At 69.5% G+C, this 57,671-nt stretch carries 45 protein-coding genes (1 of these 45 running past the window's edge); 13 read left to right on the forward strand and 32 right to left on the reverse strand.

Annotated elements, in window-relative coordinates:
* Positions 1–196: 196 nt before the first annotated feature.
* The gene (locus D7X32_RS04615) at positions 197–1,282 is read right to left on the reverse strand and encodes a M35 family metalloendopeptidase (protein ID WP_120601279.1); all 1,086 of its coding nucleotides are present in this window, start codon (positions 1,280–1,282) and stop codon (positions 197–199) included.
* A 236-nt stretch (positions 1,283–1,518) separates the two neighbouring features.
* On the opposite strand from D7X32_RS04615, the gene D7X32_RS04620 reads away from it, so the two are divergent.
* Together D7X32_RS04620 and D7X32_RS04625 are read left to right on the forward strand one after the other, a co-directional pair.
* Positions 1,519–2,214 carry a glutamine amidotransferase-related protein gene (locus tag D7X32_RS04620; protein WP_120601280.1) on the forward strand — a complete coding sequence of 232 codons (696 nt, stop codon included), beginning with the start codon at positions 1,519–1,521 and terminating at the stop codon, positions 2,212–2,214.
* 28 nt (positions 2,215–2,242) lie between these two features.
* A complete protein-coding gene (locus D7X32_RS04625; protein WP_120601281.1) occupies positions 2,243–3,538 on the forward strand; it encodes an AAA family ATPase in 1,296 nt (431 codons plus the stop codon).
* Between the two features lie 3 nt (positions 3,539–3,541).
* On the opposite strand, the gene D7X32_RS04630 is transcribed toward D7X32_RS04625, so the two are convergent.
* The 3 genes from D7X32_RS04630 to D7X32_RS04640 form a co-directional block, all read right to left on the reverse strand.
* Complete coding sequence (locus D7X32_RS04630; RefSeq protein WP_147450028.1) at positions 3,542–4,831, reverse strand: hypothetical protein; 1,290 nt, start codon at positions 4,829–4,831, stop codon at positions 3,542–3,544.
* 167 nt (positions 4,832–4,998) lie between these two features.
* The gene (locus D7X32_RS04635; protein WP_120601283.1) at positions 4,999–6,006 is read right to left on the reverse strand and encodes a hypothetical protein; all 1,008 of its coding nucleotides are present in this window, start codon (positions 6,004–6,006) and stop codon (positions 4,999–5,001) included.
* A gap of 164 nt (positions 6,007–6,170) precedes the next feature.
* The gene (locus D7X32_RS04640) at positions 6,171–7,451 is read right to left on the reverse strand and encodes an OprO/OprP family phosphate-selective porin (RefSeq protein ID WP_120601284.1); all 1,281 of its coding nucleotides are present in this window, start codon (positions 7,449–7,451) and stop codon (positions 6,171–6,173) included.
* A 179-nt stretch (positions 7,452–7,630) separates the two neighbouring features.
* On the opposite strand from D7X32_RS04640, the gene coaA reads away from it, so the two are divergent.
* Positions 7,631–8,584: a type I pantothenate kinase gene (coaA, locus tag D7X32_RS04645; protein ID WP_120601361.1), complete on the forward strand. Its 954-nt coding sequence runs from the start codon at positions 7,631–7,633 to the stop codon at positions 8,582–8,584.
* A 15-nt stretch (positions 8,585–8,599) separates the two neighbouring features.
* The gene (locus D7X32_RS04650) at positions 8,600–9,592 is read left to right on the forward strand and encodes a cysteine synthase A (protein WP_120601285.1); all 993 of its coding nucleotides are present in this window, start codon (positions 8,600–8,602) and stop codon (positions 9,590–9,592) included.
* A 31-nt stretch (positions 9,593–9,623) separates the two neighbouring features.
* Here the strand turns inward: D7X32_RS04650 and D7X32_RS04655 are convergent, their stop codons facing one another.
* A complete protein-coding gene (locus tag D7X32_RS04655; protein WP_120601286.1) occupies positions 9,624–10,781 on the reverse strand; it encodes an aldo/keto reductase in 1,158 nt (385 codons plus the stop codon).
* A gap of 55 nt (positions 10,782–10,836) precedes the next feature.
* Positions 10,837–11,724, reverse strand: coding sequence for an aldo/keto reductase (locus D7X32_RS04660; protein WP_120601287.1), 888 nt, complete (start codon positions 11,722–11,724; stop codon positions 10,837–10,839).
* Positions 11,725–11,922: 198 nt separating this feature from the next.
* Here D7X32_RS04660 and D7X32_RS04665 point away from each other — a divergent pair, with 198 nt between their 5' ends.
* Positions 11,923–12,828 carry a LysR family transcriptional regulator gene (locus D7X32_RS04665; RefSeq protein WP_120601288.1) on the forward strand — a complete coding sequence of 302 codons (906 nt, stop codon included), beginning with the start codon at positions 11,923–11,925 and terminating at the stop codon, positions 12,826–12,828.
* A 55-nt stretch (positions 12,829–12,883) separates the two neighbouring features.
* On the opposite strand, the gene D7X32_RS04670 is transcribed toward D7X32_RS04665, so the two are convergent.
* Positions 12,884–14,218, reverse strand: a complete 1,335-nt coding sequence (locus D7X32_RS04670; RefSeq protein WP_244238848.1) for a type I restriction enzyme HsdR N-terminal domain-containing protein — start codon at positions 14,216–14,218, stop codon at positions 12,884–12,886.
* 162 nt (positions 14,219–14,380) lie between these two features.
* Between D7X32_RS04670 and D7X32_RS04675 the strand changes: the two genes are divergently transcribed.
* Positions 14,381–15,007, forward strand: coding sequence for an SgcJ/EcaC family oxidoreductase (locus D7X32_RS04675; RefSeq protein WP_120601289.1), 627 nt, complete (start codon positions 14,381–14,383; stop codon positions 15,005–15,007).
* Here D7X32_RS04675 and D7X32_RS04680 read toward each other — a convergent pair.
* From D7X32_RS04680 to D7X32_RS04695, 4 genes are all read right to left on the reverse strand, one after another.
* Entirely contained in the window at positions 14,970–16,280 is a 1,311-nt protein-coding gene (locus D7X32_RS04680; RefSeq protein ID WP_120601290.1) for a DUF418 domain-containing protein, read from the reverse strand. The genes D7X32_RS04675 and D7X32_RS04680 overlap by 38 nt on opposite strands.
* 103 nt (positions 16,281–16,383) lie before the next feature.
* A complete protein-coding gene (locus D7X32_RS04685) occupies positions 16,384–17,925 on the reverse strand; it encodes a phosphatase PAP2 family protein (RefSeq protein ID WP_120601291.1) in 1,542 nt (513 codons plus the stop codon).
* Positions 17,922–18,833, reverse strand: a complete 912-nt coding sequence (locus tag D7X32_RS04690) for a fatty acid desaturase (RefSeq protein ID WP_120601292.1) — start codon at positions 18,831–18,833, stop codon at positions 17,922–17,924. Before D7X32_RS04690 ends, D7X32_RS04685 begins: the two co-directional genes overlap by 4 nt.
* A complete protein-coding gene (locus tag D7X32_RS04695) occupies positions 18,820–19,731 on the reverse strand; it encodes a Rieske 2Fe-2S domain-containing protein (RefSeq protein WP_244238849.1) in 912 nt (303 codons plus the stop codon). Before D7X32_RS04695 ends, D7X32_RS04690 begins: the two co-directional genes overlap by 14 nt.
* A gap of 220 nt (positions 19,732–19,951) precedes the next feature.
* On the opposite strand from D7X32_RS04695, the gene D7X32_RS04700 reads away from it, so the two are divergent.
* Positions 19,952–21,139, forward strand: a complete 1,188-nt coding sequence (locus D7X32_RS04700) for a cyclic nucleotide-binding domain-containing protein (protein WP_120601294.1) — start codon at positions 19,952–19,954, stop codon at positions 21,137–21,139.
* A 169-nt stretch (positions 21,140–21,308) separates the two neighbouring features.
* On the forward strand, positions 21,309–21,626 hold the full coding sequence (locus D7X32_RS04705; protein ID WP_158625610.1) for a hypothetical protein: 318 nt from the start codon (positions 21,309–21,311) through the stop codon (positions 21,624–21,626).
* Positions 21,627–21,628: 2 nt separating this feature from the next.
* Here D7X32_RS04705 and D7X32_RS04710 read toward each other — a convergent pair whose 3' ends face one another.
* The 7 genes from D7X32_RS04710 to aspD form a co-directional block, all read right to left on the reverse strand.
* Positions 21,629–22,996, reverse strand: coding sequence for a hypothetical protein (locus tag D7X32_RS04710; RefSeq protein ID WP_120601296.1), 1,368 nt, complete (start codon positions 22,994–22,996; stop codon positions 21,629–21,631).
* A 52-nt stretch (positions 22,997–23,048) separates the two neighbouring features.
* Positions 23,049–25,253, reverse strand: a complete 2,205-nt coding sequence (locus D7X32_RS04715) for an ATP-binding protein (RefSeq protein WP_244238850.1) — start codon at positions 25,251–25,253, stop codon at positions 23,049–23,051.
* Positions 25,254–25,268: 15 nt separating this feature from the next.
* Positions 25,269–26,462, reverse strand: coding sequence for a hypothetical protein (locus D7X32_RS04720; protein WP_120601298.1), 1,194 nt, complete (start codon positions 26,460–26,462; stop codon positions 25,269–25,271).
* Positions 26,463–26,464: 2 nt separating this feature from the next.
* The gene (locus D7X32_RS04725; protein ID WP_120601299.1) at positions 26,465–27,190 is read right to left on the reverse strand and encodes an ImmA/IrrE family metallo-endopeptidase; all 726 of its coding nucleotides are present in this window, start codon (positions 27,188–27,190) and stop codon (positions 26,465–26,467) included.
* Positions 27,187–27,567, reverse strand: coding sequence for a hypothetical protein (locus D7X32_RS04730; protein WP_120601300.1), 381 nt, complete (start codon positions 27,565–27,567; stop codon positions 27,187–27,189). The genes D7X32_RS04725 and D7X32_RS04730 overlap by 4 nt, the downstream gene beginning before the upstream one ends.
* The gene (locus tag D7X32_RS04735; protein WP_120601301.1) at positions 27,554–28,171 is read right to left on the reverse strand and encodes an RNA polymerase sigma factor; all 618 of its coding nucleotides are present in this window, start codon (positions 28,169–28,171) and stop codon (positions 27,554–27,556) included. The genes D7X32_RS04730 and D7X32_RS04735 overlap by 14 nt, the downstream gene beginning before the upstream one ends.
* Positions 28,172–28,433: 262 nt before the next feature.
* A complete protein-coding gene (gene aspD, locus D7X32_RS04740) occupies positions 28,434–30,098 on the reverse strand; it encodes an aspartate 4-decarboxylase (RefSeq protein ID WP_120601302.1) in 1,665 nt (554 codons plus the stop codon).
* Between the two features lie 205 nt (positions 30,099–30,303).
* On the opposite strand from aspD, the gene D7X32_RS04745 reads away from it, so the two are divergent.
* Positions 30,304–31,098 carry a GNAT family N-acetyltransferase gene (locus tag D7X32_RS04745; protein WP_120601303.1) on the forward strand — a complete coding sequence of 265 codons (795 nt, stop codon included), beginning with the start codon at positions 30,304–30,306 and terminating at the stop codon, positions 31,096–31,098.
* A gap of 83 nt (positions 31,099–31,181) precedes the next feature.
* Complete coding sequence (locus tag D7X32_RS04750; RefSeq protein ID WP_120601304.1) at positions 31,182–31,871, forward strand: iron-containing redox enzyme family protein; 690 nt, start codon at positions 31,182–31,184, stop codon at positions 31,869–31,871.
* An 18-nt stretch (positions 31,872–31,889) separates the two neighbouring features.
* Here D7X32_RS04750 and D7X32_RS04755 read toward each other — a convergent pair whose 3' ends face one another.
* The 10 genes from D7X32_RS04755 to D7X32_RS04800 all read right to left on the reverse strand — a co-directional run bounded on the left by D7X32_RS04755 (position 31,890) and on the right by D7X32_RS04800 (position 52,925).
* Complete coding sequence (locus D7X32_RS04755; RefSeq protein WP_120601305.1) at positions 31,890–32,975, reverse strand: helix-turn-helix domain-containing protein; 1,086 nt, start codon at positions 32,973–32,975, stop codon at positions 31,890–31,892.
* Between the two features lie 146 nt (positions 32,976–33,121).
* Entirely contained in the window at positions 33,122–33,568 is a 447-nt protein-coding gene (locus tag D7X32_RS04760) for a hypothetical protein (RefSeq protein WP_120601306.1), read from the reverse strand.
* A 123-nt stretch (positions 33,569–33,691) separates the two neighbouring features.
* The gene (locus tag D7X32_RS04765; RefSeq protein WP_120601307.1) at positions 33,692–34,534 is read right to left on the reverse strand and encodes an alpha/beta fold hydrolase; all 843 of its coding nucleotides are present in this window, start codon (positions 34,532–34,534) and stop codon (positions 33,692–33,694) included.
* Positions 34,531–35,307: an alpha/beta fold hydrolase gene (locus D7X32_RS04770; protein WP_120601308.1), complete on the reverse strand. Its 777-nt coding sequence runs from the start codon at positions 35,305–35,307 to the stop codon at positions 34,531–34,533. Before D7X32_RS04770 ends, D7X32_RS04765 begins: the two co-directional genes overlap by 4 nt.
* A gap of 28 nt (positions 35,308–35,335) precedes the next feature.
* Positions 35,336–41,791: a non-ribosomal peptide synthetase gene (locus tag D7X32_RS04775; protein ID WP_120601309.1), complete on the reverse strand. Its 6,456-nt coding sequence runs from the start codon at positions 41,789–41,791 to the stop codon at positions 35,336–35,338.
* Entirely contained in the window at positions 41,788–48,606 is a 6,819-nt protein-coding gene (locus D7X32_RS04780; protein ID WP_120601310.1) for a polyketide synthase, read from the reverse strand. Before D7X32_RS04780 ends, D7X32_RS04775 begins: the two co-directional genes overlap by 4 nt.
* Before the next feature lie 153 nt (positions 48,607–48,759).
* Positions 48,760–49,638 (reverse strand): alpha/beta hydrolase, encoded by an 879-nt coding sequence (locus tag D7X32_RS04785; RefSeq protein WP_147450030.1) that lies wholly within the window; start codon positions 49,636–49,638, stop codon positions 48,760–48,762.
* Entirely contained in the window at positions 49,635–51,383 is a 1,749-nt protein-coding gene (locus D7X32_RS04790) for a DUF885 domain-containing protein (RefSeq protein WP_120601312.1), read from the reverse strand. The genes D7X32_RS04785 and D7X32_RS04790 overlap by 4 nt, the downstream gene beginning before the upstream one ends.
* Positions 51,384–51,410: 27 nt before the next feature.
* Complete coding sequence (locus tag D7X32_RS04795) at positions 51,411–51,998, reverse strand: NYN domain-containing protein (RefSeq protein ID WP_120601363.1); 588 nt, start codon at positions 51,996–51,998, stop codon at positions 51,411–51,413.
* 39 nt (positions 51,999–52,037) lie between these two features.
* Positions 52,038–52,925, reverse strand: coding sequence for a LysR family transcriptional regulator (locus D7X32_RS04800; RefSeq protein ID WP_120601313.1), 888 nt, complete (start codon positions 52,923–52,925; stop codon positions 52,038–52,040).
* A 111-nt stretch (positions 52,926–53,036) separates the two neighbouring features.
* Here D7X32_RS04800 and D7X32_RS04805 point away from each other — a divergent pair, with 111 nt between their 5' ends.
* The gene (locus D7X32_RS04805) at positions 53,037–53,969 is read left to right on the forward strand and encodes an MBL fold metallo-hydrolase (RefSeq protein WP_120601314.1); all 933 of its coding nucleotides are present in this window, start codon (positions 53,037–53,039) and stop codon (positions 53,967–53,969) included.
* On the opposite strand, the gene D7X32_RS47455 is transcribed toward D7X32_RS04805, so the two are convergent.
* The gene (locus D7X32_RS47455) at positions 53,902–54,918 is read right to left on the reverse strand and encodes a GlxA family transcriptional regulator (RefSeq protein WP_120601315.1); all 1,017 of its coding nucleotides are present in this window, start codon (positions 54,916–54,918) and stop codon (positions 53,902–53,904) included. The two genes, D7X32_RS04805 and D7X32_RS47455, sit on opposite strands and share 68 nt — an antisense overlap.
* 146 nt (positions 54,919–55,064) lie before the next feature.
* On the opposite strand from D7X32_RS47455, the gene D7X32_RS04815 reads away from it, so the two are divergent.
* Together D7X32_RS04815 and D7X32_RS04820 are read left to right on the forward strand one after the other, a co-directional pair.
* Positions 55,065–55,433, forward strand: coding sequence for a hypothetical protein (locus D7X32_RS04815; protein WP_120601316.1), 369 nt, complete (start codon positions 55,065–55,067; stop codon positions 55,431–55,433).
* Entirely contained in the window at positions 55,430–55,729 is a 300-nt protein-coding gene (locus D7X32_RS04820) for a DUF3817 domain-containing protein (RefSeq protein WP_120601317.1), read from the forward strand. The genes D7X32_RS04815 and D7X32_RS04820 overlap by 4 nt, the downstream gene beginning before the upstream one ends.
* Before the next feature lie 19 nt (positions 55,730–55,748).
* Here the strand turns inward: D7X32_RS04820 and D7X32_RS04825 are convergent, their stop codons facing one another.
* The 3 genes from D7X32_RS04825 to D7X32_RS04835 form a co-directional block, all read right to left on the reverse strand.
* Positions 55,749–55,976, reverse strand: a complete 228-nt coding sequence (locus D7X32_RS04825; protein ID WP_120601318.1) for a hypothetical protein — start codon at positions 55,974–55,976, stop codon at positions 55,749–55,751.
* Positions 55,977–55,983: 7 nt separating this feature from the next.
* Positions 55,984–57,282, reverse strand: coding sequence for a SitA5 family polymorphic toxin (gene sitA5 / locus D7X32_RS04830; protein WP_208752316.1), 1,299 nt, complete (start codon positions 57,280–57,282; stop codon positions 55,984–55,986).
* A 141-nt stretch (positions 57,283–57,423) separates the two neighbouring features.
* Positions 57,424–57,671, reverse strand: the end of a protein-coding gene (locus D7X32_RS04835) for a hypothetical protein (RefSeq protein WP_147450031.1). It continues 1,132 nt past the right edge of the window; the window shows 248 of its 1,380 coding nt (coding positions 1,133–1,380); its start codon lies off the right edge, out of view; its stop codon occupies positions 57,424–57,426.

Genomic DNA, 57,671 nt, shown 5'->3' on the forward strand with positions numbered 1-57,671 from the left:
CTGCTGCTGCGCGGGCGCTTCCGCGGGCTTCGGCGTACAGGCGGTGACACCGGCGGCGGCGGACAGCACCGCGAGCCATGCGAGGTTCCTTCGTCCCAGCCCCATCACGTGACGCTCCTTGTGTGCGTGCGGCAAAAAGAAAAGGGGCGCGAGCCCATGTGGCCCGCGCCCCTCGAGTCAACGGCCCACCGTCACCTTACGGCAGCGACGGGGTGTTCTCCGCGAAGTATTCGTGGCTGTCCGCGTTGTCACGCGCGTTGGTCGGGTTGGACTTGGCCAGGTTCTTGGCGGCCGTCTGGCCGTAGGCCCAGTCGTCCGTGCCGGCCACGACGGTGAAGTGGCTCATCTCGTGGACCAGCGTGCCCGCGCGCGAGTCCGTGCCCGTGTTGGGGGCGCTCCAGAAGGCGCCGCACACGTAGATCTTGTAAGGCGAGCCCGGGTACACGTACGCGTAGGTGCCGCTCTCATTGCAGCTGCAGTCCACGACGACCGCCGCGGACGCGAACGCGTTGGCGATCTTGTTGAAGTGCGTCTTGATGGTGCCCCAGTTGGTGCTGGAGTACGTGCCGAACCAGGTGGTGTAGCGGCTGGTCGCGGACGGCGTGCCGCTCAGGTAGCTGTACGCGTTGTTGGAGTAGGTCTTCGCGCTGTTGTAGGCGTTGGTGATGGTGGTCTGCTCGGAGGCCGTGCAGGCCCCGGAGTAGGCCAGGCTCTGGCCCGTCACCACGCGCATCGCCTCGGCGCCGTCGCGGGTGTTGCCGCGGCCCTCGATGAAGAGGCTGACCTGGTTGGAGGACAGCGCCGTCACGCCCGCGCGAGCCTCCAGCTCGTAGCGGATGGTGTAGGTGCCGGAGACGGACAGGTCATACGCGTCCGACACGACGACCGGGCCGGAGATGCTCTGGCCGGGGGCGATCGTGATCAGGTCCTCGGAGCGGCCCAGCACGCGCTTGAAGTGCGCGCCGGTGTACTCCACGGCCTGGCCGTCACGGGACACCGACAGGCGGCCCTCGTTGAGGCCCTCGCCCGGCGCGTCCCACTTGTAGATGCTCACCGGAGCGGAAGAGGTGTTGGTCAGCGTCACCTCCACCGTCACGCGCTCGCTGGCGGCCATGGAGGCCTTGCCCGCGGACACCTGCGCCGTCAGGGCGCCCTGGGCCTGCTCGGTGGCCTCGGCCGGGGTGGCCTCACCCTCCGCCGGAGGAGCGCCGCAACCACTCAGCAGGGAAACGCCGACCACCGTGCCCATCAGCCACTTGAAACCGCGAAGGCTCTTGCTCACGAGGAACTTCCTTTCGGAAATGACGCGACGGAAAACCCAAGGGGGGATGCCCGGGTCCGCATGCTTATAGGAGAAAACGGGCCCGCTGATGATGGCATGAAATACTGTGAAATAAATGCCTACCGACAATCCAGGTTCACGCCGCGTCGCGGCCGGCCGTGGCCCGGAGCGTTAGTCTTCACGCGGCAGCCATTGCCTGCGGCACCAACGAAGACACAGGGAAGGGGTGGCGGACGATGCGCGCGGTGGTGTTCGAGCACGAGGAGCACGAGGGGCCGGGACTCCTGGGACCGGCGCTGGAGGCGGCGGGCTTCACGCTGGTGCGGCGCTTCCGGACGGTGAAGCGCGAGGACGTGGACGCGCCGCTGGTGGTGGTGATGGGTGGGCCCATGGGCGTGTACGAGGCGGACGCCCATCCGTTCCTCAACGAGGAGCTGGCGTTGCTGGGAGAGCGGCTGGCGAATGACCGCGCGTGCGTGGGCGTGTGTCTGGGTGCGCAGCTGCTGGCGGCGGCGGCGGGGGCGACGGTGTCGCCGGGGAAGAACGGCTTCGAGGTGGGTGTGGGGCCGGTGCGCTGGACGCAGGATGCGCTGAAGGACCCGGTGGTGGCGGGCGCGAAGCCGCGCACGGCGGTGGCGCACTGGCATGGGGACACGTACACGCCTGTGCCCGGCGCGACGCTGCTCGCGTCCACGGACCGGTACACGCAGCAGGCGTTCCGGCTGGGGAAGTCCTACGGCTTCCAGTTCCACCTGGAGTTGACGGCGCAGGAGCTGGGGCGCTGGCTGGAGCTGGGGGAGGAGGACCTCGTCACTCGGGGCAAGGACGTGGCGGCGCTGAAGGCGCAGCTGCCCAAGCTGAAGGCGGCGGAGGCGGAGAACACGGAGCTGCTGCACCGGCTCGCGCACCAGCTGGCCAAGGGCCTACGCTGACGGCGGTCCATGGGGAGGGCCGGACGCCATGAAGCTGAGCCGCCTGCACGTCCACCACTACCGCGGGCTCGCGCCGGACACGGTGCTGACGTTCGGCCCCGCGCTCAACGTGGTGGTGGGCGCGACGGGCAGCGGCCGCACGACGCTGCTGGAGCTGGTGTCCGCGGTGCTGTGCTCGGACTTCTCCGGGCTGCTTCGTGAGCCGTTCGCGCTGGATTACGCGCTGCGCTTCGACGCGCTGACGGTGGACGTGGCCGTGCGCAACGAGCCGCCCGCGGCGCTGCCCGCCACGGCGGGGGAGGGCGGCCCTACAGGCCCGGGTGCCGCGCTGGCGCTGCCGCCGGGCGCGTTGGCGCATGGACTGATGCCCTCCATCGTGGCGACGGTGCGGTGGGACGCGGCGGAGGACGCGCGGCTCGTGATGCGCGCCAGCGCCACGGGCTTCGCGTGCGAGGTCGCGGGCGCGGCCGGCTTCTCCAAGCGCATGCACTGGTCGGTGCTGGACCGGTCCGTGTGGACGCTGCTCTTCATGGCCGCGCAGTACCTGGCGCCCGGCGTGAAGGACCGGCTGAAGGACCTGCTGCGCGAGACGTTCCTGCTGGCGCCGCCGCGCTTCGATGAAGCGCTGGGCATGTTCGAGCGCATCGGCGCGATCCGCTACGCGATGGAGCAGCGGGGAGAAGAGCTGTTCCCCCTGGGCCTCATGGCGCTGCCCACGTGGATGCCCGGCTGGCTGCGCGAGCAGGTGGAGCGCGAGCCCGTGCCGCCGTCGTTGCTGCTGCGCCATGAGGCGATGCCCCGGAGCTTCCTTGCGCGCTTCGTGACGTTGGCGGGGTTCGCTTCGGGCACGCTCTCGGTGGACGTGACGGAGACGACGCCGCTGTCCCAGGGCGGCCGGCTGGGCTTCAGCGGCTTCCGCTTCGCGTTCGTGCGCGCGGACGGAACGCCGGTGGCGCAGGAGCAGCTGGGCCACGGCCAGAAGCGGCTGTTGTCCTTCCTCTACTACCTGGACGTGCACGAGGCCTTCGTCATCGCGGACGAGCTGGCGGACGGCCTGCATCCGGACCTGGTGCGCGCGTGCGTGGAGGACCTGGGCGCCCGGCAGTCCTTCGTCACCAGCCAGAACCCGCTGCTGTTCGAACACGTGGCGTTCGCCAACGCGGAGCAGCTGCGCACGTCGTTGATCCGCTGTGAGATTGGCGCGGGACAAGGCGGCTGGCGGTGGACGCAGCCCACGCCCGAGGAGGCCGCGCGGTGGTTCGACGCGTACCGCGCGGGCTCCGTGCCGCTGGGCGCGGTGCTGCGCGCCCAGGGCTTCGGGTGAGCGTCAGGGGCCCGTCTTTCCCTTGAACAGGAAGTCGTCGTCGAAGCCTCGGGAGACGTAGTCGGCGTTGAGGTGGAGCGTGCCCGAGAAGTAGCCGATCCCCACGAACTCGCCCTGCTTGTTCACCGACACGTCCGTGAAGAACGGGCGCCCCGTCGAGGAGTACGTCCGCCGCCAGGCCTGATGCCCCTCGAGCCGCTCCAGCCTCGCGGTGAAGAGCGTGTAGCCGGCGGCCGAGTCGGGCGAGATGGAGTGTCCGCCCACCACCACGCTGTCGTCCTCGCCCATGGCGACCGCGCCCACGGTCTGCGGGTAGCTGCGCGCCCAGCGCTCCTCTCCAGCGCGCGTCCACGCGACCAGGAATCCGCTGCCCGAGCCCGGGGGCGTGACCGTCTGGCCTCGGAACGTGAAGGGGCTGCTGAACTGGCCTCCCGCCACCACGCGGTTGCCGTGCACCGCGATGCCAATGGCGCCGCCGGAGGCGCCCTCCAGCGCCCGCGTCCAGGCCACCGTGCCGGTGGGGCCCACCTTCCAGACCTGCGGGTCGGGGTACTGGATGCCCGCGAAGTAGAAGGCATCCGTTTCATCCACGGCGACGCTGGCACCGCCACTCAGGTTCCACTGCTCGCGCACGGTCCACTGAGCCGTACCGGCGGCATTGAACTTCGTGAGGAAGGCGGTCTGGACGTCCGTCACCATCGACGAGTTGGGCCCCAGGCCGAAGTCCACCGTGAGGAAGGCGGCGCCCGTCATGGCGATGGCGTCCTGCGAGTCGGTGACCAGATCCCGAGGCGAGATGTTGCCCGTGAAGTGCCGGGCCCACTGGAACTGCCCCGTCTTGCGCAGCTTCAGCAGGAAGGCGCCCGGGGGCTGGAGTCCCGCGCCCAGGTTGATGGACTCATTCGAGCTGCCCGAGATGAGGACGTTGCGCTCCCGGTCCACCGTGAGCGCCACCGCGTTGACGAAGTTCTGTCCGCCAGGGGGAAGCACGCCCTCGAAAGAGCGGGTCCACAGCAGCGCACCGGCCGTCGTGTACTTCGCCACCGCGAAGCCAAAGCTGTTGACGTTCCCGGACCCGACGGGGCCCGCGCCCAGGTCCACGCTGCCTTGATAGAGGAACAGCGCGAGGATGTTGCCGTCGCGGTCGAAGGCCACCGCATGGGCCTCATCGAACCGGGGGGAGCCCAGGTGCTTCACCCAGACGAAGTTGCCTCCGGCGAGCCCGGCCTCTTGCGTCCGTGGGGCTGCTTCGGGTGCCTCTGGCGGCCCGCATCCTCCGAGCGCTACCGCCACCACCATGCTCCAAAGAAGCCGCCAGCCCATCGCCCTGCATGCTGTTCCCATGTGCGCCCCCGCTGTCCCCCAAAGACAGACAGTGCGAGTTAGGAACGACCCGGGCGTGGGGACACTGCCCCGGAGGGCAGTGTGGGTTTGGCGTTTGAACAGTCAGGGGACCGCGGTCAGCGGCCGGAGAGCAGCTCCGTGCTGAAGGAGAAGCCGCCCAGGAGGTAGGGCATGGCGTTCACGCGGTTCTCGTGTTTGAGGTACCAGCCGGCGATGAGCAGCACGGTGGGCTTGCTCATCAGGCCGCCCGGCTTCGTGTCAAAGGCATACGCGACGATGGGGCCCACGCGGACGTGCTGGTTGGTGGGAAGCTTTCGTCCCGGCAGCGGATCCACCGCGCTGGTGTCCTCGTCGTAGCGGGGCCACACCGCGGACAGCCGGGCGCCCAGCGTCCACTGGCCGGCCAGCCAGAGCAGGTCCGTGTCGTTGGCGAGCACCCAGCCCTTGCCGGGCACCAGCGTGTCCAGCGTCGGATCGTAGAAGGTGCCGCGCGGCCCGCCGTCATGCAGCGACACGTTCCAATACTCGATGGCCAGCTTCGTGCGCAGCGCCACGGACTTCACCTTCGCCTGGAGCATGGGCTCCACGAAGAAGTGGTGTCCGGAGGTGCCGTAGGCGGCGTCGTTGGTCTCGCTGCGCAGGTCGTCGTCGTAGGGCTGGAAGGAGTCCGGGTACGACTGGATGCTGCCGAAGGTGCCGAAGAACTGGACGTACTCGTAGCCGGCGCGGACGTTGAACATCGCCACGGGCTGCAGCTCCACCACGGGGCCCAGCTTGAAGAACGCGGGGCTCAGCTTGAGGCTCGCGCCGGCGCTGGCGTACGTGTCGCGCAGCAGCATGGAGGGGCTGTCGAAGAGGCGCTTCTGGTAGACGAGCCGGTTCTGCGACTCGAGCCCCAGCGGGTTGTAGCGGACCACGTTGAGGGTGGTGAAGTAGACGCGGCGGTCGGGCAGGGGCGGCTGCACCGGGGGCGGTACGTCCTCCGTGATGGGGGGCTGGGGCTGCTGCGCGGCCACGGGCGCGCCCAGGCCCAGCAGCGCGAGCAACGCGGCGCGCGTGAGCCCCTTCGACAGGGACGAGGGGCGGACAGACGTCGGGCGTTGCGGGTACACGTTCGCGGGCATGCGTCCTCTCTGCGGGAGTCCACGGGAGGGGCCCTCGGGCCGGGGCCACCCGTCATGGGCAGCGGGAGCGTCGTGCACCTGACGCATGCGCTTCAAGACGCACCAGGACGAAGCCGGCCGTGACACCCGGCGTCACCCAATGTTTCAGGGTGCGTGGCCTGGTTTCAGAAGGTGAGCTGGAAGCGGGACATGAGGACGTTCTCGGGGGCGCGGTCTCCGTCCGTGGCGCCGCCCTCGAAGTTCGTGCGGTGGAAGTTCAGGGCGAAGCGCACGCGCCGGTTGAAGGCGAAGGTGGTGGCGACGCCGAAGCCCTTCGCGCCACGCACGGAGCGCGCGGGGTTGGCGAAGCGGGGGAAGGCGGCGTCGTCCAGGTCCAGCGCGTGGTAGCGCGCGGCCACCTCCAGCGCGCCGCCCTCGAGCGTCTTCGGGTCGAAGGGCTTCGTCGGCCTGGCGCCCTCGAAGGAGGCCTTCCCGCCGAACACCCACGACACCGCCGTCTGCCATGCATGGTGGCGCAGCCTCGCGCGCGCGTCCCCAATCTGCACCTCTTGTGACGAGCGCACGTACTCCGCGAGGAGGCCGAAGGAGCCCCAGTAGAAGTGGCCCTGGGGCGCGAGCCGCAGGTGCTGGCCGTGCGCGGTGACGACCGCACCGGTGTCCGCGTTGCTCAGGTAGCTGAAGATGACCAGCTGGCCCGTGCTGCGAAAGGGCGCGAGGCCGGTGTTGGTGGCGGTGCCGAACTGGAGGCCGCGCGTCGCCGCGATGCCCAGGCCCAGCCCCTGGAGGAAGGACGGCTCACGGCCCTTGAAGGGCAGGGCGAAGACGCGGGCGACCAGGTCGAAGCTGTCATCGGTGTTGAAGTCGGTGCTGGCGCCGTCGGGATCGCCATTCACCACCGCCAGCGAGTACTGCCACCGGCCGCCTTCGCCCTCTCCGTGCAGCTCCAGGCCCTCGTCGCGGTTGGGGACCAGGTCCACCGTGAGCGAGCGTTCGATGAAGGGGTTGTCCATGTCCGACTGGAGCAGCTCCAGGCCGAACGGTGTCTTGAACCGGCCCGCGCGCAGGCGGACCCATTCCCCCGGACGGAAGTCGATGTACGCGTCCTGGATGAGGGGCTGCCCGTTGCCGAAGTCCGGCATGAGGCGGAAGTCGATGAAGCCGAAGAGCGTCCCGTCCAGGATGGGGCGCACGCGCCGCATGACGAACGTGTTGGTGCCGGTGCGGTCCGTGTCGTCCAGGAAGAAGCGCCCGTCGCCCTGGAGCTGCCCGCGCAGCTTGAGCACGAAGGCCTTGTCCGCGGACGAAAGCGAGAAGCCTTCCTCCGACACCTGGACGACCGGCGGCTCCGCGGCCTTCTGGGGCTCCGGGGCCTGGGCCCGCGCCTGGGGCGAAGCGAGCAGCAGGCCCGTGGCGGCGACGAGGGCGGGAGCAGGGAAGACGGACACGCTGGGACCTCTGGGGGACGGGCTCCAGGAGGGCGGGGTGCCCCCGCGCCAGGAGGGCGCGACCGGGAAGCGGGCGGTCACGTTGGCGGTGGGAAAGTCTTGCTGTCAAGAATCGCAGGGAAGACCTGTTGTCACCTTCACTTGCCGGATCCGGGGAGGTCTGGTTCATGCTGGGTGGCATGTCCGTGACCAAACCCCGCGCCGCATCGATGTACGTCGACCTGGACCGCGACGCGTGGCGCGAACTCCGGGCCTCCACGCCGCTGACGTTGACGGCGGAGGAGGTGGAGAAGCTGCGGGGCCTGGGGGACCGGCTGGACATCCACGAGGTGGAGGACGTCTACCTGCCGCTGTCGCGCCTCTTGCATCTTCAGGTGGCGTCCGCGCAGTCGCTGTGGGCGGCGCAGCAGGCGTTCCTGGGGTACTCGGTGCGCAAGGTGCCGTTCATCATCGCCATCGCGGGCAGCGTGGCGGTGGGCAAGAGCACCACGGCGCGCATCCTCCAGGCGCTGCTGGCGCGCTGGCCGGATCATCCGCGCGTGGCGCTGGTGACGACGGACGGATTCCTGCATCCCAACCGGGTGCTCGCCGAGCGGGGCATCATGAACCGCAAGGGCTTTCCGGAGAGCTACGACCGGCGCGCGCTGGTGCGCTTCCTGGCGGAGCTGAAGGCGGGGCGCGACGAGGTGACGGCGCCGGTGTACTCGCACCTCGTCTACGACATCGTGCCGGAGGAGGCGCAGTCCATCCGGCAGCCGGACATCCTCATCCTGGAGGGGCTCAACGTCCTGCAGACGGGGCCGGTGGACAGCGGGCGGCTGCCGCAGACGTTCCTGTCGGACTTCTTCGACTTCTCCATCTACGTGGACGCGAGCGAGACGGACATCCGCCACTGGTACGTGGAGCGCTTCCTGAGCTTGTGGGAGACGGCGTTCCGCGACGAGCGGTCCTTCTTCCGGCGCTTCTCCGAACTGACGCGCGAGCAGGCCATCGCCCGGGCCGCGTCGGTGTGGGCGGAGATCAACGGCCCCAACCTGGCGGAGAACATCGCGCCCACGCGTTCACGGGCGCGGCTCATCCTGGTGAAGGGCAACGACCACAAGGTCCGCCGCGTGCGGATGCGCAAACTGTAGTTCGGGAGGACGGACATGGCTCCACGAATGGGTTCGCTCTGGGACGCGGTGGGGAACACGCCGCTGTTGCGCATTGGGTCGCTGAGCCGCCAGACGGGCTGTGACATCGTCGCCAAGGCGGAGTTCATGAACCCGGGGGGCAGCATCAAGGACCGGGCCGCGAAGGGGATGATCCACCGCGCGGAAGGGACGGGGCAGCTGAAGCCGGGCGGCACGATTGTCGAAGGCACCGCGGGCAACACGGGCATCGGCCTGGGATTGCTGGGGCGCGAGCGGGGCTACCGCGTGGTGGTGACGATGCCGGACAACCAGGCGCGCGAGAAGTACGAGTACCTGGAGGCGATGGGCGTGGAGGTGCGGCGGGTGCCGGCGGTGCCGTTCTCCAATCCCTCGCACTTCTTCCATCAGGCACGGGTGTTGGCGGAAGCCAACGGCTGGGCGTGGATGAACCAGTTCGAGAACACGGCGAACGGCGACTTCCACTACGAGACGACGGGCCCGGAGATCTGGGAGCAGGCGGAAGGCAAGGTGGACGTGCTGGTGGCGTCGGTGGGCAGCGGCGGAACGCTGTCCGGGACGAGCCGCTACCTGAAGGAGAAGAACCCGGCGTTGCGCGTGGTGTTGGTGGATCCGCCGGGGTCGGGGCTCTACTGCCAGGTGCGCACGGGGAAGATGGAGACGGCGGGAAGCTCCATCACGGAAGGCATTGGCATCATGCGGGTGACGGAGAACTTCCGGCAGGCGCGCGTGGATGAAGCGATGCGCCTGGAGGACCAGGACATGCTGGAGATGCTCTACCACCTGGCGCGCGAGGACGCGCTGGTGGTGGGCACCTCGGCGGCCCTCAACGTGAGAGCCGCGTGGGAGGTGGCGCGCAAGCACCAGGGCCAGGGCCTGCGCATCGTCACGTTCCTGTGCGACCACGGCAGCCGTTACGCCTCCAAGGTCTTCAACCCGGAGTTCCTCGCGTCGAAGCAGCTCACGGTGAAGCCGCTGCCAGCGGTTTGAGGCAGCGGGGCGCGGGACACGCGCCCCGGCCTCACTTCTTCGGGGGCGCCTCCACCCCCGAGAAGACCAACACCTGCTCCGGGAGCCGGGCGCCGCGGATCTCGACCGCTGAGACGGCGCTGTTCAGCTCAGCGAGTTCGGCCGGGGTGAAGCCCACGTCCGCCGCCCCGATGTTCTCGAGCATGTGCGCCATCTGCGTCGTCCCCGGGATGGGGACGATCCAGGGCTTCTGCGCTATCAGCCAGGCCAGCGGGATCTGGGCGGGCGTCGCACGTTTCCGCTCGGCCCAGCGCTTGACCTGTTCGATGAGGGCCAGATTGTGCGGCAGGTTCTCGGGAGCGAAGCGAGGCTCGATGCCGCGAATGTCGCCCGGAGCGAAGCGCGTCTTTGCGTCGATGGCCCCCGTGAGGAACCCCACGCCGAGCGGGCTCCACGGCACGAAGCCGATGCCCAATTCCTGGCAGAGCGGGAGGATGACCGCTTCGGGGCCACGCCACAGCATCGAGTACTCGTTCTGGACGGCGCTCACGGGCAGCGTGGCATGCGCCCGGCGCAACGTCTGCGGCCCCATCTCGCACAGGCCCCAGTGCAGCACCTTGCCCTGGGCCATCAGGTCCTTGACCGCTCCGGCGACGTCCTCGATCGGGACCTCCGGGTCGACCCGATGCTGGTAGAGGAGGTCGATGCGGTCGGTGCGGAGGCGCTTGAGCATTCCCTCGACGGCCAACTGGATGTGGTCCGGCCGGCTGTTGAGCCCTGGGCGGCGCTCACCGGTCTCGAGGTCGATGTTCCAGCCGAACTTGGATGCGATGACGACTTTGTCCCGGAACGGGGCGACGCCCTCTCCGAGAATGCGCTCGACCTCATGAGGACCGTACGCCTCGGCTGCGTCGAAGAAGGTGACGCCCTGGTCGAAGGCGGTCCGGAGGATGTTGAGCATCTCAGGCCGGTTCGGGACCGTGGTCTGGTAGGTGCGGCTCATGTTCTGGACGCCGAGCCCGACACTGGAGACCTCCAGCGAGCCCAGTTTTCGCCGTCCAAGCGCCTGCGGTGCAGTGGGCCCGCTCGGCGCCGCTGGTTTCGTGGAGGCCTGGGTGGCCGCACAGCCCAGGAGCGGCGTGGCGGACAGGGCTCCCGCCGACATCAGGAAGGAGCGGCGTCCCATCTTGTTCTTGCGTTCTGATGTCATGTGCGGTCGTTGATCCGTTCATCCCCAGGTGCCTCCGTCGACGTCACGGAAGGCGTTACGCCTCTGGGATCGCGATGCCGTAATTGGCGAGGGTGATGCTGTCGGGGTTCGGTCCGCCACGGACCTTGGTATCGAGCGCGTCGATCGCGGCCACCTGCTCGCGCGTGAGCTCGAAGTCGAAGACGTCGAAGTTCTCTGCGATGCGGGCGGGCTTGACCGACTTCGGGATCGCCGAGAGGCCCTTCTGCAGATGCCAGCGGAGCATCACCTGGGCGGCCGACTTTCCGTACTGGCGAGCGATTCCGAGCAGCGTCGGGTCATCGAAAGTCGTCTTCTCGCGGCCCCCATAGGCGATGACACCGCCGATGGGCGACCATGCCTGGGTCACGATCCCGTGCTTCTCGTGCACGCGCTGCAGTGCCGTCTGCTGGAAGTACGGATGCACTTCGATCTGATTCACGGCGGGCACGACGGACGCTGCGCTCAGCAGGCGGTCGAGGTGCTCGGGCATGAAGTTGCTCACGCCGATCGCGCGCACCTTGCCATCCGCGAGCAGCTTCTCGAGCGCCCGGTAGGCTTCGAGGGTGCGGTCGAACGCCGACGACAGCGGCTGATGCAGGAGCAGCAGGTCGAGCCGCTCGACGCCGAGCTTGCGGGCGCTCTTGTCGAACGCGTGCAGTGTGGCGTCGTAGCCGTAGTCGCTGATCCAGACCTTCGTCTCGATGAACACTTCGTCGCGGGCGAGGCCGGAGCGGCGGATGCCTTCACCGACCTCGCGCTCGTTGAAGTACGCGGCGGCGGTGTCGATGAGCCGGTAGCCGGTCCTGAGGGCTGCCTCGACGGCACCCACGGTCTCTGCCGGTGGGCTCTGGAAGACGCCAAGCCCCAGGGCCGGCATCTGTACGCCGTTGTTGAAGGTGATGAAGGGGCTCTTCCTGCTCATGGCTCTGTCTTCCCTGCGCGTCCGTCGCGCGGTTTGCGAAGCCGACACGAAGAGAAGTAGCCCCGCTGACTGCACCGGACTAGGTGGCGGAAGAGCGAAGGGCCTTGAAGCTGTGGTTTAAAATGACTGCTGCCAAGACACTGCCTGGCCGGAGCGCCAGCGGGGCGCCCTGTCAGGTGCCCGATCGGACGCCTCCCGATGAAGACGAACCTCCTGCCGCACCTGCAGACGTTTCTCGTGGTGGCGCGCCTCAAGAATTTCAGCGCCGCGGCTCGCGAGCTGGGGGTCACGCCGGCGGCGGTGAGCCAGTCCGTGCGCCAGCTCGAGGAGCAGCTGCGGGTGGTGCTCTTCACCCGTACCACCCGCAGCATGGCGCTCACGGATGCCGGGCGTCGGCTGCTGGAGGGCGCGGGGCCAGGCCTCGGACAGGCGCTCGCCTCCCTGCAAGTGGTCTCCGACAGGCCGGGCGAGGCGGCAGGGCGGTTGAAGCTGACAGTGCCGGAGATGGCGGTGCCCTACGTCATCACGCCGGTGTTGCCGGCCTTCCGTGCGCGCCACCCGCAGGTGGAGGTGGAGGTCGTCGTCGAGAACCGATTCGTGGACATTGTCGCGGAGGGCTACGACGCGGGCGTTCGCCTGCACGAGGCCCTCGAGCGCGACATGGTGCAGGTGCGCCTCACCGGGGCCTTCCGCTTCGTCGTGGTGGCCGCCCCCGAGTACCTCGCGAGGCACGGCACGCCCCAGAAGCCCGAGGACCTGCTGCGCCACGACTGCTTCACCCTCCGCATCCCCTTGAACGGGCCGCTCTATGCCTGGGAGCTGGAGCGGGGGAAGAGGAACTGGCGGGTGCCGGTCCGCGGCAGTGTCGTCACCAACCACCGTGAGCTGACGCAGGCCCTGGTGGAGCAGGGCCTGGGGTTGGCCTACGCCTTCGAGCCGGCGGTGAAGGAGGCGCTGCGCACGGGGCGACTGGTGCGTGTGCTCGAGGAGTACGCGCCAAGCGTGCCTGGCTTGTTCCTCTACTTCCCCAGCCGCGCACAGCGTTCGGGACCGCTGCGGCTGTTCATCGAAGTGGCCATGGAACTGGCCGCCAAGACGATGTGACGCCGCATCCACCGCCAGGGCATCCACCCAGCCAGGTCTGCCGGCGGGGTGAGGGCTACTGGCTGGCGACCACCTTGAGTGGGGCCCTGGCGTCCTCGCGTGCGGGTTCCGAAGGAGCCTCCTCCTTGGCCGTGAGGGACAGCTCCAGGCTTCGGGTCACCAGTGCCTTGAGCGCCCACACCTCCGGAATCGTCTGGATGTAGACCCGGCTCACGCCGAAGGCCGCGGGGGACGCTTCGACTTCGAACCCCGCGGCGAGGGCCTTCGCCTCATCAAGGGGAACCCAGGTGGCGATGCACTTGCGTTTGCCATTGCCGAAGAACCGCACGAACCACTTCGTGGGCTTCTTGAAGGACACGTTGAAGTAGTTCGAGGTGTCCCGGTAGAGGACGTCCTCCGCCGCGTGGCCGTTCTTGGTGCAGATGTCCCGGATGACGCCGAAGAAGGCCAGCTCCTCCTCGGTGGTCTCCACGGTGGCGCGGCCCTTGTCGTCGCCCGTGGCGCGGGGCTCCGTTTCAAAGGGCTTCGCGCTGTCTGCCTTCACGACGTTGGGGCCATCCTTGGCGGTGGGCGGCTCCACGCCTTCGTTCAGCCGCTGGATGCGCTCCTTGAGCTTGTCGAGGAAGTCATCGCCCATGACGCGAAGGAGGGTGGGCTCGATGGCCTCCTTCGCGACCTCGGAGAGCCTTTCCATCACGGCGGTCGTCCGCTTCCCCTTGTAGATGTCTTCGGTGAGCCACTTGAGGAAGCCTTCGTGCTCGCCGGGGGATTTCAGGGCGGCGGACAGCTTGTCGATCATCCCCTGGCGGTAGCGGCTGTTCTCCGCGTCGGTGATGAGCGTCGTCGCGTTGAATGATTCGCGGCTGAACTTGGAAAGGAACTTCGCGACCTTGGCCCAGTCCGACTTCGTGTCCTCCAGGGAGAACGTGAAGAAGGGCTCCGGGTCCATGACGTTGGGGTTCTCCAGGTCACCGAAGAACAGGTAGTGGCACCCATCCGTGATGATGCCGAAGTGGAGCTCCGGGAGCTGGGAGAGGTAGCGGGCCAGCTGCTGTGCGCGTGACTTGAGGTCCGTGCCCAGGGGCTTGGTCTCGATGACGATGAGGGGCTTCTGACCGGTCTGGTCGAAGATGGCGAAGTCCATCCGATCGGGCAGCTTCTTGCCGTCGCCCTGGACGAAGTCCGCCGCGTACTCGAGACGCACCTCCCGAGGATGACCGGGGTCGTAGCCAAGCAGCCGGATGAAGGGGACCACCAGGGCCAGCTTGGCGGTCTCTTCATTGGTGATGAAAGCCTTGGAGTCCTGATAGCGCTTGACCAGCTCCAGCAGTTGATTCGCGTCCACGGTGGTTCCCCCCTGCAACCCGTCGATGGCGGGATCCGGGAACAACAATCCTTTTGGATGCCTTTGCCCATACCCCCTATGGGGGAGCCCCTGAGTCGATTGATCGTGGATGTCTCCTCCCGGGCCTTACTTTCGCGCCGGATTTGTCAACGAACTCCTGGCGACCTACCTAGGATGCGCGTTGTCCACCTCCTTCACGGAGCTTCGATGGTGCGCACCCGGCTCGTAGGTCTTCTGGCGTTGCTGTTCGTCGCGGTCCCCTTCGTGTCGGGGGCCCAGGATGCCGTGGCTCCGGCGGCGGTCGCTTCTGGTGACGAGGCGACGCATCAGGCGCTGCGCGCCATCAAGCAGGACATGGAGGACGCGCTCAACAAGCAGGACCTGGACCGGCTGCTGTCGCACCTGCACCCGGACGTCGTGTTCTCCACCATGAACAACGACGTTCGCGTGGGGAAGGACGCCATCCGCGCGTACTACGCGGAGATGCTGGGCGGCCCGAAGAGCGTCGTGAAGAAGGTCACGGCGAAGTTCGACGTGGATGCGCTCACCCGCCTGTATGGCAACTCGGGCGTCGCCTATGGCTCTTCCCTGGACCACTACATCCTGAACGACGGCACGGACCTCGTCGTCAACGGGCGGTGGACCTGCACGCTGGTGAAGGAGGGGGACCAGTGGCTCATCGCCGCGTTCCACTACTCCACCAACGTGTTCGACAACCCCCTGCTCACCAAGGTGAAGAACGCCGCCCTGGGCTTCGGGGCGCTGGTGGCTGTCGCCGCGCTCGGGGCGGGGTTCTTCATCGGACGTCGGGGACGCCGGCCGGCGTCGGCTTGAGCGCGAGTCGCATCGGCTGGCGCTGGCCGTAGGTGAGCGAGCGCCACAGCCACTCGGCTGGACCGAAGCGGAAGCGCGACAGCCATGCGTGGCTGAACGGAATCTGGAGCACGAACACCCCCAGCGTCAGCGCCATGCAGCGTGACGGCGGCAGCTTGCCGATGAGCCCCAGCCCCCAGCCGTCGTAGAGGCAGAGGCTCACCACCGTCTGCATCAGGTAGTTGGTGAGCGCCATGCGCCCCACCGGCGCCAGCACGCCCAGCCCCTGGCGCCAGCGCTCCTTCTGGAAGAGCAGCGCGAAGGCGGCCACGTAGAACGCGGCGAGCCCCAGGTAGCCCAGCTCCTGGATGGCGGACAGCGTGAACATCCAGTGGGCCTTCGACGGGTCCAGCAGCCCCGCGAGGCGCAGGTGCTGCACCACCACCCCCGCGCCATTTCCCAACACGCCCAGCACCAGGCCCCAGCCCAGCAGCTTCCGGTGCCAGCCGCGGTGGCGCTCCACGTCCTGGAGCAGCAGATGCCGGCCCGCCAGCAACCCCAAGAGGAAGCGGCCCAGGATGAAGATCATCCACAGCAGCCGCTTGAGCGTCGGCAGCATGTACGTGAGGAAGTGCGCGTTCGCGGCCTGGGTCGTCCAAAGCGAGTCACTGGAAAGGCCCAGCAACAACTGCTCCCGCGTCTGGGCCTCCATGGCCTCGGTGGCCTTCGCGGCGTCGGCCGCTGCCTGCGCGCCGTGGAGCAGGATGGGACCGAAGTGCAGGAGCGCCGGCACCAGCAGGGGGACCCCGATGACGGACACGCCCACCCACACCAGCAGCGTCCGGTCGGAACGCTCCCGGAAGAGCAGCAGCGCGAACCCCAGCAGTGCGTACGTGGAGAGCACGTCTCCCGCCCAGAGCGCGGTGAGATGCACCACCCCGATGCCCAGCAGCACCAGCAGGCGCCGCGAGTACACGGGGACGACGGAGGCCCCACGCCGCTCGGCACGCTGGAGCTGGATGGAGAACCCCAGCCCGAAGAGGAATGCGAACAGCGTGACGAACTTCTGGTTCACGAAGAAGTGGTAGAGCGCCGTGACGGCCGCCTCGAACGGCGGCGCCGCCAGTGCCTGGGCCTGCTCCCGCGGCATGAGCACGCGCCCGCTGAACCAGGCGAAGCTGTTCGACACGAAGACGCCCCACAACGCGAAGCCTCGCAGCACGTCCAGAAGAGGCAGCCGTTCGGAGGCATCCACCGGACGGGCGCCGGATGCGGAAGGGGCGGAGTCGGACATGCGTCCAGCAGATGCCTCCGCCCGGTTCGCGTCAACGCATGCACCGCGTCGTCCGTGGCGGCCTCACCCTACGTGCGTGAGCGGCAGCCGCGAGGAGAAGGACTCAGGAGATTTCCAGCACGGGTGCTTCGCGCAGGAAGGGCATGCGACGCGGCAGCTTCCGCGCCCAGAAGGCTTCCACCGACCTGTGGAAGAGGCGCAGCAGCGCGACGCCGGGCCTGCCTTCCAGGTGGGCCAGTTCCTTCGCGGAGCGGTCCAGCAGGGCGCGGGCTCGCTGGTACTCGCCGCGGATCCAGGCCCGCCCGGCCTCCGCCGTGAGCAGCGAGTCGAAGTCCTCGGGTGCATGACCTTGGGCGCGCACCTCCGCGGCGACGTCGGCGGGGATGTTGAACAGGCCCTGGGCCAGGTCCTCGCGCAGGTCGCGCATCACCGAGCACCAACCCAATGCCGCGAGCAGGGAAGGGGCCTCCTCGGCTCGCACCCCTGCGTCCGCGACGTGCAGCATCAGCCCCACGGACAGCCGGAAGGTGTTCCCGAGTTGGGTCTGCAGCGTCGCCGTGTCCCACCATCGCCCATCGCGCACCCGCTCGCGGTCCCGGCGCATCGTGCGTACCAGCTCGAATACCTGCTCGCGGGCCGCCGGGTTGGTCAGCTCCGTGAGCAACACGCGGCCGAGCGTCGTCGCCGTGTCGTGGAACTCCGTGGCGGTGACCGGTGCTCCCGTTTCCAGCGTGCGCAGGAGCGCGTCGATGGCGTCCAGCGGTTCGCCTTCGATGGGGCGGTCTCCATCCAGCACGTCATCCACCATCTGGAGGAAGCAGAACCCCACCCGCGCCCTTCGCGACTTGCGCCAGCGCCCCAGGGACTGCTGATACAGCGCGAGCGCGATGAGGCCGTAACGCGGATGCCTGCGCGCGAAGCGGTACACCTCCCGTGCGCAGAGGGCCTCCACCCGCACGGCTTCAAGGAACGCCTCCCGCCGGACCCGGGGCGCCACGCCACGCCACGTGCCCCCTGCGAGCAACGCTCCCGCGATCACGTCCACCAGGTGGTGCTCGTGGATGAGCAGCGTGGACGCCGCGATGGCCAGCGCCCACAGCGCGAACACAGTGCGTGCCACGGGCCCTGAACGCTCGCGGTAGGCCAGGGCCGCCGTGCAGGCGAAGGCGACGTGGAGCGACGGCAGGTAGTTGCGCTCCAGGTTCATCGTGTCCGCGGCGTGGAAGACGGCCGTCCAACCTCCGGTGACGGCTCGCGGCGGCCACGCCACCTCCACCGGCAGGACGAGGAAGCAGAGCGCGCCCAGCACCGTCTCCGCGCACAGCGTCAGCGCGAAGGGGAGCATCCGTCGCCACGTCCGGAAGATGAACAGGGACAGCAGCAGCAGCACGTCCATGCTGACGTACACGGCGGCCCAGCCGGGCATGAACGGGATGTGCTGTTCGAAGGGCAAATCCACACGCAGGCCACCGGGATAGAAGCCTGTCACCCAGCTCGCGCCGCCGTACACCATGAGGAAGAACAGCGCGAAGCCGAACGTCATCGCGCCCGTGCGCTTCAATTCCTTCCTCGCGGGCCAGCCAAAGAGCGGGTCCTCCGCCTGCACTTCCGCACCGGAGACAGTCCCACCGGAGGACGCACTCATTTCAACTGCTCCGGAAAGGGCCTGGGCCCCCGCCACATCGACAGCCAGACCCGCAGGAAGGACGGCCTTTCGGCACCGTCGTCCACGTAGCGGCCCAGGTAGAGCCAGGGCACCTGCGGGTGCCGGTGGTGCGCGCGGTGGTGGTGGTAGTTGAGGAACACCCAGCGCACCGGCGCCGCGACCTTCAGGTCCCACGCGCCTTCGCGCACATCCAGCGGCGACCACGCGTGGTCCGCGTACTGGAGCGAGCTCCATTTCACCGCGAACGCCGCGTAGCAGAGCGCCCACCCCACGAGCGTCAGGTCCAGCGCGTACGCCAGCACCGCCTGCACCGCCACCATCCCCAGCACCTCCACGCGGATGGCCGCCCCGGGGGCATCCTCCAGCCGCCCCAGGTACGCGTCCGCGCCCGTCTGTTCCCCATAACGCGTGCCCGGCCCTCGCAGCCTCCGCAGCAGGCCCGGCGCGAGCGCGAACACCAGCGCTCCCAGCGGCACGAACAGCCAGTAGAAGCCGGTCAGGATGACGTACCACTGCGCATACTTGAGGAAGCGGTGGTCGCCCGGGTGCAGGTAGTCGAACTGCTCGCGCGCCGTGCGGTTGTACCGGTGATGCGTGAGGTGGAACGCCCGCTGCAACGTGTACGACGTGGGGAAGAACGTCGCCGCCAGCCGGCCCAACCCGTCGTTGATCCGCCGCGATGGATGCAGCACGCCATGTGTCGCTTCGTGCAACAGCGAGAACACCGTGTTGTTCACGAAGGAGAACACCCCGGCCGCCACCAGCCGCACCCAGAGGGCCTCCGCATGCGACGCCGTCCACAGGCACAGCGCGCCCGCGCCCATCGCCGTGACGAGCAGCACCGCGTTGAGCGCGGCGGGAATCGGCGGAGCGTCATCGGCGCGCATCGTCCCCGTCCTCGGGCAGGCCCACGGCGAAGTCGAGCAGCTGGCGCATCACCGGATCCGCCGTCGCCGTCGCGACGTTGAAGCGCATGCCGTCCAGCACGGACAGGTCGCGGCGCAGGAACGACGTGTAGAGCCACCGCGACACCTTGAGCACCAGCGCCGCCGCGCCCGGAATCCGCCCCCGCCGCGCCGCCACGGCGAGCCGCACCGACGTTCCCTCCGCCACCGGCGTCAGGCTCGCGAGCAGCAATCCCCGCGCCCGGCCCAGGTCGCTCTTCACCGACATCAGCGTGCCGCCGTGCAGCGCGAGCTCCACGCGGATGCGGTTGCCCGACAGCGCCTTCATCAGCCGGTCACTCGCGCCCGTGCCGATGACGCGCGACGTGTAGCGCAGCCGCAGGGTGTACCGGTCCGGCGTCTCCCAGGCCGGCGTGTCCCACAGCTCCCGGTGATGCACCGTGCGCAGGTGCTCCAGGTCGAACGAGTTCGCCGCGAGCGGCAGCCAGGGACATCCCACCGTCACCGGAGGTCCTACGTTCCAGACGTGCTCCCCACCCCCCAGGTCGGGTGGGGGAAACAGCGCCTCCGGGCCGTTGAAGACGAGCACCCCGCCAAAGCGCTCCTCCACCGGCCACGCGCGGGGCCCCGGCAGGGCGGACACGTCGCTCCGCCCCGGCGCGGCGCGGCAGCGGCCCCCTCCGTCGAAGCTCCAATGATGCAGCGGACAGCGCAGCAGCTCCCCCTGGACGGTGCCGTGCTTCAGGTGGGCCCCCAGGTGGGGACAGTGCGCCGACAGGGCGTGGACCCGGCCCTCCTGGCTCCGGAACACCACCACCTCCTGCCCACCCACCTGGACGCCCAGGGTCTGACCGGGCCGCAGGGCCGCGGACGGAGCCACCAGGTACCAGGAGCGCGGGCGCGAGGGCCCGGGCAGAAGGGCCGGAAACCTCCCGGCCGGGACGGAAACAACCATGCTGGGACCCTACCGGACCCGGTGTCTCCAGGGCCACGGGGGGGCCGGTCGAGGCTGGCTTTACGCCCGGGTTCCTGGTTAGTCAGGCGCTTGTGGAACCGGGCGCGTCGCCCCGTCGGGGCGGGCCTGGGAAGGGACGCGTGACATGGCAGGCGAAACGGCGGGCAACAGTCGGGGCGGTTCGTTGCGGGGTAGCACGCTCCAGGTGGTGCAGTCCCTGGCGGCGCAAGGCGAGCCGGAGCGCGCGGCGCAGCTCTACGAGGAGCTGGGCTCGGCGCAGCGCGAGCGTCTTCGCAAGGAGGCCGCGCAGGGCACGGTGAAGGAGCGCCACTGGCTGGTGGACGTGCTGCGCCGGGCGCGCGACTTCACGGGCGCGGCGCGGCTCTTGGACGGCAGCGGCGACGACGTGTCGGTGGCGGACCTGTACGCGCAGGGCGGTCAGCACGTGGCGGCCGCGGAGGCGTATCTGCGCGCGGGTGAAGTGGAGCGCGCCGCGGCGGCCTTCGAGCGGGGCGGGGCGCTGGAGCGCGCGCTGGAGGTCTACCGGGGCCTGGGGGCCCGCGAGTCGATGGCGCACTGCCTGGTCCGCCTGGGCCGCCCCTTCGAGGCCGCGGACCTCTACCAGGAGCTGGGACAGGCCCACGCGGAGGCCGAGGCCCTGGGCGGCGTGCTCGCGGAGGATCCGCGCTACGTCGAAGCCGTGCTGCGCACCTGCAAGGTGCTGGACTCCGGAGGCTTCACGCACCGGGCGCTCGCGGTGCTGGCGGACGCGCTGAGCAGCTCCGAACTGTTGCGCGCGGATCCGGTCCTGGTGACGGAGAAGGCGCGGCTCCTGCGGCGCATGGGGCTGGACGTGGAGGCGGAGGCGCTGCTCGCTCGGCTCGCCGCGGGCGCGCACGTGCCGGAGGCCAGTGGCTATCGCTTCCTCAAGGCCATTCCCATCTTCGGCGAGCTGACGCTGGAGGACATGAAGGACCTGTACCGGCTGGCGCGGCCCGTGACGGCCACGCCGGGCTCGGTGCTGCTGGAGAAGGGCGCTCCCGGCACGGGGCTGCTCGTGCTGCTGGAGGGCACGGTGGACGTCTTCTCCGGCAACGAGGCGAACGCGCGGCACCTCAACACGCTGGGGCCGGGCTCGTTCCTGGGGGAGATCTCCCTCGTGCAGGACGGCCCGGTGTCCGCGAACGTGCGCGCGAAGACGGCGGTGCGTGCGCTGCGCATCACCCGCGACAGCTTCCAGCATTTCCTGGCCACGCACGACGCGGCCTCGCTGCACATCTACCGGCTCTTCACGCAGAACCTCGCGGCGCGCGTGCGGGCGCTGAGCGGCTGAGCACCGCTGTGTCCCGGGCGCGGAGGTGGGCGCGAGACGTTCGCCCCTTGGCGCCCCGCACAAACGCCCCGCCCGTGAGGAAGCGGGCGAGCATGAAGAGGGGGCCTTCATTGGCCCCGGGACCATCCCCATCCTCCTGAACAACCCTCCTGTTCGGAAGGACGCCCCGATGGCTTCAATGGATTCACTGAGGCAACAAGCTCGCGCGAACTGGCGCACGTGGTTGGCGTGGGTGGCCACGCCCGTTGCCGCGCTCCCGCTCCTGGGGGTGGGCGGCCTTCGCCGGGTGGGCCTCGTGGACGAGCTGGCCGCGGGCGCCGTGGGGCTGGGCCTGCTGTCGCTGACGCTGATGGGCCTGGGACGGATCCCTCGGCCATCCGCCCGCCCGGCGGGCGGGAAGGCGTGGAAGCGGGCGCCGAAGGACTTCCCCATCTCCGGCGCGATGGTGCCGGAGGAGTTCGCCGCGTCGATGGCGTCCGGCCACTGACGTCAGGGCCGGCGCTCGATGCCGATGGCGATGGAGGGGCCGCTGAGGGCCTCTCCGGTGCCGTCGGAGAGTGACACGATGCCCAGGCTGGCGGAGATCACGGTGGTGCCGGAGCCGCCGGTGCCCTTGAGGAAGCTGCGCACGCCCAGCTCTCCGAAGTTCCATCCGCTGGCCGAGCCACCGCCCGCGCCGAAGAGGGAGAGGCTGGGCGTGAGGGGCACCTGGATTTCCCCGCGCCCGGAGCCGAAGCGGAACTGGTTGTCGCGCGAGAGGATGGCGGAGTTCCACGCGACGTGGAATCCGTCGAGCGCGCCCAGCCGCAGCACCTGCTGGAACGAGGGCCCCGCGTTGGAGCTGCACACGTTCTTGCCTTCGATGGGCTCGTAGGTGATGGGGTCGAAGCTCAGCTCGGGCGAGCACGCCTTCTGCCCGAACAGCGCGCCCGCGCCGATGCCCACTTCGAGGAAGTCGGTGGAGTAGGCCACGGCGAAGTACGCGGAGCCCGGTGTGTGGCGCAGGCCGGTGCCCAGGCCGAAGCCCACGGGGTCCAGCTGGGCGCTCAGCACCAGGGGCAGATCCCCGGGCCGCCACGCGACGAACGCATCCAGCAGCAGGCCGCCCGCGCGAGCGGAGTTGCCCAGCCGCGTCTTCGCATCCAGCGCGAGGAAGGGCCGGGCATGGAAGCCGTAGCGCAGGCGCGGCACGCCAGGCTCGGGGAAGAAGAGGCGCGCGGTGGCGGGCGCGTCGGTGACGACGGCGGTGTCGCCCACGCGCACGTTCTCACCCCTGCCCAGGCGGGCAATGGCGGTGTCCTCGCGCGATTCGATGATCTTCAACACCACCTCGCGGGAATCCTGCGTGCGCACGCGGACACGGGCGCCTTCACCCAGGCCGGTCAGGGCACCACCGGAGAGCGTCACGTCGCCATCCTTGACGGCGGTGACGGTGACCCGGGCGGAGGAGGGGACGGCCGCGGGCGGCGGGGCCTGGGGAGAAGGCGGCGCCTGGGTGACGACGGTGAGCTCGCGCGTCGCGCCCAGCGCGGAGGCCAGCGAGTCCGGCTGCGGCTGTTCCGGCGTGGCGAGGGAGAACGCATGGGCCTCCTCGCGCTGTTCGATGGCGAGGAGCGACTGGCCCATGACGACGAGCCTCACAAAGCGTCGGCCTCCCTCGACGATGCGCACGAGCCGGGGTGCCGCGCCATCGGCCTTGAGCACGGCGATGCCGCCACGCGCGAGCGCGGCGTAGGTCACGCCCTGGTGAACGACCGAGTCGAGGACGGGACCCAGGCCCAACGTCTCCGCGGCACGTGCCGCGGGGGATGCGGGTGCCTGGGCGACGATGACGGAGGAGAGGAGCGCGGAGAGCATGACAGCTGGCTCTATAGCGCTCCCGCCTCCACGCTTCCTGGACTTTGGGTGACTAATCCACGAGCAACCGCTTCACGGGCGCGGGGTCCACGGCCACCATCAAGGGCCGGGTGAAGTGGCTGAACGACATCAGGGCCTGACCTGGCGCGAGCCGTGACACGCGGCTCCACAGGCTCTCGTCGATGCTGCCCACGCTCTTCTTCAGCTGGTTGATGACGGCCCCGTCCGTGATCTTGTGGATGATGAAGTTGTTGAGCAGGGCCAGCACTTCGGAAGGCAGATGCTGGGGAAGCTGGGTGACGAAGACGAGCCCCAGCCAGCGCTTGCGGCCCCGCTTCGCGATGCGCGCCACCTGTTCGAAGAGGGTCTTCATGTGCGCGATGCGGCTGGCGGACAGGAATTCGTGAGCCTCCTCGATGATGATGAGGACCGGGGTGATGTCCTTGCCCTCGCGGTGGGCCCTGTCGTAGCTGGCCTCCTGCCGCTCCTGGACGCCGCGCAGGATGTCCGCGATGACCAGGTTGTTGAGCTGGGGGGATTCCGTATCTGACAGGTCGATGACCGACACGCGCCCTGGCGAAAGCATGGTGTCGTACTTCACGCCCTCCGTGGTCCCCATGTCGAAGATGTTCAGTCGGCGCAGCCGATGAAGCTTGCTGGCCAGGGCCCTCCAACTGGAGATGCTGCTGCCCCTCTGCCCATACACCCGTCGCATCACATTGCCGGGGTCGTCTCTGAAGACACTGTAGAGCGTCAGCGAATTGGCCGGAGGCCCTTCGTCCTCCTTCAACACCTTGATCTCTTCCGCGACCGTACCCTTGGCCTTCGCGACGCGGTTCGCGCCATTCTTCCCCTCTCCCTTGCCCTCGTCGCTCAAGCTGTAGAGGTAGGCGGTCACGACATCCAGCAGGTGCTGGATCGTCATCTTCGGGTAGCCCGTGGACAGCTCGTCCACCTCCAGCGCGTCGCGCCGCTCCTCCTCCGTCACGGGATAGACCTCGAAGTCTTCCAGCAGCAGCTTCGTGACGTCGTAGGCCTTGAGGAGGCGCTCCTGCTGCGCCTCCGACATGTCGAGGATCTCCGCCAGCGCGTAGGGCGACAGGCTGGAGAAGTTCAGCGAGAAGGCGTGCTTGTTCCTGTGGCGCGGGTTGCGGCTCTCGCGACCGACCAGGTGATGGATGTGCAGGTCCTTCACGCCCTCGGGCTTCTGGTCCCGGCGCTTGAGGGTCTCGACCATCGCCTGGTGGTCGGTGGGCCGGTCCACGTGCGTGTATTCACCCTCCACGTCGAAGACGATGGTTGCGATGCCCGAGCTCTGCGCGCGGTGGATGAGCGTGGCCACCGTGGTGGACTTGCCACCGCCCGTCGTCCCGATGATTCCCGTGTGCCGGGGCAGCACGGACTTGTCGCGGGCGTTGATGCGCGCCTCCATCCGCTCGTAGCCCACCACGGTCCCGATGCTCATCTCCCCGCTGACTCCCAGCACCTTCGCGCTCTCCTCCTCTTCGAGCACGAAGACAGCGCTCTGCGGCCGGGGCCGGAAGCGGTGCGGCTTGAGCACGCCCGCGACCTCCTCCCCGAGGATCTCCACCTCCGCGCGGCCGTGGTACTCGAAGGTGTACGTGAGCTTCTTGCCGTGGGTCACCACGCCAATGGCCATGGTGGAGTTCGCGGGAACGGCGTTGGGCTCCGCGAAGGGCCCCTGCACGACCACGCCCAGGTAGGTCCTCTCGTTCCCGCGGCACTTGATGCGCACCAGGGTCTGCGACGCCAGCCGGTGCAGGTCCTCCTTCGTGGACAGGACGGTGACCAGGTTGTCGTGGCTGGAACTGGTGTCGAAGTGGGTGAAGCCCACGGCCTTCTCCAGCTCCGGGTCGGCCTTGAGCGCCTCCGCGCGCTCCTTCGCCGCGTCGATTTCCCCCTTCGCCCTGTCCGGCAGGGGCAGCACGACTCCGTTGTGCGGAGCCTCCGCGGGAGGCGGCTGGGGCGCGGGACCCCGTACGACCGGGACCGGGGTGGGGGACGTCGCGCTGGCGGCGGGCTTCGGTGGCGCACCGGGGTGGGGCATCGGGCGCGGCCCATTCATCTGGACGTTCGCGGGCGGAGAGCCCGGCGGGCGGGCTCCCGGCGGAGACGCGCCCGGGCGCTGCCCATTGGGTGCGGTGGCGACGTGACCATTCACGCCATTTCCGTTGTGGGCCACGCCGTTCTGCGTGGGATTGCGGCCGGGTACGGTGGTGTTTCCATTGTCAGGCATGCTGTCGTTCCCCCATCAGCGACGTTGCTTGCGACCGTTGAAGTACTGAAGGCGTGCATCGGCTTGCGCGTAGGCGTCCTGGACAAGCCCCTCGAAGCCATCCACCCCGAAGGCGCTGCGGCACGTGGCCTCCGCGACGTCGAGCAGCATCGGGTAGCCCTGCTCCGGGCGCAGCATGCTGTCCGCGATGGCCACGCACGCGGCCATGTGGGCATGGTCGACGTGCGCATAGAAGACGCGGGGCGGGGCGTTGTCCGAGGCGCGGAACAGGCCCTTCACGACCTTGTGCGAGTACGTGTTGATGAATTCGCGCGCCAGGTCGTACTCCTCCAGGTCGTACTGCCATCCCTCCAGGATGTCCTTCCCCTCCTGCTTCAGCGACTCGAGGATGACGAACTCGCCGGGCCTGAGCGCGTGGCCCATGGTGAGGAAGCCCCGGTCCTCCATCCGCGCGGAGACGAAGACGAAGCGGGGATGCGCATTCATCAGGCGCTTCAGCATCTCCAGCGACACCTTCAGCAGGCTCTTGTATCCGGAGCCGGTGATGAGCTCCCGGGCGAGTGGATTGCCCTGGCCCATGCGCCAGGGGGCCTTCAGCTTCTCCACCAGGATGGCGCGCTCCGCGTAGGCGCGGATGCCTCGCCGCGCGAGCCGCGACAGGCTGTCCGGCCCGCCGCGGCCCGGATGCGTGCGGTTCTGGCGCATCTCGATATAGGACAGGGCTTCCTGGTAGGGGTCCGGCGCGTCGACCGTCACCTCGCGGCGGAACAACCGCTGGGAGAAGGTGCCCGCCGTGCCGCCATAGCCAATCGCGGCGATGCCCAGTTGGGTGATGTCCAGCGGCAGCGTCTCATGTGTCACGGAGATGCCGTTGACCGCCTCCACCTGCCCGGCGAAGAGCAGTCCCGAGTGGATGTCGGCCAACTGCTCCATGCTCAACTGGTAGAGCCCGGCGCCCTCGGGCGCTCCAGGCCGTGTCTTGAGCCGGGGGAGCAACTCCTGGCGGATGATGGACCGGAGCTGGTCCTCTTTCTGGATGGCGCCGCCAATTTCCCGCCGGTAGCGCTCCATGATGACCTGGAGATCCAGGCCCTCCGCCCACGTCTCCAGATTGAGCGTGCGCTCCAGGTCCTCGCGGAACGAGCCGCGGAAGTCCTCGTCGCCGGTCAATTCCTCATCATCGTCGTCAAAGCGCCCGTGGCCGCCCATGGTCACCCTGCGTCCTCACCGAGAAATGAAACAATGGAAAAACGGGAGCGGCCCTCTTCGCGGCGAAGCAGCCGCGCGTAGGTTTCCGCCATGTGCTGGGGTAGCCCGAAGGAGTGCGCCAATCGCTGCACCTGCGTGTCGTCAGGGCCTTCCTGCATGACCTGCCGAGCGAGCTTCGAGGGCGCGAGCCACTCCAGGGCCAGCCGGTCCGCGCGCTGTTCTGAACGGGCCACCACTCCCTTGCCGATGTCTCCAGTGGGCCCCCGGTCCATCAGGTGGATCTGCACACCGATGGGGACGCCTTCCAGCACGGCGGTCAGCGACTCCTCCCGGGTGGGAAGACGCTTCTGGTCCAGGACGTCCCGGATACCGTCGCCAAAGAAGTCGAGTGCCCGCCTGCGTGGCAGCAGATGGTCGAGGAAGAAATGGCCCAACTCGTGCGCCAGCGTGAAGCGCTGATCGGCCGGGCTGTCGTCCCGGTCGAAGAACACGAGCCCCTTTCCCTCCCACGCCACCATGCAGCCGTGCATCTGGCGGTGGTAGCCGATCTCCACGGAGCGGCCCCGCTGGGCCAACCACTGGCGCACCTTCTCCGAGGTCAGGTCCTTCAATCCCACGGGTCTCACGGGCAGGAGCATGGACGCGTCCGCCGCGAGGTCTCGGGGAAACACCTCTGGCGGAGGGAGGCCGCTGGCCTCCACCGCCTCCCTCAGCCAGGCCGGTTTCATGAGGCCGGCTCGTCCTTCTTGCGCCGGTCGAGCGCCGCGAGTTGGAGCGTGCCGGTGCGATGCATGCCGGCCCCCTCGTTCCCGTTGAGGAAGTCCTCGCCCATGATCTCCACCTGCCGCAGGACGTTGGCGAGTGCGTACGGCTCCAGGCCGAACCGGCCGCAGAGGATCTTCACCTGTTCGGCGAACGCGTCCCCGGACGGCTTGCGGCACAAGGACAGCTGCTTGAGCGTCTTCTCGTCGCAACCCAGCTCGTCCGCGAGCGCGTCCGGTGTGCAGTCCTCGATGGACTGGTAGGTCGCGAACACCTGACCCAGGAGTCCATGCTCGGTGGTGCTGCGCTTCGCCGCGTACGTCAGCCAATCAAGAGTCGACATCGGAATCCTCCATCCAGAGGCTTCGCAAAAGCCTCCTCAACCGTTCGGTGTGGCGTCTCACCTCGTGCAGCCGCTCACCGGGGGGCAGGTGGGACAACCCCAGGGCCTCCGCCATCTCCTTGGCCGGGACGCGGCCCTCGTGGAGGACGATGACGCGGATGCCGGCGATGTCGCGTTGCGGCAGGCGGGCTTTCTCGATTCGTTCCTCCAGCCGCTTCAACAGGTCCCTGGCAATCGCGAAACCCTCCACTCCATCCTTCGGAGCCGGTGGGTGGACTTCGACAATCGTCAGCGGGTTTTTTTCCCTTTTTGTCCGGGCCGTCCTGGACCGGTGGCTGTCATGGGCCCGACGCCTGGCGATCTGGTTCAGGAAATTCCAGAGCGTGGACTGGCGAGCGTCGAAGCGTTCAGGGTGCCGCAGATACGCGAAGACGGCATCCGCGGCCGAGGCGTTGGCGTCGTCGTGCGTGCACCCCAGGAAGCGTTCCAATCCCCGGACCAGCGGATCCATGAACGTCTCGAAGACGTCGTAGGTCGCCGCCGGGTCATGGCCCAGCATCCGTTCGTGAAGCTGCTCGACTTGTTGTCGTGATGGATTGTTCATCCCCCACTCCTCACCGGCATGCGTGCCCCCGTTTCAGGTTGGACTGCGATTCGCCTGAACGTTCGCTACAGCCCTGTTGAGTTCGATGGCGACATGTCGCTTTTCCAAGCCGACAGGTTGGCGAGGTCGAGGATCCGTGTCTGTACCTCTGAAGTGGTACTGCCTTTGGGGACGGGGTCTCGCGTGATCCCCCCAGGATCGAAAAAGACCCTGGCCTCCGCACTGGGAGGCCAGGGTCCGTTTCATCCCTGCGTGATGTGTTTCAGTGCATGTCTGGAGGCGGTTCCCCTCCGGATTGTTTCCAAGCGTCAATGGCCCGGCGCACCTCATCCCGGAGGTCCCTGCCAATCCGGGGATACGCGCTATCCTCCAAATTCGCCAATGACACACGGGCCGACCAGGGTGGCCCTTCGAAGCCGCTGCCGTTGAGCAGCACCACGCCGTGTCTCCGGGCCAGTGTGAAGACGATGTCCAGCGGGTCGTGGTGCTCCTGCACGAAGCGGACGAAGTCCTCGCCAATGTGTTCGCGGCACCAGGCTTCCAGGTCCAGCGTCTGGTAGTAGGCCGTGCGCAGCGGATCCTCGTGCAGGGGGATGCCCATGCCTTCGAACAGGGCCTGGAGCCGGTCCTGGCAGATGCGCTGGCAGTACTTCTTGTAGACGTCGTCCTTGTCCAACAGCGCGAACAGCGAGAACAACGTCATCTGCAACTGCTGGGGCAGGGACAGGCCCGCCGTGTGGCTCAACGCCACGGCCCGGCTGTCCGCCACCACCCGGTCAATGAACTTCAGCCGCCCCGGATGCAGCGAGATGGCGCCATAGCGCGCATCCAACCGCGCGCGCTCCGACGCGGGCTGCTTCGCCAGCGCTTCATCCAGGATGTTGTCCTCATGCAGCGCCACCACGCCCAGCCGCCAACCCGTGCAGCCGAAGTGCTTGGAGTACGAGTACACCAGCAATGTGTTTCGCGGCAGGTCCGCGGCGAGCGAACGGAAGCCGTTGACGAACGTGCCGTAGACATCGTCGGTGATGATCAACAGGTCTGGCCGGCGCTTGCGCACCAGCTCCACCAGCTTGTGGACGGACTCCTTCCGCATGGCCACCGCGCCCGGGTTGGATGGGTTGACGACGAAGAACGCCTTGATGCGCGGGTCCTCCAGCTTGCGCAGCTCCTCGTCCGGGTACTGCCAGGTGTGGCGGCCGTCCTTCGCGGTGGCGCTCTGCTGGATGTCCACCGTGCGCAGCTGGAATTCGTCCAGCCGGGGGAGCTCCAGGTACGGCGTGAAGAGGGGCGAGCCCAGCGCGATGGTGTCTCCCTTGTGGAGCAGGCCGTTCACCATCAAGGAGTGGAAGAGATAGGTCATCGCGGCCGTGCCACCCTCCACCGCGAAGAGGTCGAACCTGCCGGAAGGGGGCCGCCCCGTGAACAACTCCCGCGCCAGGTACTCCTGCACGATGCGCTCGGCGTGGGGGAGCATCCGGTCTGGCACCGGATAGTTGTCTCCAATGACAGCGTCCGTGAGCTCCCAGACGAACCGGTCCGGGTTGAAGCCCAGCGTGTGCTCCCCATACGTCAGCGCGCCGCGTAGCAACTGCACGGCGGGCTCGTCGTCACTCGCATCCAGGAAGTCATGCAGGCGCCTGGCGATGCCCGGAGACCGGGGCATGCCCGCGAGCCCTACGCCGGGCTCGTCCCAGGCCCGCCGGCTCTCCGCGAGCGCGAACTGGCCCAGCAGGAAGAAGGCCTCGCGCGGCGTGGTGGCGATCCAGTTGGGATTGCCCCGGCCGGCGTTGAGCATCACCGCCTCGCGGGTCTTCACGGCTTCGTCCGTGACCTGGAGGAGCGCGTCCTTCAGCTCGAACGGACTGAGCTTGCGCAGCTCACGGTCGGAAGGGGCTCCCGGGTCCTCGGGCGTCTGCTCGGTCATGGCGTCCTCCTCCTGCGTCCGTCCAAGGTGAATCACCCCGGCGACGCGGACCATGCGCCACGGGGCGGGGCGGCCGGACCTGGCGGGCGGTTGGCCGGGCTCATCAAAAAATGACAACCCGCGAGCGCACTTGGGCGAGCAGCGACGAATGAAAGGTCGGGGCCGGACACACAGTCCGGCAAGCACCGTGGAAACGAGACCCGCCATGTCTTCATTGAGTTGCCGTGTCGCCACCGCGCAGCGTGAACTGGATGACGCGCTCCGCATCCGTTACCGAGTCTTTGGCGAGGAGATGCGGATGCTGGGGCCCAAGCGGCCGCGCGCCCCGCGCGAAGTGGACTGCTTCGACACGCTCCGGACCACCGCCCACGTCGTCGTCTACTCGGGCGCGGAGCCGGTGGCGACCGCCCGGTTGCTGATGCCCAACGCGGAGGTGGCTGCCTTCGCGGACACGGTCGTGGGGCTGGACATCGAGAAGAAGCTCGACCTGTCGGAGCTCGTCGCGCCGGGGCGTGTGTTCGCGGAGACCACGCGCTACTGCGTCACCCAGCGCCACCGCAACTCGGCGGTGCTGCGCCTCCAGGCGGGCCTGTACCGCGAGAGCCGCAAGCGCGGCGTCACCCACTGGATCGCCGCGGCCAACATGGAGACGGACTCGCAGGAGGAGGCGGACCTCTACTTCATTGCCGCCGCGCGCCGGGGCTGGGTGAGCGATACGTTCCGCGTGCGGACCCGGGAGTTTCCCTCGCCGCCTCCGGAGCCGCTGGCGGCCCGCCTCACCGCGGAGCAGCGCGCCCAGGCCCGGCAGGGCCACCTGGACACCCTGCGCATGCCACGCATCCTGTCGCTGTTCGCGGACAAGATGGGCGCGCGCTTCATCGCGCCGCCGCACTTCGATCCCGCCTTCAATCGCTTCACCGTGCCGCTCGTCGCCGCGTTGGATGCGATTCCCGAGCGGACGCTGGACCTCTTCGCTTCCCTGGACGCCGACGCCGCCTGAACCCAGGCCGGCGCGCTCCTTTCCCCCTTCACCCTCAACGCAACACCCACCGGGCCTTCACGGGCCCCAGTCAGGAGACGTGTATGTGCAAGCATCCCAAGACCGAGCAGACGGCGAAGACGGACTGGCTGGATTCCCTGCGGCACGAGGCGCGGATGCTCGTGCATGAACTGGACGCATCTCCGGGTGTCCGCCGCCTGTTCGAGGGGCACATCCGCCAGGACGACTACGTCCACTACCTCGTCCAGTCGTATCAGTACGTGCGTTGGAGCGAGGGGTTCTTCACGGAGTCCGCCGAGCGCGTTCACCGCGAGGGCCGCGCCCCCGTGCTCGCGGAGCTTCTGTTCCAGAAGGCGTGGGAGGAGCAGGGCCATGAACAGTGGTTGCTCAAGGACCTGAAGGCGCTGGGCTGGACGCAGGAGCGCGTGGAGCGCGCGCCCATCAGCCCCGCCGTGCGCGCCTACGTGGCGTGGAACCGCTTCACCGCGCAGGCGGGCGTGCCCACCGCGTTCCTGGGCACGGCCTACGTGCTGGAGTACCTCTCCGTGAACCGGGCCCCGGGCTCCGTGGACCGGCTCATCGCGGAGAGCGGCATCCCGAACATCGACAAGGCTGTCCTCTTCCTCAAGGGCCACGGCGCCGCGGATGGCAACCACGTGGCCGACCTGGAGGCCTCCTTGCGCGCGGTCACGTCCCCGGAGGAGCAGGCCGCGCTGCTCCACTCCGCCCGCACCACGCGCATCCTGTTCCCGAAGTTCTTCCGGGATCCCTGAGCGCAAGCCCGGGCCTCTTCAACCCCGCTTCTGCCTCCAGGCGGCCTGGTAGAGGAGGTCCGTGCGGCTCTCGATGCCCAGCTTGGGGAAGATGTTGCGCAGGTGCGTCTTCACCGTGTTGAGCGACAGGCCCAGGTCCTCGGCGATGGTTTCGTTCGTCCAGTTGCTGAGGATCCCCTGGACCACGTCCACCTCACGTTTGGAGAGCTTCTGTCGCCAGGGCTCCGGTATGGGGATGGCCCGCGAACATTCCTGCAGCACCAGCACCCAGGGACGGTGGCCGCGCTGCTCCGGCAGCTCCACGAACGTCACCTTCAGGTACTGCTTTCCCCCGGAGCGCGTCCACGTGTCCACGCCCGGGGCCCGCTTCGCCCCCAGCGCCCGGAGGTTCGCCAGATGCTCGCGCAGCTCCTGGGGCAGTCGCGAGTCGTCCGCCTTCAGTTCCTCCGGGTACCAGCGCCGCAGGAGCTCCGTCGCTCCCGGTGTGCGCAGCTTCTCGTGCTCCGGGGGATCCATCACGACGCACTCAGCACCCTGGTGGCGGAAGAGGGCGTCCAGCAGGTCGCCCCGCGTGGCCTCGTTCCCGAACAGCCGGCAGTTGCGCACCGTGTTCGCCAGGTGGGGTGTCAGGTCGTCGAGGATGGCCTGCTCCCGCTCGGAGAAGGGCAGGGACTGCTCCCGGTACAGCGTGAAGCCACCGTGCCAGTCCTGCCGCAGGTCCAGCAGCACCGCCAGCACGTGCTCCAAGGGCAGTCCCAGCTCCCGGCCGCGCAGGTACAGGAGGTTGCGCATCAATTCCTTGCGCGAAAGCATGTCCGGGTTCCGTAGCGGCACGCTGGACTGCTGCATCGCCGATTCCCGCACGAAATCCACCGCGGCCAGCTCTGGGTAGTGCGCGAAGAGGATGCCCGGGGCTCCCAATCCCAGCCACTCGTAGTCGCCGGGCCGCTCGGGCCTCGACACGCACAAGGCTGCGTAATCACAGGGCAGGAGCTTCGCGAGGGTCCCGTGAGCCCGTGCCAGCACCTCCGCCAGATCCAGCGAGCTGGAGAGGGTCTGGGTCAGCTCCAGCAGGAGCGCCTGCTCGCGCGTGGTGAGGTTCATCCGACAGGCCTCCGTCCGTCTGGTCCATGCAAGGACTTAGCGGTCGGAAGGCCCTGGGGTCTGTCACCCACAAGAGGTATGGACGGGCTTCGCTCACTCGAAGCCCGTCCACGTCTATCATTGCCGTGTCTGTCGAAGCAGGGGAGCTAATTGCCCGCGCTGCCTTCCACCGGCGGCGTGCCCGTGGTGGGGCTCGCGGAGCTGCCCATCTTCTTGTTCTGATCCCAGGCCGGCGGCGTCACTTCCATCTGCGCGCCCTTGTTGCCCGGGGTGCCCGAGTTCGGCGTGCCCGGCTTCGCCGAGGACGAGTGGTCGCTCGTGCTGTTGCTCCCCTGCTCGGTGGAGCCGGAGCCGCCGACCCCTTCGTCGATGCGGTCCGGGGCCACGGCGTCGTCATCGACCGCGTCCGCCGGCTGGAGGACCTCGGAAGAGCCCGAGCCGCCCGTGGCCTTGTCCCAGCGCTCCGCGCTGTCCTGGGGCGCGTCCGTGGACGGCTCCTGCAGGGGCGGCGTCTCGTGGTCGGTGTGGCTCTGCGCGAATGCCTGGCCGGTGAAGGTGAGTGTGGCCAGTGCTGCCATCAGGGGGAGCTTCATGGGTGGCGCTCCTTCGAAGAACGTGTGTGCTTCGAAGGTGGCGACCGTTGGGTGGGAAACAAGCGCTTGACGCACACCCACCCCCAAGCCGCATCCCCGCTTGTGGGGCGGGCAGGCGGCCTTTCAGCCCGTCAGCGCGCGCGGCGGCACCGTGCCCACGGCCCAGGCGGTGAGCTTCCGCAACAGCTCCCCGCGGTCCTCCGGCACGGAGAAGAGGTGGTCCGCGCGCGGGTAGAAGGCGTAGGTGACGCGGCCCTCCAGCTTCAGCGGCGAGAGCATCTCGAAGAACTGGCCTTCGTGGTTGAAGGACAGCCCCATGCCTCCGGAGAACACGAAGCAGAGGCTGACGCCGCGCTCCAGCAGGTGCTTGTAGTCCTGCGTCAGCTGCGAGCGCTCGGGGTACTCGCGCGTGTAGACCTCGTCGGCCTCGCCGGCCTCGCGCAGCCGGGCGGGCAGCTTGCGCTTGCGCAGGTAGCGCGTCCAACGGCGGGGGCTCAGGTAGCGCAGGTGGAAGCGCAGGTGGTAGCCCAGCGTGCGGTACGTGTACCCGTCGATGAAGGCCGCGCCCACCACACGCGGATCCGCCACCGTCACCGCGTGCACGCTGTCCACGCCGGAGCACAGGCCGATGAGCACGAACTGCTTCTGGCCCTTCTTCTGCTCCAGGTAGTCGAGCGCCGCGCGCGTCTCCTCGCGGGCGCGCTGGAACTCGTCGGAGCCCCCCTCGCGGCGGGGGCGGCTGTCGCCAAGGCCGGACAGGTCGAAGCGCAGCGTGGTGACGCCGCGCCCCGCCAGCTGCCGCGCCAGCTCCACCCACAGCCGGTACGGGCCCACGTGGTGGTTGAGGCCCACGTTGGACAGCACCACCACGGGTGCTCCCGGCAGGACCTTCGCGGGGTCGGGTTCCGTGAGGATGCCCACGAGGCTCTGCTCGGGGCCGAAGGTACAGATGCGCTCGCGCGTCACGCGGCCTCCTTCAGCAGCGTGGTGATGGTCTGGAGGATGCGGTTGGACAGGAGCGTGGACTCCTGGCCGCCCGCGCCCTCCTCGGGCACCAGGTGGTGCTGGAAGGGCAGGCCCGTCCCCTCCAGGCGCTCCTGGAGGCGCTGGTATTCGGGCCGGGGTGTGCCGACCACCAGATGCGTGCGCGTCGCGGGCCACGCGGGCAGCGCTGCCAGGTCCAGCGCGAGGATGTCCTCACGCAGGGCGCGGGGGAACTCGAAGCCGAGCAGCTCCTCGCGCACCTCCAGCGGGCTTTCCGGCTGGGGAAAGAGGGTGCGGGTGGCCCGGCGCGCCTGGAGCAGCTCCAGCTCCTGGAGCCAGGCCTCCCCCTGCACCAGCGGTTCCCAGAGCACGAGCGCGGCGGTGGACAGCCCTTCCAGGGCGGCCCGCACCGCGAGCGCCGCGCCCAGCCGCAGGCCCACGAGCGCCACGCGCTGCACGCCCGTCACGTCCTGCAATTCATTGGCGGCATGGCGGATGTCCTGGACCCACGTGGCCACGCGGCCCTCGTGGACCTCGCCGGACGAATCCCCCGTGCCGTAGTAGTCGAAGCGGAAGACGTGGAAGCCTTCGCGCGCGAGCATTCCGGCCAGCTTCCGGAAGGCCCAGTGAGTCAACATGTACTCCTGGGCGGCGGGATAGCAGAGCACCACCCCGGTGGAGCGCTCGGCGCCCTGGGCGGGGTGGTGGATGCCAAAGAGCTGTCTTTCGGAGCTGCCGAAGAAGCAAGGCGTCACGGTCTGACCATTCTCCTCGAAGGGCCGCTCAGTCCGAGCGCCCCGGCAGGTTCCGCTTCAGCTTATTGAACAAGCGTTGCGCCAGGGGAACAGAAGTCTCCTGGGTGGCAGTCTTTGGCGGCGTAACGGGCTGCGTCCTGGCGGCGGGAGCCGGGGCCTGGGCCACCGGCGCGAGCTGCGAGGCCACCTGTTCCAGCGTGTTGAGCAGGAGCGTGCGCGGGTGCAGCTCCTGGTTCAGCTCCTTCCGGACGCGCATCACCACCTGGAAGGACAGGAGCGAGTGCCCGCCGATGTTGAAGAAGTTGTCGTGCACGCCCACCTGCGCGATGCCCAGCACCTCCCGCCAGATGCGCGCCAGCTGCTGCTCCATCGGCGTGCGCGGCGCGACGAAGGCGTCCTCGACGGGACGCGTGGTGCCCGCCGGAGGCGGCAGGGCCTTGCGGTCCACCTTGCCGTTCGGCGTGAGCGGCAGCGTTTCCAGCTCCACGAAGTGCTGCGGCACCATGTACTGCGGCAGCTGCGTGCGCAGGTGCTTGCGAAGCTCCGTGTCGGTGTAGGCCTGTCCCGGCTTCGTCACGAGGTACGCGACGAGGCGGCGGTCACCCGGGCGGTCCTCGCGCACGAGGGCCACGGCCTGCGCCAGCGACGGGTGCGAAGCCAGCGCCGCTTCGACTTCGCCCAGCTCGATGCGGAAGCCGCGCAGCTTCACCTGCGAGTCATTGCGGCCCAGGTACTCCACGGTGCCGTCGGCCAACCACCGGGCCAGGTCGCCCGTGCGGTACATGCGCTCGCCAGGGCGGAAGGGATTGGCCAGGAAGCGCTCCTGCGTCAGCTCCGGCCGGTGCAGGTAGCCCAGCGTCACGCCGTCACCGCCGATGTACAGCTCGCCCGCGACGCCCACCGGCACGGGGGCCAGGTGAGAGTCGAGGAGGTAGAGCTGGGTGTTGGCGATGGGGCGGCCGATGCGGATGGAGGAGAGGGGAGGCTGCACGCGCCAGGTGGTGGACCAGACGGTGGTCTCCGTGGGGCCGTACATGTTCCAGAGGCTGGCGACGCGAGCGAGCAGGGCTTCGGCCAATTCGCGGGGAAGCGCTTCTCCACCGACGAGAGCCTTGAAGCCGGGACGCGGCTGCCAGCCGGCCTCCAGCAGCAGGCGCCAAGTGGAGGGCGTGGCCTGCATGACGGTGACGGCGTTGGCTTCGAGGGCGGCCTTGAGGAGCGCGCCGTCGGAGGCGGTGTCACGGGAGGCGAGCACCACCTGGGCACCGGTGGTGAGGGGCAGCAGCAGCTCCAGCACGGCGATGTCGAAGGAGAGCGTGGTGACGGCGAGCAGGACGTCCTGGGCGGAGAGGCTCGGGGCCTCCTGCATGGTGCCCAGGAAGTTCACCACCGCGCGGTGCGGCACGCGCACGCCCTTGGGCTTGCCCGTCGAACCCGACGTGTAGATGACGTACGCCACGGCTTCGGGCGTGACGTCGGGAACCTCGGGGGCCGTGTCCGCCTGCGACGTGGTGTCCTCGACGAAGAGGGACTTCGCCGTGGTGGAGGGCAGGGTGCTCTGGATCGCGCGCTGCGTGACGATGAGCGAGAGCTTCGCGTCCTCGACCATGAAGGCGAGGCGCTCCGGTGGGAAGCCGGGGTCCAGCGGGACGTAGCCCGCGCCGGCTTCCAGGATGCCCAGCAGGCCCACCACCATGTCCGGGCCGCGCTCGGTGAAGAGGCCGACGAGGCCTCCCGGCGCGAGGCCCTCCTGCTTGAGCGCGTTCGCCACCTGGTGGCTGCGCTGCAGGAGCTGACGGTAGGTGAGCGTCACGGCGCCGGAGCGCAGGGCCACCGCGTCGGGCGTGGCCTGGGCCTGCGCGGCGACGAGCGTGTGGACGAAGGCGTTCCGGTCGAACGGCTTCTCGGTGGCGTTCCAATCCACCAGCACGCGCTGCTTCTCCGCCTCGGGCAACAGCGGCAGGCGCGACACGGGGACTTCCGCGTCGGACACCGCGGCCCGCAGCAGCGTGCGGATCTGCTCGAGCATGCGGACGACGGTGTCCCGCTCGAACAGGTCGGTGTTGTAGTCCATGCCGCCGACGATGCCGTTCGCCGTCTCCTTCACCCAGAAGCTCAGGTCCAGCGGCGTCGCGTGCGCGTGCACGTGCACCTGGCCGTAGGTGAGGTCCCCCAGGCCGGCGCCGCGGTTGCGCACGTCCTGGAAGGTGAAGAACGTCTGGAACAGCGGCGTGCGGCTCAGGTCGCGCTGCACGCCCAGCTGCTGCATCAGCAGCTCGATGGGCATGTCCTGGTGGCCGAACGCCTCCATGCACGTGGTGCGCACGCGCTCCAGCAGTTGCCGGAACGTCTGCTCCGGCGCCAGCTGCGTGCGCAGGACGAGCGTGTTGACGAAGAAGCCCAGCAGGTCCTCGACCTCCGGATGCGAGCGGCCCCGGATGGGCGTGCCGACCACGAGGTCTTCCTGGCCGCTGTAGCGGTGCAGCAGCGTCTTGAACGCCGTGAGCAGCACCATGTACAGCGTGGCGTTGGACTCGCGGCCCAGCTTCGTGAGCGCGTCCACCTCCGCGCCGGTGAGGACGAAGGGCTCCGTGCCGCCCTTGAGGCTCATCTGCGCGGGGCGCGGCTTGTCGGTGGGCAGCTCCAGCGCGGGCAGGTTCCCGGAGAGCTTCCCCTTCCAGTAGCGCGCCTGCCGCTCCAGCTCCTCGCCCTGGAGCCAGTTGCGGTGCCACTCGGTGAAGTCCGCGTACTGGATGGGCAGGGTGGGGAGCTTGGGCTCCTGGCCCCGGGTGAGCGCGGAGTAGATGACGTCCAGGTCGCGCAGGAACACGTCGAACGACCACCCATCCCAGATGAGGTGATGGGGCATGAAGAAGAGGACGTGCTCGTTGGCGCCCAGCCGGAACAGCGTCAGCCGGAACAGCGGCGGCGCGGTGATGGGGATGGACTCGTCCGCCAGCGCCTGGAGGCGGCGCAGCAGATCCTCCTCGCGCTGGTTCGCGGGGACGGGCTCCAGGTCCACCGGCTCCAGCTCCACCGTCAGCGACGGGGCCACGTGCTGCACCGGCGTGCCCTCATCCCACCGCACGAAGGTGCGCAGGGACGCCTGTCGCTCCAGCAGCTTGTTGAAGCTGAAGCGCAGCGCGCCCACGTCCAGCGCGCCGTGCAGGCGGAACGCGGAGGGCAGGTTGTAGACGGCCGTGCCCGGGTTGAGCTGCTCCAGGAACCACAGCCGCTGCTGCATGAGGGACAGCGGCGAGGGCGCGGTGCCAACACGGGGCGGGATGCGCTGCGCGGGGCTCGTGGCCCCGTCGTCGCCGCGCACCAGCCGGGCCAGCTTCTCCACGGTGGGCGCCTCGAACATGCGGCGCAGCGTGAGGCTCACGTCCAGGTCGCGGCTCGCGCGCGTGAGGGCCTGCGACGCCAGCAGCGAGTGGCCGCCCAGGCGGAAGAAGTCCGCCGTGACGCTGACCCGGCGCAGCCCCAGCACGTCCGCGAAGATGGCCGCGAGCTTCTGCTCCGTCTCGTCGCGAGGCGCGACGTAGGCGTCCTCCTGCGACTCCACCTGCGGCGACGGCAGGGCCTTGCGGTCCACCTTGCCGTTCGGAGTGAGCGGCAGCGCGGGCAGGGCCACGAAGTGCTGAGGCACCATGTACTCCGGCAGCCCCTGCTTGAGGTGCGCGCGGAGGACTTCATCCGAGGGCGTCGTCTGTCCGGGCCGCGCGATGAGGTACGCGACGAGGCGGCGGTCACCGGGCCGGTCCTCGCGCACGAGGGCCACGGCCTGCGCCAGCGACGGATGCGAGGCCAGCGCCGCTTCGACTTCGCCCAACTCGATGCGGAAGCCGCGCAGCTTCACCTGCGAGTCATTGCGGCCCAGGTACTCCACGGTGCCGTCCGCCAGCCACCGGGCGAGGTCGCCCGTGCGGTACATGCGCTCGCCAGGGCGGAAGGGGTTGGCCAGGAAGCGCTCCTGCGTCAGCTCCGGCCGGTGCAGGTAGCCCAACGTCACGCCGTCGCCGCCAATGTACAGCTCGCCCGCGACGCCCACCGGCACGGGGGCCAGGTGCGAGTCGAGGAGGTAGAGCTGGGTGTTGGCGATGGGACGGCCGATGCGGATGGAGGAGAGGGGAGGCTGCACGCGCCAGGTGGTGGACCAGACGGTGGTCTCCGTGGGGCCGTACATGTTCCAGAGGCTGCCAACGCGGGCGAGCAGGGCTTCGGCCAATTCGCGGGGAAGCGCTTCTCCACCGACGAGAGCCTTGAAGCCGGGACGCGGCTGCCAGCCGGCCTCCAGCAGCAGGCGCCAGGTGGAGGGCGTGGCCTGCATGACGGTGACGGCGTTGGCTTCGAGGGCGGCCTTGAGGAGCGCGCCGTCGGAGGCGGTGTCACGGGAGGCGAGCACCACCTGGGCACCGGTGGTGAGGGGCAGCAGCAGCTCCAGCACGGCGATGTCGAAGGAGAGCGTGGTGACGGCGAGCAGGACGTCCTGGGCGGAGAGGCTCGGGGCCTCCTGCATGGTGCCCAGGAAGTTCACCACCGCGCGGTGCGGCACGCGCACGCCCTTGGGCTTGCCCGTCGAACCCGACGTGTAGATGACGTACGCCACGGCCTCCGGAGAGACCTCCTGCGCCGGGAACTCGGTCTCGGGCTGCGAGGCCGTGTCCTCGAGGAGCAGGGGCTTCACGCTCGTGGACGGCAGGGACGCCACCAGGGCCTGCTGCGTGAGGATGGTGGAGAGCTTCGCGTCCTCGACCATGAAGGCGAGGCGTTCCGGCGGGAAGCCGGGGTCCAGCGGGACGTAGCCGGCACCGGCTTCGAGGATGCCCAAGAGGCCCACGACCATGTCCGCGCCGCGGTTCGTGAAGAGGCCGACGAGGCTTCCGGCCGCGACACCCTCCTGCTTGAGCGCATGCGCCACCTGATGGCTGCGCTGGAGCAGCTGCTGGTACGTGAGCGTCACGTCCCCCGCGCGCAGAGCCACCGCGTCGGGCGTGGCCCGCGCTTGCGCGGCGACGAGCGTGTGGACGAAGGCTTCGCGGTCGAACGGCTTCTGGGTGGCGTTCCAGTCCACCAGCACGCGCTGCTTCTCCGCGGCGGGCAACAGCGGCAGGCGCGCGACGGGCGCTTCCGCGTCGGCGACCACGCCCCGCAGCAATTCCTCGTAACACGCCATCCAGCGGCGAACCGAGGAGCCGTCGAAGAGGTCGGTGTTGTACTGGCACTCCAGCACCACGCGGCCATGGGCCTCGGCCGCGTTGATGAAGAGGTCGAAGTTCTCGAAGTGGCGCGGGTTGCTGGCCAGGGTGCAGGTGAGGCCCTGGAACGCCAGTTGCTCGCCCGTGACGGCCTGATCCACGTTGAACAGCACGTTGACCAGCGGCAGGCGGCTGGGGTCGCGCGGCAGCGCCAGCTGCTTGAGCAGCGTGCCGAACGTGTACTCCTGGTGCTCGTAGGCATCGAGCATCGTGGTGCGCAGCTGCTTGAGCACCTGCGTGAAGGGCGCCTCCGCGGCCACGTTGCTGCGCAGGGGCAGCGCGTTCACGCAGTGGCCCACCAGGTCCTTCAACCCGGCCACGGACTGGCCCGCGGCGGGGATGGCCACCACCACGTCCTCCAGGCCCGTCAGCCGGTGCAGCAACGCCTTGAAGCCCGCCAGCAGCGTGGTGAAGAAGCTGCCGCCGTGGCGCGCACCCACGCGCTTGAGCTGCTCCACGAGCGCGGGCTCCAGGACATAGTCCTCACGCCGCGAGCTGTACGTCTTGGACGGCGGACGGCGCCGGTCCAACGGCAGCTCCAGCACCGGCAGCGCGCCGGAGAACTGCTTCAGCCAGTAGCGCTCGTGCTCCGCGTACTCCGGCGTCGTGGCCAGCTGGGCCTGCGCGCGGGCGTAGTCGCTGAACGTGGGCGCGGGCGAAAGCGTGTGCGGGGTCCGCCGCGCGTGCGCCGAATAGAACGTCGCCAGGTCGCGCAGCATCACCGCCATGGACCAGCCGTCGCACACGATGTGGTGCGCGGTCAGCGTCAGCAGGTGCTCCTGCGCGGACAGCCGGGCCAGGCGCGGACGCAAGAGCGGTCCGGTCTCCAGGGACAGCGGCGTCTCCACCTCGTGGGCCACGAGTTCGCGGACGCGGGCATCGCGCTCGGAGGGCGGCAGTGTGTCCAGCGCCAGGACCTCCAGCGGGAAGGGCGTGGAGGCGGCCACGCACAGCGTGAGGCCATCCGCGCTGAACGTGGAGCGCAGGGCTTCGTGCCGCTCCATCAGGTCCTGGAGCGCGGCGCGCAGGCACTCGACGTCCAGGGGCCCGTGCAGACGCACGGACATGGACTCGTTGAAGGCGCACGACGCGTCGGGACCCATCTGCACGCCGGTCCAGACCTCGCGCTGGGGCTCGGTGGACGGCGCGGTGAGCAGCAGCGCGGGCCCGGCGAACGGATCGAAGTCGTCGGGCAGGTCCTGAGTCGGGGTCGCGGGGGTCTTCATCGGGTCTCGCTCAGCTTGACGAACTTGCCGGGCACCGTGGGGTGCGGGACGAACCAGGCGGGGTTGCCCTGCGGATCACGCCCCAGGCGCGCGCCGGGGACGGGGGGCTGGTTGGAATCGAAGGCGGCGGGGGCCTGCGCCTGGGGACGGGCCGTGCCGGGCAGGAAGCCCGCGTCCTGCAGCTCCGTGACGCTGTCCTGGAACGCGGTGATGAGGCGCCGCAGGTCCGCGTCCGAGTGCGCGGTGGTGAAGAAGCACGGGAAGCCATCCCAGATGTGGATGCCCTTGTCGCGCAGCAGGCAGAACAGCAGGTCCGCGTTCGCGACGTCCGACGTGACGAAGGTCTTCCACAGCGACCCGAAGTGCTTGATGCGCAGCGGGGCGCCCACCTCGTCGAAGAACGCGTTGAGCGTGCTGGCGAGCGTGTCCGCCTTCGCGCTGACGCTGCGCTGGAGCTCCGGGCCCGCGGCCTTCATGTGCTCCAGCGCGGCCTTCGCGGCGGCGAGCGCCAGCGGGTGGCGCACGAACGTGCCGGCGAAGTACGTCACACCCACCGTGGGCACGGAGTCGTCGCCGAACTGCCAGTGGCCGCCGTCCAGCGCGTCCATGAACGGGCGCTTGCCCGCGATGACGCCAATGGGCATGCCGCCGCCCACGACCTTGCCGTAGGTGGCCACGTCCGCCTGCACGCCGAACACCGCCTGGGCGCCGCCCGGGTGCATGCGGAAGCCGGTGATGACCTCGTCGAAGATGTAGACGGAGCCGGACTTCTGGGTGAGGTCGCGCAGCTGGTGCAGGAACTCGCGCGGCTGGAAGTCCGGGCGGCGGCTCTGCACGGGCTCCACCATGATGGCCGCCAGCGAGTCCGCGCGGGAGCGCAGGATTTCGAGCGACTCCGGCGTGCCGTAATCCAGCACCAGCACGTCCTGCACCGCGCCCGCCATGATGCCCGGGGCGGCCGGCACGGTGCGCAGGCTCTTGGTGCCGCGCACCAGCACTTCGTCGAAGATGCCGTGGTAGCTGCCGGAGAAGATGGCCACCGTGCTGCGGCCGGTGACGGTGCGGGCGATACGCAGCGCGCCCATCACCGCCTCGGAGCCGGTGTTGCAGAGCGCCGCGCGGTCCGCGCCGGTGAACTCACAGACGAGCCTGGCGACCTCGCCGGCCAGCGGGTGCATGGGCCCCAGCTCGTAGCCGTCGTCCACCTGCTGGTGCACGGCCTGGGTGATGAAGTCCGGCGCGTGGCCGAACATCACGGAACCGAAACCGTTGAGCGCGTCCAGGTACTCGTTGCCGTCCACGTCCCAGAGCTTGGAGCCCTTGGAGCGGTTCACGGCCAGCGGATAGATGAGCTCCTTGAGCAGCGGACGGAAGCCCGTCACCACGCGCGGATCCGACAGCTGGCCGCGGTTCTCCTGGGCGGAGCGCTTGGAGCCCTGCGTCTTCGCCGTATAGCGGCGGGTGAAGTCCTCCAGGAACGTCTGCTGCCGGGGCGTGAGCGCGTCCTTCGGCGCGAGGCTGATGCGCGCGATGGCGCCGAAGGCCTTCTTCACGTCGTACTTCACCGGGCCCTTGAGGTCGGCCTCATCGGGCGCGGCGGCCGGGGCGGCCACCGGAGCGGGCGCGGGCTGCGCGGCCTGCGGCTGCGCGGCCTGGACCTGCTCGGACGGAGCCTGCGCGGCGGGAGCCTGGGTGAAGGCCTGCGGGGCCAGCGCCTGCGCGGGCTGTCCGGACAGGAGCGCGAGCTGCTGGGTCATCAGCCAGAGCTGCTGCGCGACGACCGCCTGGATAGAACCGGCGGGCGCGGCCGGGAAGGCACCGACAGCCGGCATGGCCTGGGCCGGGAACGCGGCGCCAGCGGGCATGCCCTGCGCGGGGAAGGAGCCGGCGGCAGGCGCGGCCTGAGCCGGGAACGCGGCGCCCGCGGACGTGGCGACCTGCGGCTGACCGAGGATGTTCGCGGTGAGCTGCGTGGTCGGGGCGGCGGCCACCGGCGCGGGCGCGGCCTCCGGGGGCATGCGTCCATCGAGGAACGCGGCGAGCTGTCCCAGCGACGGGACCTCTTCCAGCAACTGCCGGAACGTCACCTTCACGCCGAACTGCTTCTGCACCGCGAGCGCCGCCTGCGTGAGCACCAGCGAATCGAGCCCCAGCTCCAGGAAGCTCGCGCCCGGATCCGCGTCGGCCAGCTCCAGGCCGCTCAGCTCCTCGAACAGGTTGCGCAGGGTGGGGACGAGACGCTCGGCACGGGGAACAGGGGCGGGACTCACGGCGACTCCGGTGGAGGGTGTTGGGGCGGGCTCGGACGCCCGCTCGAGGTCGATCCAGTGGCGCTGCCGCTGGAAGGGATACGTGGGAAGGGTGACGCGCTGGCGCTGCTCGTCGGCGTGGAAGGCCCGCCAGTCCAGGGCAACGCCCCGGCGCCAGAGCTGGCCCGCGGCATTCAGGAGGGCGGCCCAGTCGGCGGCATCGCCACTGGACTCGCCCAGGGACGTGAACACCCGCGCGCGCTGGTCGGACGTGGCCTGCTGCCGCGCCAGGGTGGCGAGCGTCACGCGCGGGCCCACCTCCAACAGCAGGTGGTCGCCCTTGTCCCAGAGCGTGCGCAGCGCGGGCGAGAATCGCACCGTGTCGCGCAGGTGCCGCGCCCAGTATTCAGGCGACGTCGCCTCGGAAGGCTTCAGCCACGTGCCCGTCGCCGTGGAGACGATGGGGATGCGCGGCTCCGACAGGCGCACGCCCTTCACCGCCTCCAGGAAGGGCGCCACCGCGGCGTCCATCATCGGCGAATGGAACGCGTGCGACGTCTGGAGCGTCCGGCACGCGGTGCCCTCCGCCTCCAGCGCGGCCTGGAGCCGCTGCACGGCCTCCGTGGGCCCGGACACCACGCACAGGCGCGGCCCGTTGTCCGACGCGATGGCCAGCCCGTCCGTCAGCCGGGGCGCCAGCGCTTCGGCGGACAGGCGCACCGACAACATGCTGCCCGGCGCCTGCGCCTGCATGAGCTGGCCGCGCTTCGCCACCAGGTGCAGCGCGTCCTCCAGCGTGAAGACACCCGCGAGGCACGCGGCGACGAACTCGCCCACGCTGTGGCCCACGAGCGCGCCCGGCCGCACGCCCCAGCTCCACCAGAGCTGCGCGAGCGCGTACTCCACGGTGAAGAGGGCCGCCTGCGCGAACGACGTCTGGCGCAGCGCCTCCGCGGCCTCGGGTGACTCGGGGTCCTTCGGGAAGAGCACCTCGCGCAGGTCGCGCCCGAGCAGCGGCTTGAGCACCTCCGCGCACGCATCCACCGTGGCGCGGAAGGCCGGCGCGTGGCGGTACAGCCCGTGCGCCATGTCGGGATGCTGCGAACCCTGGCCCGGGAAGAGGAACGCGACGGGCGGCGTGGACTCCAGCCCGGAAGCCTCCGGCTCGGCCGCCGTCAGCGCTCGCACGGCCTCTTCATGGGTGCCCGCCACCACGGCGCGGCGGAACGGGAACGCCTTGCGGCCCGTGGCCAGCGTGTGCGCCACATCCGCGAGCGATTCCTCCGGATGCGTCTGGAGGTGCGTGGCCAGCCGCAGCGCCGCCTGCGTCAGCGCCGCGGGCGTCTTCGCGGACAGCGTCAGGAGCTGGCGCGGCTTGGAAGGACCGGAGGCGGGACGCTCGGGGGCCTCCTCCACCACGACGTGCGCGTTGGTGCCGCCCACGCCGAACGAGCTCACCCCCGCGCGCAGGGGGCCCGTGCCCTCCGGCCACGCGGAGCGCTTCGCCTGCACGAAGAAGGGGCTGCGCGGGAAGTCGATCTTCGGATTGGGCGTCTGGAAATGCAGCGTCGGCGGCAGCTCGCGGTGCTTCATCGCGAGCACCGTCTTGAGCAGGCCCGCCACGCCTGCCGCGGCGGTGAGGTGGCCGAAGTTGCTCTTCACCGAGCCGATGGCGCAGAAGCCCGTGTCCGAGGTGTGCGCGCGGAACGCCTGCGACAGCGCCTCCACCTCGATGGGGTCGCCCAGCGGCGTCGCCGTGCCGTGCGCCTCCACGTAGCGGATGGTGCGCGGGTCGATGCCCGCGTTCGCATGCGCCGTCGCGATGGCGGTGGCCTGCCCCTCCACGCCCGGCGCCGCGAAGCTCACCTTGGCCGCGCCGTCGTTGTTGATGCCCACGCCGCGCAGCACCGCGTGGATGACGTCGCCGTCCGCCTGCGCGTCCGACAGGCGCTTGAGCACCACCGCGCCCAGGCCGTCGCTGAAGAGGGTGCCGGTGGCGTTCGCGTCGAAGGGGCGGCAGTGCCCGTCCTGGGAGAGCATGCCGCCCTCCTGGTACAGGTGGCCGGACTTCTGCGGCACCGTCACGGACGCGCCGCCCGCCAGCGCCACGTCGCACTGATGCGTCTGGAGTGCCCAGAACGCCTGGGCCACCGCGACGAGCGACGTGGAGCACGCGGTGTTGAGCGACAGCGCCGGCCCGCGCAGGTCCAGCTTGTGCGCGACGCGGGTCGCCACGTAGTCCTTCTCGTTGGCGACCATCGCCTGGAAGGCGCCCACGCGGCCCACGATGTCCTGCCGGGGAAGCACGTGCAGCGGCTGGTAGCTGTTGTTGTGCGTGCCCGCGAAGACGCCGATGAGGCCGGGGTACGTCTCCGGCACGCAGCCGGCGGACTCCAGCGCCTCCCAGGCCGTCTCCAGGAACAGGCGCTGCTGCGGATCCATCACCTGCGCCTCCTTCGGCATGATGCCGAAGAAGGCCGCGTCGAACAGCTCCACGCCGTCCAGGATGCCGCGCGCCCGCACGTACTCGGGGGCATCGCGCTCGGCGGCGGGCACGGACGGGTCCACCTCCTCGCGCGAGAAGGTGGCGACGGACTCCACGCCGCCCACCAGGTTCTTCCAGAACGTCTCCACGTCGGGCGCGCCCGGGAAGCGGCCCGCCATGCCGATGATGGCCACCGGCTCCGCGCCGCCCGACGCCTGCTGACGCTTCGCCTGCCGTGCCTCCGCCAGCTGCTTGAGCGACGGACGCGACGCATCCCCGGTGAGCACCGCCGCGAGCTGCGCCACCGTGGGGGACTGGAACAGCTGGACGATGGGGATCTCCAGCCCGTGCGCCTGCCGAAGCCGCGCCACGCACTGGAGCGCGAGCAGCGAGTTGCCGCCCAGCTCGAAGAAGCTGTCGTGCACGCCCACCCGGTCGATGCGGAGCAGCTGCGCCCAGGCGTCCGCGAGCGTGCGCTCCAGCGGCGAGCGCGGCGCGACGAACGCCTGCTGCAACTCCGGTCGCGTGGGCAACGGGGCGGGAAGGGCGCGGCGGTCGATCTTCCCGCTGGGCGTGCGCGGCAGGGCCTCCATGAGGACGAACGCGGAGGGCACCATGTAGTCCGGCACCCGCGTGGACAGGTGGCGCCGCAGCGTCCCGGCCGCGTGCTCCAGCGTGCCGTCCGGGACGACGTACGCGACCAGCCGCTTGTCGCCGGGCACGTCCTCGCGCGCCACCACCGCCACCTGCTTCACGGCCGGATGGCTGCCGAGCGCGACTTCAATCTCGCCCAGCTCGATGCGGTAGCCGCGCACCTTCACCTGGCCGTCGATGCGGCCCAGGAACTCCACGTTGCCGTCCGGCAGCACGCGCGCCAGGTCGCCCGTCTTGTATGCGCGCTCGCTGGTGCCGGGCTTGAGCGGGTGCGCCACGAAGCGCTCCGCCGTCAGCGCCTCGCGGTGCAGATAGCCACGCGCCAGGCACACGCCCGCGAGGTACAGCTCACCGGACTCGCCCTGCGGCACGGGCTTCTTCTGCTCATCCAGCACCAGCAGCTCGCAGCCATCCAATGCCTTGCCAATGGGCGGCAGCGCGGGCCACGCCTCCGGGGAGCCCCGGAGCACGTAGCTGGAGACGACGTGCGTCTCCGACGGGCCATAGTGGTTGTGCAGCGCGCAGCCCGGCAGCGCGGAGAAGAACGCGCGCAGGTGGTGCGTCACCTGGAGCTGCTCGCCCGCGGTGACGACCTCCCGCAATGACGGCGGCACCTTCTGGTGCGAGGTGGCGATCTCCGCCACGTTCTGCAGCGCGATGAAGGGCAGGAACAGCCGCTCCACGCGCTCGTCGGCCAGCAGCTGCAACAGCAGCACGGCGTCCAGCCGCAACGCGTCCCGCACCAGCACCAGCGTTCCGCCGGAGCACCAGGTGCCGAACAGCTCCTGGAACGACACGTCGAAGGACAGCGGGGAGAACTGCAGCGTGCGCGTGCCCGGCCCCGCGATGGACTGACCCAGCTGCCACGCGATGAGGTTGGCGAGCGGCCGGTGGCCCATGGCCACGCCCTTGGGCGTGCCCGTGGAGCCCGACGTGTAGATGGCGTAGGCCAGCCCTTCCAGGCTCGACGCGTCCACCGGCGAGGCCGGGGCGCCGGAGGCGAAGAGGGCAGGGGATTCATCCAGGCACAGCACCGGGCCCGCGAAGGCAGGCAGCCCCGCGCGCAGCTTCGCCTGGGTGAGCAGCACAGGCGCCTTCGCGTCCTCCAACATGAAAGCCAGACGTGGCGCGGGATAGGCCGGGTCCAATGGCAGATATGCGCCGCCTGCCTTGAGCACGGCCAGCACCGCCACCACCATCTCCACCGAGCGCTCCAGGCACACGCCGACGAGCACGTCCGTGGTGACACCCAGGCCCCGCAGGTGGTGCGCGAGCTGGTTGGAGCGCCGCTCCAACGCCGCGTACGTCAGCCCCGTGCCCTCGAACCGGACCGCCTCGGCGTCAGGCGTGCAGGACGCTTGCGCGGTGAAACGCGCCACCACTGTCTGCATGAGCGCTGCATCCACGGAGATATCCCCCAGGGCCATCCGACCTTCTGGTTCCGAACGTTTGAAATGGAAGGGGATGGGAAAGACGGGCCAACCCGGCCCCCGAGCATGCCATGCCTGGAAAGGAATGATCGCGCCTGGGCAGATTCCTTACATCCGGACGGCCCCTTGGCCGCCCCCCAGCCTTCGCATTCAGAGAAAGCGCGAAAAGAACGCCAGGACGCGGCGTGGATATTCTTCCGGCGAGGCCTGGAGGTAGTTCTCGTGCCCCGCGCCAGGCACGCGCCACTTCTCCCAGGGGCCTTGACCCTGGCGCAGGAGGTCCTCCAGCGCGGCGTCCGGCACCCACGGATCCGCCGCGCCGGCCACCAGCAGGACGGGGCGGCCCGCCAGCGCGGCCATGTCACGCGCGGGCTGCACGGCGTTCACGTCCACGCCCGCGCGCTTCATCACCCCCAGCGCAGGCCAAAGGCCCAGGGGGCCCCAGTGTCCCAGCTCATCCTGGAGCGCCTGCGCGGGCGCCACCGCCGCGGCCTCCACCACCACGGCCTTGAGTCGCGGATCCGCCGCCGCGGCCTTCAGCACCGAATAGCCGCCCAGGGAGAACCCGAGCGCACCGATGCGCTTCGCGTCCACCTCCGGCTGATGCGCGGCGAAGTCCACCGCGGCCTGCACCTGGGCCGCCTCGCGGTCGCCGTAGGTGGACACCGTCCCGCCGCTTTCACCGTGCGCGCCCAGGTCGAAGAGCACCAGCCCGTACCCGGCCTTCGCCAGGAACCGGGCCTCCGGCAAAAGCTGCGTGCGGTTGCCTGTCAGGCCATGGACCAGGATGACGAGCGCCCCGTCGCGCGGCGGCAGGTACCAGCCCTTGAGCTGGAGGCCGTCGCGGTCCTGGAACGCCACGTCGCGCAAGCCCGCGAACTCCGCTTCTTGCGGCGGACTCCCCACCGGCTGCCGGGGCGGGTGCACCTCCTGGGAGATGTAGCGCGCGCTGCGCACCGCGACCCAGGCCGCCATCGCCAGCAGGGCCACGCCACCCAGCACCAGCCCGGCGATGAGCGGACGCTTCACGCGGACTCCCGGGCCACCCATGCGTCGACTTTCGCCTCCAGCACGTCCAGCGGCAGCGAGCCCGTCAGCAGCACTTCGTCATGGAACGCCTTCACGTCGAAGCGCGTCCCCAGCGCGGCCTCTGCCCGGTCGCGCAGCGCGCGCATGCGCAGCTGGCCGACCTTGTACGCCAGCGCCTGGCCCGGCCACGCGATGTAGCGGTCCACCTCGTTGGTGATGTCCAGCTCCTGGCGTGGCGCGTTCTCCATGAAGAAGTCCAGCGCCTGCTTGCGCGTCCACCGCTTCGCGTGCAGGCCGGTGTCCACCACCAGCCGCACCGCGCGCCACATCTCGTAGGCCAGCTGGCCGAACTTGTCGTGCGGGTCGTCGTACAGGCCCAGCTCGTCGCCCAGCGACTCGCTGTAGAGCGCCCAGCCTTCATCGAAGGCCACGTAGGACGTGAAGCGGCGGAAGTCCGGCACGTCGGTCTGCTCGGAGGCCAGCGACACCTGGAAGTGGTGGCCGGGCACGGCCTCGTGCAGCGTCAGGGGCACCATCTCCCAGACGGGCCGCGTCTCCGGCCGGTAGAGGTTCACCTGGAAGGTGCCCGGGCGCGAGCCGTCCGCGGAGGCCGGGAAGTAGAAGCCCGTCGTCACGTCCGGGGCCATGGCCTCCGGGATGGGTTCGACGACGTAGGGCTTCTTCGGCATCGTCCGGAACAGGCGCTCGAGCAGCGGATCAATGCGCTTCGCCAGCGCCCGGTAGCGCGCGAGCAGCGATTCGCCCGTGGGTTCGTAGAAGCGCGGCTCCGTGCGCAGCATTTCGAAGAAGGCCTGCCGCGTGCCGGTGAAGCCCGTGCGCGCCATCACCCCGTCGAGCTCCGCGCTCAGCCGCTGGACCTCCGCGAGCCCCATCGCGTGGATCTCATCGGGAGTCAGGCGCGTCGTCGTGTGCCGGCGCGCCAGCACCGTGTACATCGCTTCACCCTCCGGGAACTGCCACACGCCCACGGTCTCCGGAGCGGCGGGGAGGTACTCCGCCGTCACGAAGTCCAGGGCGCGCTTGAGCGCGGGCACCACGGTGTTCGCGATGGCGTCACGGCCCGCCTGCTGAAGCCTCCGCGCGTCCTCCGGTGCGAAGTCCTTCGGCATGCGCGTGAAGGGGCTGTAGAAGCCGCTCCGCGCCGGATCCTCCACCACCTGCCGCTCCAGCTGCGGCGGGATGCGCTGGAGCACGATGCGCGGGTGGATGCGGTGCTGGCGCATGCCCTCGCGCATCAGCGCCACCACCTGATCCGCGTAGGTGCCGAAGCGCTCCAGCCGCTTCACCCAGTCCTCGTAGTCCCGCACCGTTTCGAAGCGCAGGGTGTCCGCGAGCTGGTACGCCGTCTGGAGCCCCGGCGGCTGCTTGAGCCCCTCCGGCAGGCCGCCCATCTGGTTGAGGGGCAGGAGGTGCCACTTCACCCCGTACTCTTCAATCCACGTCTCGTGCATCCGGCGGAAGAGGTCCAGATGCAGCCGGTCCGCGTCGTCATCCAGCCCGGCGCGGTCCACGTCCTCAAGCCGGCGCAGCACGTCATGGCTGTGCCGGTGATCCGCCTCCAGCGCGGCGAGGCTCAAGTCATCCCACGTGTCGTTCCAACGCCGGTCCCCGAGGAGCGACGCGTAGGTGGGGTACTGCTGGAGCGAGTACTGCCACTCCGCTTCCAGCAGGGCGTGCAACGCGGCGGAGGCAGCACCGCGCTGGCGGACGGACTCGGATGACATGGACGGACTCCGGAGTGGGAACCGCGATTACACGAACATCGTAGGATCGAACTCGTCCACGTTGACCGGCAGCAGCCGGGGAAGGGGACGCTGGAAGACGCGGGCGTTGAGCTCCAGGTCGACGACCTTCAGGCCCAGGGGGGTGAGCTCGCGGAAGCGCTGGCTCACGTACTCGCGCAGGCCGAGCACGGCGACCTGGCGCTTCTCCTCCAGCAGGGGCTTGAGCGCCTCCGCGAAGTCCGCGCCGTCGTGGCTGGCCAGGCCGACCGCCGCCCCCGGGCGCTGGGTGCGGATGTTCTCCAAGAGCTTGAGGATGCCCAGGTCCACGACCTTCTGATCCGGCCGGCCGTGCAGCAGCGCGACCTCACACCCCGCGGACTTCAGCGCGCGCACGAAGCCAATCATCGCGTCGGGAAGCTGCTCGCCGCGCGCGTTGAGCACCACCACGCAGCGTACGGGCTTGGGGAAGTAGGTGTCGCAGAAGGCGACGAGCCGGTCGAACTGCACCCGATCCTGGGGCTCGGGTTTGCGTCCGACGATGTTGGAGACGGCCCAGTCGACGTTCTCGGCGTCGATGAGGACGTAGGATGCGGCGGCGGGTCGGGCGGATTGCATGGCGGGCACAATACGCGGGCTGCCGCCCGTTGTGGGTTTTCATCGACCCACGCGAATGCGCCGGAACTCCTCGAGCAGCAGTTCCGACACGCGCCGCACGCGGGGAATATCCAGCGCGGACTTCGCGCAGACCAGGTGGGTCTGGCTCCGGGAGAAGGGCCCCAGGTCCAGGTCCAGGGGCACCAGCTGCGTGGGGCGCGTGAAGCGGTGCGCCATGCGCGCCATCACCATCGCGCCCAGGCCGGCCTCCGCCGCCGCGAGCATCACCAGGTAGTTGTCCGCGGTGAACGACGGGGCGAAGCCGGGGATCATCGACTCCAGCTGGGGGTTGGGCGGGACGGATTCGAAGGGAGGCCCCCAGGCCACCCAGGGCAGCTGCTGGAGCGTCACCTTCTTGGGCAGCCGGGCCTTGAGGGCCTTGGACACGAAGACGCTGTTGGGGACCTCCAGCGTGTCCACGAGCTTGAGGTCCGCGCTGGTGGGAAGCCGTCCGCGCAGCGCGAGGTCTGCTTCGCCTCGTCCCAGGTCCAGGTACTGGATCTGCGAATGCACCTCCAGGCGCAGGCCCGGGTGCTTCTGGGCGACGAAGGCGGCGAAGGGGGCCACGAAGTCGAAGCTCATGAACGGCGTGGCCGTCACGCGCACGATGCCCCGGGGCGAGCTGTCCGCGGACTCCGCCGCGCGGTGCAGCTCCCCGGCCCACTCCGCCATCTTCTTCGCGGGAACGACGAGCCGCTCGCCAGCCGCCGTGAGCGCCGCGCCCTCCACGCCGCGGCGGAACAGTGACGCGCCCACCGCGTACTCCAGCGCGGCCAGCCGCCGGCTCACCGTGGGCTGGCCGATGCGCAGCCGCCTCGCCGCCCCGCTGAAGCTGCCCGTCTCCGCGATGGCGAGGAACAGCCGGGCGTCATCCCAGGAGATATCCATGAATGGATGGCATCATGCCGTTTTGATGGATTTCCATCCACGGGCGCATCCCGCATCTTCCCGCCTGTCCCGAACGCCCGGTGCCTCGTGCCCGGAAGAAGGAGTCCCGCCATGAAGTCCACCCTGTTCGCGCTCTGCCTGGCCGTCGCGGGTATCGCCACCGGTTGCGCCACGTCCTCCCACGGCGTCCAGAAGTCCGCGCTCGGCGTGACGCGGCCCGCGGACGCGCTGCTCGCGGAGCTGGACGTGCCGGGGCCGGTGGAGCTGGAGACGGTCACCTCGTGCGACTGGGCGGTGGACCGCGGCGGCCTCATCAACCTGGACCACCCCACGGCGAAGGCGGCGCACCTGGAGGACGGGGACGAACCCGCGCAGGTCTTCTTCCATGCGCTGCGCCACCCGACGAAGGGGTTGTACATCGTGGACACCGGCGTGGAGACGGCGCTGCGGGACGCGCCGGACCGCGCGGCGCTGGGCGGCATCGTGGCGAACGCGATGCACATGGAGAAGATGACGGTGCTGGAGCCGCTGGGCGAGTGGCTGGCGAAGCAGCCCCAGCCGCTCTCCGGTGTCTTCCTCACGCACCTGCACCCGGACCACATCAGCGGCATGGCGGACGCTCCGGCGGGGACGCCCGTGTTCACCGGCCCGGGTGAGGCGGGCAGCCGCGCCTTCAGGAACCTGGTGGTGCAGGGCGCCACGGACCGCGCGCTGGCGGGCAAGCCGGCGCTGTCCGAGTGGAACTACACTGCGGACCCGAAGGGGCTCTTCGACGGCGCGGTGGACGTCTTCGGGGACGCGTCCGTGTGGGCGCTCTGGGTGCCGGGGCACACGCCGGGCAGCACCGCGTACCTCGTGCGCTCCACGAAGGGGCCAGTGCTGCTGCTGGGCGACGCCAGCCACACGCGCTGGGGCTGGGAGCACGACGTGGAGCCGGGCTCCTTCACGGAGGATGGGCCGCGCGGCGTGGTGAGCTTCAAGAAGCTGCGCGCCTTCGTCGCGGCGCACCCGGAGGTGGAGGTGCGCTTCGGCCACCAGCACTGAGGCTGTCAGGGCCTCCCCGGAACGCGCGGCGGTAGGCGAGGGGACTGGTGGTGACGAAGCGTTGGAAGTGTTCGCGGAACGTGGTGGGCGACCCGAAGCCCACCTTCTGCGCGACGGCCTCCACGGACTGGCTGGTGGTCTCCAGCAGGTGCTGGGCGCGGCGCACGCGGGCGTGGAGGAGCCACTGGAGGGGCGTGGTGCCGGTCTGCTCCCGGAAGCGGCGGCTCAGGGTGCGCTCGCTCAGCGCCGCCTTCCGGGCGAGGGCCTGGAGCGTGAGCGGCCGGTGCAGGTGGTCCTCCATCCAGTACAGGAGCGGCTCCAGCGACGCGCCTTCGGGCGTGGGGGGCACGTGGGTGATGAACTGGGACTGGCCGCCGTCCCGCTCCAGCGGCATCACGGCCAGCCTGGCCGCGTCCGCCGCCACCGCGGAGCCATGGTCGCGCCGCACCAGGTGCAGGCAGAGGTCCAGCCCCGCCGCCGCGCCCGCGGAGGTGAGGAACTGGCCGTTGTCGACGTAGAGGACGTTGGGATCCACCTGGATGGAGGGGAAGCGCCGGGCCAGCTCCTCCGCGGCCATCCAGTGCGTGGTCGCGCGCAGTCCGTCGAGCAGCCCCGTCGCGGCCAGCAGGAACGCCCCCGAGCAGATGGACGCGATGCGCGTGCCCCGGCCCGCCGCCGCGCGGAGCGCCTTCACGAGCCTGGGGGGAACGGGCGCGGAGACGTCCATGATGCCGGGCAGGAAGATGGTGTCCGCGCGCGCCAGTGCGCCCAGGCCATGGTGGGTCTTCACCCGGAACGCGCCCGCGTGGACCTCTGGTGTCAGGCCGCAGACGCGGACCTGGTAGCCGGGGCCGCCGAAGGGCAGCCGCACGTGGCGGAAGACCTCGGTGGGAATCGAGAGGTCGAAGGGCACCACTCCGTCCAGCGCGACGATGGCCACCGTGTGCATGGCGGGAAGATGCCAGGACAGGGGTGTTCCCGCCAGCGTCGGCCGTGGCGGGAAGTCGTCGGAAAATGGCGTTTCCGCCACTCACGGCGCGGGTGAGGGGCGTGCCATACGGACGGGGTGCGAAGGGTGCACGGTGAGGATGCCGGGTGTTGATCTACCGCTTGCTGCTCCTGCTGAAGTTCGTGGGCGTGGTGCTCTACGGAGGCGGGCTCGTGGGTGCGTTGGTGGCAACGGGTTCGCTGGAACGCAAGCGCGCGGTGCACGCCATCGCGTCGCCGGGGTTGGTGGTGACGTGGACGGCGGGCTACCTGCTCACGCTCCAGCTCAACGTCGCGCTGACGGAGCCGTGGGTCCTGGGTGGGCTGTCGTTGTCGCTGGTGTCGCAGCTGGCGCTGGTGGCCATGGCGACCCGTGAGCGGCGCACGGTGGTGGGGGCGCTGCTGGCGGCGGTGCCGTTCTTCTGCGTCCTGGTGCTGATGATCTTCCGGCCGCGCTGGCCAGGAGTGGAGCCATGAATGCGCTGCGGCAGCTCCGGTGGGTGGCCTTCCTGGAGGGGATGTCCTTCCTGGGGCTGCTCTTCATCGCGATGCCGGTGAAGTACCTGCTGGGGCAGCCCCTGGCGGTGAAGGTCGCGGGCAGCGTCCACGGGCTCCTGTTCCTGCTCTTCATGTCCTCGCTGTTCCGCGCGGCCTCCGAGCATGGCTGGCCGGCGCGCCGTTCGTTCGCGGCGTTCGGCGCGTCGCTCGTGCCATTCGGGACCTTCGTGCTGGACCGCGCGCTGCGGCGGGAGGAGCAGCGCGTGGGGGACTGAGGTCTCCCACGCGAGAGGCTTACTCCTGCTTGAGTTTCAGCCGTAGGTCGACGGCTCCCTGCCGCGCCTTCCGCACGGCGAGCATCCAGTCCGACCAGACGGCGGGGTCCGCGGGCGTGCCATCGTCAAGCAGGGACATGCTGCCCAGCAGTCCGCCCAGCTCGTCCGAAGGATTCATTCCGTACAGCTCTTTCAGATACTCGAACATCGCCGCATAGGCCTCTTTGATCGTCAGCACGTCTTCCATCGCGGCCTCAAGGTCTGGTGGGAGCGGAAAGCCCCATCTGGGTGTTGTAGTCGCGCGCGACCTGATTCAGCCCTCCATTGATGATCTCTCCTCTTCGAACCTGCACCCAGAGTTGAGTCCCATCCGGATTGAGCCTCGCGGACCACATGTTGCCGAACCGATCTGTTCCGAGCCTCGCGGATTCATCCGCCGCAAGCTCCTGAAGCAGCTGCCGATTGGCTGGTGTATCCGGAAGATGCCCTGGCGCGGAACGGAAGATGTGCCGAGCCTTTCCTTCTGGAATGCCGATGCCAGTTGGGGAAGAGGCTCCCGGGTTCGTATCCCGTGCACTCATCGCTACTGCATTAGGTGCGAGGGAGATCGTGACCGCCGAGGGGCCGATTGAGACGGCCGTCACCGCTTCCACTGCGGGGAGTAGAACTCCCAGCTGGGATTCCGCCTGCAGGGCAGCCTGTGCTGAGCCAGGGAGTCTGGGGACTTTCGCAGCCAATCCGGGAGCCGAGGCGCCGATGGCTGCCGTGGCCAGCATGGCGAAGGCTCGTGCCGCGTTGCGGCCCATGACCTTGCCGTAGTGCTCACCTGCCTCGCGTAGCGCTCCGAACGTGGAGGCCCGGTCCGCGGCTTCCATCAGTTGCTTGAATCCCACGATGAGGGTCCAGAAGGTGTCGACGCCCACGTAGGCGATGAGCGTGGCGGTCATTACGGCGGCGAGTCCCTTGGAGAAGGGTTCAGGCACCGAGAGCAGAATGAGGTACGTGGTCCAGGTCCATAGGACTGTCGTCAGCACGGCCTGTGGATCTGCCATGGCGCTGAATGCATCCTGCATCTCCTCCAGGACAACGCCCTGGGCGAGTGCCATGGCGAGCGTATAGCGCCCATCCCCGGTGACCGTGGGTCCTTCCATCAGCAGGCGCAGGCAGTCGCCTGCTCTGCCCGTGTGTTCGCACCAGCGCAGGTATGCACGCGTCAGGTTCGCGTCGGCGTCGGAAGCCTGCGCGTCCGTGTGTTCACCTGGTCCAAGCGGTGTGATGCGATGGCTGCGTGGGTCAAACAGGTAGGAGCCACTGCGCGGGGCCACCTGCCACAGGAGTCGTGCCGCTTCTTGTGGCTGCCGGGAAGGGCTCACGGAACGAGCCAGTTCCTCCACGGCCTTCCCGAAGTCATCCGCGTCCACCCTCGCCTGCGAGTCATCCGGGCGCGGATGGATGACGACTTGCGTGCGGCCACCGATGTCCAGGCGTACCGTTCGACGGGGGCTGCTGCAGCCAGCGAAGAACAGGAGCAGTAACAGCCAATGGATCCGCATGCGGTGCCCCCGGGACCATGTCGGTTTCCCGAAAGGCTCCTTCGGTCATCCAGCTCCTGTGAAGCCGTGCGGTCGAAAAAGGCTCCACCACCAGACACCAGGGCCACGCCCGAATGGGGACGTGGCCTCCAGCCATCACATCTACCGCAGGCGGAACGAACCCTCGGAGATGATCAACAGCTCCACGCCGGTGGTGGCCTTGGCGCCGAAGGCCGTCAGCGTGGCGGTGGCGCCGCCGCGCACCGCGGCGTCATAGGTGGTGAAGGCGTTGACCACCGCTTCGGAGAGCACCGTGGCGGACGCCTTGCCGGACTGCTCCAACACCGTGCCCAGCGTGGATTCGAGCGTCGCGCCCGCCTGCGCGCCCGCGTGCACCGCTGAGTCGAAGG

Origin of the sequence: Corallococcus carmarthensis (assembly GCF_003611695.1) — a bacterium.
GTDB lineage: Bacteria > Myxococcota > Myxococcia > Myxococcales > Myxococcaceae > Corallococcus > Corallococcus carmarthensis.

Excerpts from the sequence above, each read along its gene's own strand:
- D7X32_RS04620 (WP_120601280.1), top strand. The coding sequence starts at position 1,519 with ATGCGCGCGGTGGTGTTCGAGCACGAGGAGCACGAGGGGCCGGGACTC.
- D7X32_RS04625 (WP_120601281.1), top strand. The coding sequence starts at position 2,243 with ATGAAGCTGAGCCGCCTGCACGTCCACCACTACCGCGGGCTCGCGCCG.
- D7X32_RS04635 (WP_120601283.1), bottom strand. The coding sequence starts at position 6,006 with ATGCCCGCGAACGTGTACCCGCAACGCCCGACGTCTGTCCGCCCCTCG.
- coaA (WP_120601361.1), top strand. The coding sequence starts at position 7,631 with ATGTCCGTGACCAAACCCCGCGCCGCATCGATGTACGTCGACCTGGAC.
- D7X32_RS04650 (WP_120601285.1), top strand. The coding sequence starts at position 8,600 with ATGGCTCCACGAATGGGTTCGCTCTGGGACGCGGTGGGGAACACGCCG.
- D7X32_RS04655 (WP_120601286.1), bottom strand. The coding sequence starts at position 10,781 with ATGACATCAGAACGCAAGAACAAGATGGGACGCCGCTCCTTCCTGATG.
- D7X32_RS04660 (WP_120601287.1), bottom strand. The coding sequence starts at position 11,724 with ATGAGCAGGAAGAGCCCCTTCATCACCTTCAACAACGGCGTACAGATG.
- D7X32_RS04665 (WP_120601288.1), top strand. The coding sequence starts at position 11,923 with ATGAAGACGAACCTCCTGCCGCACCTGCAGACGTTTCTCGTGGTGGCG.
- D7X32_RS04675 (WP_120601289.1), top strand. The coding sequence starts at position 14,381 with ATGGTGCGCACCCGGCTCGTAGGTCTTCTGGCGTTGCTGTTCGTCGCG.
- D7X32_RS04680 (WP_120601290.1), bottom strand. The coding sequence starts at position 16,280 with ATGTCCGACTCCGCCCCTTCCGCATCCGGCGCCCGTCCGGTGGATGCC.
- D7X32_RS04685 (WP_120601291.1), bottom strand. The coding sequence starts at position 17,925 with ATGAGTGCGTCCTCCGGTGGGACTGTCTCCGGTGCGGAAGTGCAGGCG.
- D7X32_RS04690 (WP_120601292.1), bottom strand. The coding sequence starts at position 18,833 with ATGCGCGCCGATGACGCTCCGCCGATTCCCGCCGCGCTCAACGCGGTG.
- D7X32_RS04700 (WP_120601294.1), top strand. The coding sequence starts at position 19,952 with ATGGCAGGCGAAACGGCGGGCAACAGTCGGGGCGGTTCGTTGCGGGGT.
- D7X32_RS04705 (WP_158625610.1), top strand. The coding sequence starts at position 21,309 with ATGGCTTCAATGGATTCACTGAGGCAACAAGCTCGCGCGAACTGGCGC.
- D7X32_RS04710 (WP_120601296.1), bottom strand. The coding sequence starts at position 22,996 with ATGCTCTCCGCGCTCCTCTCCTCCGTCATCGTCGCCCAGGCACCCGCA.
- D7X32_RS04715 (WP_244238850.1), bottom strand. The coding sequence starts at position 25,253 with ATGCCTGACAATGGAAACACCACCGTACCCGGCCGCAATCCCACGCAG.
- D7X32_RS04720 (WP_120601298.1), bottom strand. The coding sequence starts at position 26,462 with ATGGGCGGCCACGGGCGCTTTGACGACGATGATGAGGAATTGACCGGC.
- D7X32_RS04725 (WP_120601299.1), bottom strand. The coding sequence starts at position 27,190 with ATGAAACCGGCCTGGCTGAGGGAGGCGGTGGAGGCCAGCGGCCTCCCT.
- D7X32_RS04730 (WP_120601300.1), bottom strand. The coding sequence starts at position 27,567 with ATGTCGACTCTTGATTGGCTGACGTACGCGGCGAAGCGCAGCACCACC.
- D7X32_RS04735 (WP_120601301.1), bottom strand. The coding sequence starts at position 28,171 with ATGAACAATCCATCACGACAACAAGTCGAGCAGCTTCACGAACGGATG.
- aspD (WP_120601302.1), bottom strand. The coding sequence starts at position 30,098 with ATGACCGAGCAGACGCCCGAGGACCCGGGAGCCCCTTCCGACCGTGAG.
- D7X32_RS04745 (WP_120601303.1), top strand. The coding sequence starts at position 30,304 with ATGTCTTCATTGAGTTGCCGTGTCGCCACCGCGCAGCGTGAACTGGAT.
- D7X32_RS04750 (WP_120601304.1), top strand. The coding sequence starts at position 31,182 with ATGTGCAAGCATCCCAAGACCGAGCAGACGGCGAAGACGGACTGGCTG.
- D7X32_RS04755 (WP_120601305.1), bottom strand. The coding sequence starts at position 32,975 with ATGAACCTCACCACGCGCGAGCAGGCGCTCCTGCTGGAGCTGACCCAG.
- D7X32_RS04760 (WP_120601306.1), bottom strand. The coding sequence starts at position 33,568 with ATGAAGCTCCCCCTGATGGCAGCACTGGCCACACTCACCTTCACCGGC.
- D7X32_RS04775 (WP_120601309.1), bottom strand. The coding sequence starts at position 41,791 with ATGAAGACCCCCGCGACCCCGACTCAGGACCTGCCCGACGACTTCGAT.
- D7X32_RS04780 (WP_120601310.1), bottom strand. The coding sequence starts at position 48,606 with ATGGCCCTGGGGGATATCTCCGTGGATGCAGCGCTCATGCAGACAGTG.
- D7X32_RS04790 (WP_120601312.1), bottom strand. The coding sequence starts at position 51,383 with ATGTCATCCGAGTCCGTCCGCCAGCGCGGTGCTGCCTCCGCCGCGTTG.
- D7X32_RS04795 (WP_120601363.1), bottom strand. The coding sequence starts at position 51,998 with ATGCAATCCGCCCGACCCGCCGCCGCATCCTACGTCCTCATCGACGCC.
- D7X32_RS04800 (WP_120601313.1), bottom strand. The coding sequence starts at position 52,925 with ATGGATATCTCCTGGGATGACGCCCGGCTGTTCCTCGCCATCGCGGAG.
- D7X32_RS04805 (WP_120601314.1), top strand. The coding sequence starts at position 53,037 with ATGAAGTCCACCCTGTTCGCGCTCTGCCTGGCCGTCGCGGGTATCGCC.
- D7X32_RS47455 (WP_120601315.1), bottom strand. The coding sequence starts at position 54,918 with ATGCACACGGTGGCCATCGTCGCGCTGGACGGAGTGGTGCCCTTCGAC.
- D7X32_RS04820 (WP_120601317.1), top strand. The coding sequence starts at position 55,430 with ATGAATGCGCTGCGGCAGCTCCGGTGGGTGGCCTTCCTGGAGGGGATG.
- D7X32_RS04825 (WP_120601318.1), bottom strand. The coding sequence starts at position 55,976 with ATGGAAGACGTGCTGACGATCAAAGAGGCCTATGCGGCGATGTTCGAG.
- sitA5 (WP_208752316.1), bottom strand. The coding sequence starts at position 57,282 with ATGCGGATCCATTGGCTGTTACTGCTCCTGTTCTTCGCTGGCTGCAGC.